General features: G+C 58.6%; 65 protein-coding genes and 1 tRNA gene (1 of these 66 only partly in view). 62 read left to right on the forward strand and 4 right to left on the reverse strand.

Annotated features, from left to right (window positions below):
• From FYJ74_RS01860 to FYJ74_RS02045, 38 genes are all read left to right on the forward strand, one after another.
• A partial coding sequence (locus FYJ74_RS01860) for an EF-Tu C-terminal domain-related protein (RefSeq protein ID WP_456095386.1) occupies window positions 1-127 on the forward strand: 127 nt, incomplete at its 5' end.
• A 14-nt stretch (window positions 128-141) separates the two neighbouring features.
• Window positions 142-447 carry a 30S ribosomal protein S10 gene (gene rpsJ / locus FYJ74_RS01865; RefSeq protein WP_326830844.1) on the forward strand — a complete coding sequence of 102 codons (306 nt, stop codon included), beginning with the start codon at window positions 142-144 and terminating at the stop codon, window positions 445-447.
• Between the two features lie 79 nt (window positions 448-526).
• Window positions 527-1,153: a 50S ribosomal protein L3 gene (rplC, locus tag FYJ74_RS01870; protein WP_154527936.1), complete on the forward strand. Its 627-nt coding sequence runs from the start codon at window positions 527-529 to the stop codon at window positions 1,151-1,153.
• A 20-nt stretch (window positions 1,154-1,173) separates the two neighbouring features.
• Complete coding sequence (rplD, locus tag FYJ74_RS01875; RefSeq protein WP_154527937.1) at window positions 1,174-1,797, forward strand: 50S ribosomal protein L4; 624 nt, start codon at window positions 1,174-1,176, stop codon at window positions 1,795-1,797.
• Window positions 1,794-2,090 (forward strand): 50S ribosomal protein L23, encoded by a 297-nt coding sequence (rplW, locus tag FYJ74_RS01880; RefSeq protein WP_154527938.1) that lies wholly within the window; start codon window positions 1,794-1,796, stop codon window positions 2,088-2,090. Before rplD ends, rplW begins: the two co-directional genes overlap by 4 nt.
• Before the next feature lie 21 nt (window positions 2,091-2,111).
• Entirely contained in the window at window positions 2,112-2,942 is an 831-nt protein-coding gene (gene rplB / locus FYJ74_RS01885; RefSeq protein ID WP_154527939.1) for a 50S ribosomal protein L2, read from the forward strand.
• A gap of 20 nt (window positions 2,943-2,962) precedes the next feature.
• Complete coding sequence (rpsS, locus tag FYJ74_RS01890; RefSeq protein ID WP_154527940.1) at window positions 2,963-3,277, forward strand: 30S ribosomal protein S19; 315 nt, start codon at window positions 2,963-2,965, stop codon at window positions 3,275-3,277.
• A gap of 14 nt (window positions 3,278-3,291) precedes the next feature.
• Window positions 3,292-3,621: a 50S ribosomal protein L22 gene (gene rplV / locus FYJ74_RS01895; RefSeq protein ID WP_326830845.1), complete on the forward strand. Its 330-nt coding sequence runs from the start codon at window positions 3,292-3,294 to the stop codon at window positions 3,619-3,621.
• Between the two features lie 14 nt (window positions 3,622-3,635).
• Window positions 3,636-4,325, forward strand: coding sequence for a 30S ribosomal protein S3 (gene rpsC, locus FYJ74_RS01900; protein ID WP_154527941.1), 690 nt, complete (start codon window positions 3,636-3,638; stop codon window positions 4,323-4,325).
• A complete protein-coding gene (gene rplP, locus FYJ74_RS01905; RefSeq protein ID WP_009165418.1) occupies window positions 4,326-4,748 on the forward strand; it encodes a 50S ribosomal protein L16 in 423 nt (140 codons plus the stop codon).
• Window positions 4,749-4,750: 2 nt separating this feature from the next.
• Entirely contained in the window at window positions 4,751-4,966 is a 216-nt protein-coding gene (rpmC, locus tag FYJ74_RS01910) for a 50S ribosomal protein L29 (RefSeq protein ID WP_154527942.1), read from the forward strand.
• 6 nt (window positions 4,967-4,972) lie between these two features.
• Window positions 4,973-5,263 carry a 30S ribosomal protein S17 gene (rpsQ, locus tag FYJ74_RS01915; RefSeq protein ID WP_009165416.1) on the forward strand — a complete coding sequence of 97 codons (291 nt, stop codon included), beginning with the start codon at window positions 4,973-4,975 and terminating at the stop codon, window positions 5,261-5,263.
• Between the two features lie 3 nt (window positions 5,264-5,266).
• Window positions 5,267-5,635, forward strand: coding sequence for a 50S ribosomal protein L14 (rplN, locus tag FYJ74_RS01920; protein ID WP_009165415.1), 369 nt, complete (start codon window positions 5,267-5,269; stop codon window positions 5,633-5,635).
• A 12-nt stretch (window positions 5,636-5,647) separates the two neighbouring features.
• On the forward strand, window positions 5,648-5,977 hold the full coding sequence (gene rplX / locus FYJ74_RS01925) for a 50S ribosomal protein L24 (protein WP_229769299.1): 330 nt from the start codon (window positions 5,648-5,650) through the stop codon (window positions 5,975-5,977).
• A gap of 15 nt (window positions 5,978-5,992) precedes the next feature.
• Window positions 5,993-6,541 carry a 50S ribosomal protein L5 gene (rplE, locus tag FYJ74_RS01930; RefSeq protein ID WP_154527943.1) on the forward strand — a complete coding sequence of 183 codons (549 nt, stop codon included), beginning with the start codon at window positions 5,993-5,995 and terminating at the stop codon, window positions 6,539-6,541.
• An 11-nt stretch (window positions 6,542-6,552) separates the two neighbouring features.
• Window positions 6,553-6,738 carry a type Z 30S ribosomal protein S14 gene (locus FYJ74_RS01935; RefSeq protein ID WP_154527944.1) on the forward strand — a complete coding sequence of 62 codons (186 nt, stop codon included), beginning with the start codon at window positions 6,553-6,555 and terminating at the stop codon, window positions 6,736-6,738.
• Window positions 6,739-6,767: 29 nt separating this feature from the next.
• A complete protein-coding gene (rpsH, locus tag FYJ74_RS01940; protein WP_009165411.1) occupies window positions 6,768-7,172 on the forward strand; it encodes a 30S ribosomal protein S8 in 405 nt (134 codons plus the stop codon).
• A gap of 14 nt (window positions 7,173-7,186) precedes the next feature.
• Window positions 7,187-7,726 (forward strand): 50S ribosomal protein L6, encoded by a 540-nt coding sequence (gene rplF / locus FYJ74_RS01945; RefSeq protein ID WP_154527945.1) that lies wholly within the window; start codon window positions 7,187-7,189, stop codon window positions 7,724-7,726.
• Window positions 7,727-7,742: 16 nt separating this feature from the next.
• Window positions 7,743-8,114 carry a 50S ribosomal protein L18 gene (gene rplR / locus FYJ74_RS01950; protein ID WP_154527946.1) on the forward strand — a complete coding sequence of 124 codons (372 nt, stop codon included), beginning with the start codon at window positions 7,743-7,745 and terminating at the stop codon, window positions 8,112-8,114.
• 12 nt (window positions 8,115-8,126) lie between these two features.
• Window positions 8,127-8,630, forward strand: coding sequence for a 30S ribosomal protein S5 (gene rpsE, locus FYJ74_RS01955; protein WP_154527947.1), 504 nt, complete (start codon window positions 8,127-8,129; stop codon window positions 8,628-8,630).
• Between the two features lie 13 nt (window positions 8,631-8,643).
• Window positions 8,644-8,829, forward strand: coding sequence for a 50S ribosomal protein L30 (rpmD, locus tag FYJ74_RS01960; RefSeq protein ID WP_009165407.1), 186 nt, complete (start codon window positions 8,644-8,646; stop codon window positions 8,827-8,829).
• A 13-nt stretch (window positions 8,830-8,842) separates the two neighbouring features.
• Window positions 8,843-9,289, forward strand: a complete 447-nt coding sequence (gene rplO / locus FYJ74_RS01965; RefSeq protein ID WP_009165406.1) for a 50S ribosomal protein L15 — start codon at window positions 8,843-8,845, stop codon at window positions 9,287-9,289.
• 1 nt (window position 9,290) lies between these two features.
• Complete coding sequence (gene secY, locus FYJ74_RS01970) at window positions 9,291-10,577, forward strand: preprotein translocase subunit SecY (RefSeq protein ID WP_326830846.1); 1,287 nt, start codon at window positions 9,291-9,293, stop codon at window positions 10,575-10,577.
• Window positions 10,578-10,589: 12 nt separating this feature from the next.
• Window positions 10,590-11,240, forward strand: a complete 651-nt coding sequence (locus FYJ74_RS01975) for an adenylate kinase (protein ID WP_154527948.1) — start codon at window positions 10,590-10,592, stop codon at window positions 11,238-11,240.
• On the forward strand, window positions 11,237-12,007 hold the full coding sequence (gene map / locus FYJ74_RS01980; RefSeq protein ID WP_154527949.1) for a type I methionyl aminopeptidase: 771 nt from the start codon (window positions 11,237-11,239) through the stop codon (window positions 12,005-12,007). The genes FYJ74_RS01975 and map overlap by 4 nt, the downstream gene beginning before the upstream one ends.
• 31 nt (window positions 12,008-12,038) lie before the next feature.
• Window positions 12,039-12,260 carry a translation initiation factor IF-1 gene (infA, locus tag FYJ74_RS01985; RefSeq protein WP_009165402.1) on the forward strand — a complete coding sequence of 74 codons (222 nt, stop codon included), beginning with the start codon at window positions 12,039-12,041 and terminating at the stop codon, window positions 12,258-12,260.
• A 65-nt stretch (window positions 12,261-12,325) separates the two neighbouring features.
• Complete coding sequence (gene rpmJ / locus FYJ74_RS01990; RefSeq protein ID WP_009165401.1) at window positions 12,326-12,451, forward strand: 50S ribosomal protein L36; 126 nt, start codon at window positions 12,326-12,328, stop codon at window positions 12,449-12,451.
• Between the two features lie 5 nt (window positions 12,452-12,456).
• Window positions 12,457-12,837 (forward strand): 30S ribosomal protein S13, encoded by a 381-nt coding sequence (gene rpsM, locus FYJ74_RS01995; RefSeq protein WP_009165400.1) that lies wholly within the window; start codon window positions 12,457-12,459, stop codon window positions 12,835-12,837.
• An 18-nt stretch (window positions 12,838-12,855) separates the two neighbouring features.
• Window positions 12,856-13,239: a 30S ribosomal protein S11 gene (gene rpsK, locus FYJ74_RS02000; protein ID WP_009165399.1), complete on the forward strand. Its 384-nt coding sequence runs from the start codon at window positions 12,856-12,858 to the stop codon at window positions 13,237-13,239.
• 92 nt (window positions 13,240-13,331) lie between these two features.
• The gene (locus tag FYJ74_RS02005; RefSeq protein ID WP_195838769.1) at window positions 13,332-14,339 is read left to right on the forward strand and encodes a DNA-directed RNA polymerase subunit alpha; all 1,008 of its coding nucleotides are present in this window, start codon (window positions 13,332-13,334) and stop codon (window positions 14,337-14,339) included.
• A gap of 6 nt (window positions 14,340-14,345) precedes the next feature.
• The gene (gene rplQ / locus FYJ74_RS02010) at window positions 14,346-14,699 is read left to right on the forward strand and encodes a 50S ribosomal protein L17 (protein WP_009165397.1); all 354 of its coding nucleotides are present in this window, start codon (window positions 14,346-14,348) and stop codon (window positions 14,697-14,699) included.
• A gap of 19 nt (window positions 14,700-14,718) precedes the next feature.
• A complete protein-coding gene (locus FYJ74_RS02015) occupies window positions 14,719-15,561 on the forward strand; it encodes an energy-coupling factor transporter ATPase (protein ID WP_229769300.1) in 843 nt (280 codons plus the stop codon).
• Window positions 15,537-16,397 carry an ATP-binding cassette domain-containing protein gene (locus FYJ74_RS02020; RefSeq protein ID WP_154527951.1) on the forward strand — a complete coding sequence of 287 codons (861 nt, stop codon included), beginning with the start codon at window positions 15,537-15,539 and terminating at the stop codon, window positions 16,395-16,397. Before FYJ74_RS02015 ends, FYJ74_RS02020 begins: the two co-directional genes overlap by 25 nt.
• Window positions 16,394-17,203 (forward strand): energy-coupling factor transporter transmembrane component T family protein, encoded by an 810-nt coding sequence (locus FYJ74_RS02025; protein WP_154527952.1) that lies wholly within the window; start codon window positions 16,394-16,396, stop codon window positions 17,201-17,203. Before FYJ74_RS02020 ends, FYJ74_RS02025 begins: the two co-directional genes overlap by 4 nt.
• The gene (gene truA / locus FYJ74_RS02030; RefSeq protein WP_154527953.1) at window positions 17,203-17,946 is read left to right on the forward strand and encodes a tRNA pseudouridine(38-40) synthase TruA; all 744 of its coding nucleotides are present in this window, start codon (window positions 17,203-17,205) and stop codon (window positions 17,944-17,946) included. The genes FYJ74_RS02025 and truA overlap by 1 nt, the downstream gene beginning before the upstream one ends.
• A gap of 92 nt (window positions 17,947-18,038) precedes the next feature.
• The gene (gene mreB, locus FYJ74_RS02035) at window positions 18,039-19,082 is read left to right on the forward strand and encodes a rod shape-determining protein (protein WP_120372498.1); all 1,044 of its coding nucleotides are present in this window, start codon (window positions 18,039-18,041) and stop codon (window positions 19,080-19,082) included.
• A gap of 241 nt (window positions 19,083-19,323) precedes the next feature.
• On the forward strand, window positions 19,324-20,580 hold the full coding sequence (locus tag FYJ74_RS02040) for a DUF3084 domain-containing protein (protein WP_195838770.1): 1,257 nt from the start codon (window positions 19,324-19,326) through the stop codon (window positions 20,578-20,580).
• Window positions 20,577-21,257: a ComF family protein gene (locus tag FYJ74_RS02045; RefSeq protein ID WP_154527955.1), complete on the forward strand. Its 681-nt coding sequence runs from the start codon at window positions 20,577-20,579 to the stop codon at window positions 21,255-21,257. Before FYJ74_RS02040 ends, FYJ74_RS02045 begins: the two co-directional genes overlap by 4 nt.
• A 122-nt stretch (window positions 21,258-21,379) precedes the next feature.
• Here the strand turns inward: FYJ74_RS02045 and FYJ74_RS02050 are convergent, their stop codons facing one another.
• On the reverse strand, window positions 21,380-22,159 hold the full coding sequence (locus tag FYJ74_RS02050) for an IclR family transcriptional regulator (protein WP_154527956.1): 780 nt from the start codon (window positions 22,157-22,159) through the stop codon (window positions 21,380-21,382).
• Between the two features lie 604 nt (window positions 22,160-22,763).
• Here FYJ74_RS02050 and FYJ74_RS11905 point away from each other — a divergent pair.
• The 7 genes from FYJ74_RS11905 (at window position 22,764) to FYJ74_RS02085 (ending at window position 33,477) form a co-directional block, all read left to right on the forward strand.
• Window positions 22,764-24,083, forward strand: a complete 1,320-nt coding sequence (locus tag FYJ74_RS11905) for a Na+/H+ antiporter NhaC family protein (RefSeq protein WP_154527957.1) — start codon at window positions 22,764-22,766, stop codon at window positions 24,081-24,083.
• Window positions 24,084-24,085: 2 nt separating this feature from the next.
• Window positions 24,086-25,699: an amidohydrolase gene (locus FYJ74_RS02060; protein ID WP_229769311.1), complete on the forward strand. Its 1,614-nt coding sequence runs from the start codon at window positions 24,086-24,088 to the stop codon at window positions 25,697-25,699.
• Window positions 25,700-26,062: 363 nt separating this feature from the next.
• Window positions 26,063-27,274: a M20 metallopeptidase family protein gene (locus FYJ74_RS02065; protein WP_154527959.1), complete on the forward strand. Its 1,212-nt coding sequence runs from the start codon at window positions 26,063-26,065 to the stop codon at window positions 27,272-27,274.
• Window positions 27,275-27,302: 28 nt separating this feature from the next.
• Window positions 27,303-28,820, forward strand: coding sequence for an ABC transporter substrate-binding protein (locus tag FYJ74_RS02070; RefSeq protein ID WP_154527960.1), 1,518 nt, complete (start codon window positions 27,303-27,305; stop codon window positions 28,818-28,820).
• Between the two features lie 435 nt (window positions 28,821-29,255).
• Window positions 29,256-30,737 carry a S10 family serine carboxypeptidase-like protein gene (locus FYJ74_RS02075; protein WP_154527961.1) on the forward strand — a complete coding sequence of 494 codons (1,482 nt, stop codon included), beginning with the start codon at window positions 29,256-29,258 and terminating at the stop codon, window positions 30,735-30,737.
• Window positions 30,738-30,939: 202 nt separating this feature from the next.
• Entirely contained in the window at window positions 30,940-31,875 is a 936-nt protein-coding gene (locus tag FYJ74_RS02080; RefSeq protein WP_326830847.1) for an alpha/beta fold hydrolase, read from the forward strand.
• A gap of 84 nt (window positions 31,876-31,959) precedes the next feature.
• The gene (locus tag FYJ74_RS02085) at window positions 31,960-33,477 is read left to right on the forward strand and encodes an ABC transporter substrate-binding protein (RefSeq protein ID WP_407692115.1); all 1,518 of its coding nucleotides are present in this window, start codon (window positions 31,960-31,962) and stop codon (window positions 33,475-33,477) included.
• 202 nt (window positions 33,478-33,679) lie between these two features.
• Here FYJ74_RS02085 and FYJ74_RS02090 read toward each other — a convergent pair whose 3' ends face one another.
• Window positions 33,680-34,867, reverse strand: a complete 1,188-nt coding sequence (locus tag FYJ74_RS02090) for a M20 metallopeptidase family protein (RefSeq protein WP_154527963.1) — start codon at window positions 34,865-34,867, stop codon at window positions 33,680-33,682.
• Window positions 34,868-35,501: 634 nt separating this feature from the next.
• Between FYJ74_RS02090 and FYJ74_RS02095 the strand changes: the two genes are divergently transcribed.
• The 9 genes from FYJ74_RS02095 to FYJ74_RS02135 all read left to right on the forward strand — a co-directional run bounded on the left by FYJ74_RS02095 (window position 35,502) and on the right by FYJ74_RS02135 (window position 44,702).
• Complete coding sequence (locus FYJ74_RS02095) at window positions 35,502-37,046, forward strand: ABC transporter substrate-binding protein (protein WP_154527964.1); 1,545 nt, start codon at window positions 35,502-35,504, stop codon at window positions 37,044-37,046.
• Between the two features lie 131 nt (window positions 37,047-37,177).
• The gene (locus FYJ74_RS02100) at window positions 37,178-38,101 is read left to right on the forward strand and encodes an ABC transporter permease (protein ID WP_320633801.1); all 924 of its coding nucleotides are present in this window, start codon (window positions 37,178-37,180) and stop codon (window positions 38,099-38,101) included.
• A 29-nt stretch (window positions 38,102-38,130) separates the two neighbouring features.
• A complete protein-coding gene (locus FYJ74_RS02105) occupies window positions 38,131-38,964 on the forward strand; it encodes an ABC transporter permease (protein ID WP_154528160.1) in 834 nt (277 codons plus the stop codon).
• 9 nt (window positions 38,965-38,973) lie between these two features.
• Window positions 38,974-39,999 (forward strand): ABC transporter ATP-binding protein, encoded by a 1,026-nt coding sequence (locus tag FYJ74_RS02110; RefSeq protein WP_154527966.1) that lies wholly within the window; start codon window positions 38,974-38,976, stop codon window positions 39,997-39,999.
• A 2-nt stretch (window positions 40,000-40,001) separates the two neighbouring features.
• Entirely contained in the window at window positions 40,002-40,973 is a 972-nt protein-coding gene (locus tag FYJ74_RS02115; protein ID WP_154527967.1) for an ABC transporter ATP-binding protein, read from the forward strand.
• Window positions 40,957-41,553 (forward strand): hypothetical protein, encoded by a 597-nt coding sequence (locus tag FYJ74_RS02120; RefSeq protein WP_154527968.1) that lies wholly within the window; start codon window positions 40,957-40,959, stop codon window positions 41,551-41,553. Before FYJ74_RS02115 ends, FYJ74_RS02120 begins: the two co-directional genes overlap by 17 nt.
• Entirely contained in the window at window positions 41,546-42,289 is a 744-nt protein-coding gene (locus FYJ74_RS02125; RefSeq protein ID WP_154527969.1) for a GntR family transcriptional regulator, read from the forward strand. Before FYJ74_RS02120 ends, FYJ74_RS02125 begins: the two co-directional genes overlap by 8 nt.
• A gap of 79 nt (window positions 42,290-42,368) precedes the next feature.
• Complete coding sequence (locus tag FYJ74_RS02130; RefSeq protein ID WP_154527970.1) at window positions 42,369-43,370, forward strand: uroporphyrinogen decarboxylase family protein; 1,002 nt, start codon at window positions 42,369-42,371, stop codon at window positions 43,368-43,370.
• 36 nt (window positions 43,371-43,406) lie between these two features.
• Window positions 43,407-44,702 carry an L-cysteine desulfidase family protein gene (locus FYJ74_RS02135; protein ID WP_154527971.1) on the forward strand — a complete coding sequence of 432 codons (1,296 nt, stop codon included), beginning with the start codon at window positions 43,407-43,409 and terminating at the stop codon, window positions 44,700-44,702.
• Window positions 44,703-44,774: 72 nt separating this feature from the next.
• Here FYJ74_RS02135 and FYJ74_RS02140 read toward each other — a convergent pair whose 3' ends face one another.
• Both FYJ74_RS02140 and FYJ74_RS02145 read right to left on the reverse strand, forming a co-directional pair.
• Window positions 44,775-46,286 (reverse strand): gluzincin family metallopeptidase, encoded by a 1,512-nt coding sequence (locus FYJ74_RS02140; protein ID WP_154527972.1) that lies wholly within the window; start codon window positions 46,284-46,286, stop codon window positions 44,775-44,777.
• Window positions 46,287-46,299: 13 nt separating this feature from the next.
• Complete coding sequence (locus tag FYJ74_RS02145; protein ID WP_154527973.1) at window positions 46,300-47,166, reverse strand: NAD(P)-dependent oxidoreductase; 867 nt, start codon at window positions 47,164-47,166, stop codon at window positions 46,300-46,302.
• A gap of 337 nt (window positions 47,167-47,503) precedes the next feature.
• Here FYJ74_RS02145 and argH point away from each other — a divergent pair, with 337 nt between their 5' ends.
• The 8 genes from argH to FYJ74_RS02185 all read left to right on the forward strand — a co-directional run.
• Complete coding sequence (gene argH / locus FYJ74_RS02150; protein WP_154527974.1) at window positions 47,504-48,826, forward strand: argininosuccinate lyase; 1,323 nt, start codon at window positions 47,504-47,506, stop codon at window positions 48,824-48,826.
• Window positions 48,823-49,557 carry an aspartate/glutamate racemase family protein gene (locus tag FYJ74_RS02155; protein ID WP_154527975.1) on the forward strand — a complete coding sequence of 245 codons (735 nt, stop codon included), beginning with the start codon at window positions 48,823-48,825 and terminating at the stop codon, window positions 49,555-49,557. Before argH ends, FYJ74_RS02155 begins: the two co-directional genes overlap by 4 nt.
• A 34-nt stretch (window positions 49,558-49,591) precedes the next feature.
• On the forward strand, window positions 49,592-51,100 hold the full coding sequence (locus tag FYJ74_RS02160) for a transporter substrate-binding domain-containing protein (protein WP_154527976.1): 1,509 nt from the start codon (window positions 49,592-49,594) through the stop codon (window positions 51,098-51,100).
• 121 nt (window positions 51,101-51,221) lie between these two features.
• On the forward strand, window positions 51,222-51,992 hold the full coding sequence (locus FYJ74_RS02165) for an amino acid ABC transporter permease (protein WP_154527977.1): 771 nt from the start codon (window positions 51,222-51,224) through the stop codon (window positions 51,990-51,992).
• A complete protein-coding gene (locus FYJ74_RS02170) occupies window positions 51,979-52,701 on the forward strand; it encodes an amino acid ABC transporter ATP-binding protein (protein ID WP_326830848.1) in 723 nt (240 codons plus the stop codon). The genes FYJ74_RS02165 and FYJ74_RS02170 overlap by 14 nt, the downstream gene beginning before the upstream one ends.
• 24 nt (window positions 52,702-52,725) lie before the next feature.
• A complete protein-coding gene (locus FYJ74_RS02175) occupies window positions 52,726-53,595 on the forward strand; it encodes a polysaccharide deacetylase family protein (protein ID WP_154527978.1) in 870 nt (289 codons plus the stop codon).
• Window positions 53,588-54,424 carry a polysaccharide deacetylase family protein gene (locus tag FYJ74_RS02180; protein ID WP_154527979.1) on the forward strand — a complete coding sequence of 279 codons (837 nt, stop codon included), beginning with the start codon at window positions 53,588-53,590 and terminating at the stop codon, window positions 54,422-54,424. The genes FYJ74_RS02175 and FYJ74_RS02180 overlap by 8 nt, the downstream gene beginning before the upstream one ends.
• A 154-nt stretch (window positions 54,425-54,578) precedes the next feature.
• Window positions 54,579-54,663: transfer RNA gene (locus FYJ74_RS02185), tRNA-Ser, on the forward strand (it continues 3 nt past the right edge of the window).

Consider the following 54,663-nt stretch of genomic DNA (forward strand, 5'->3'; position numbering starts at 1 on the left):
CGGAGACAACAGCACCTTCGAAGTGGACCTGATCGCGCCCGTGGCGATGAACGAAGGACTTCGCTTCGCCATCCGCGAAGGCGGCCACACCGTCGGCGCCGGCGTCGTCTCTCAGATCCTCGAGTAAGCGGAGGCCGTGTCGTGTCCAAAAAAATCAGAATTCGTCTCAAAGCGTTTGATCATCGCGTACTCGATACCTCTGCCGCCCAAATTGCTGAAACCGCAACGCGTAGCGGCGCCAAGGTCGCCGGTCCGATCCCGCTTCCTACGGAGATCAACAAGTTCTGCATCCTCACATCACCTCATGTCAATAAGGATGCTCGCGAGCACTATGAAATGAGAACCCACAAGCGTCTCATCGACATCCTCGATCCCACGCAGAAGACGATGGAAGCATTAATGCAGCTGAATCTTCCCTCTGGTGTCGATATCCAGATCAAGCTCTAGCCGAGCGGGAAGCTCTGAGCCGATAAAGCTGAATCTCCCCTCTGATGGGGAGCTCTGAGCAAAGGAGAGTGTATGTAGTATGAGTCTTGGTATTCTTGGACAAAAGCTGGGGATGACCCGCGTATTCAATGAGGCGGGGCAGTCCGTCCCGGTGACTGTGATCGCTGCTGGTCCTTGTTCTGTGGTCGATGTTCGTACTCCTGAGAAAAACGGTTATAGCGCCGTTCTTCTTGGTTTGGGCGAGCGTAAGCCTCACAAGGTGACTAAGCCGCTCCGGGGCATGTATGACCGCTGCGGTGTGAAGCCCTGCCGTTGGCTACGCGAGTTCCGCATTGAAAATTCTGCTGAGTACAAAGCTGGCCAAATTGTTGACGTGGCCGTCTTTGCCGAGGGCGAGACGGTCAGCGTCACTGGCACCAGTAAGGGAAAAGGATTCGCTGGCGTTATGAAGCGCTGGAACTTTGGCGGTCTTCAAGCGAGTCATGGCGTGTCCGTGTCGCATCGTAAGCCGGCCTCAAGCGGGGCCAGCAGCTATCCGAGCCATATTTTCAAGGGCAAGACGATGCCCGGACATCTCGGCAACGAGCGCGTTACCATCAAGAATCTGACCGTCGTCGCAGTTGATAAGGAGAACAGCCTCCTTCTCATCAAGGGTGCGGTTCCTGGCGCCAAAAACGGTCTCGTCCTGATTCACAAGCAGGGCTAGACTGAAGGAGGATCAACGAAATGCCTGTTATCAAGATTATGAATATCAGCGGAGAAGTCGTTGGGGAGAAGACACTTTCTGACGAAGTCTTCGGCGCTTCTGTTCATGTTTCTGCGATGCATCAGGTTGTAGTCGCTCAGTTGGCTCATGCCAGGCAGGGGACAGCCAGCACCAAGATGCGCGGCGAAGTTCGCGGCGGCGGCAAGAAGCCCTGGAAACAGAAGCATACCGGTCGCGCGCGTGCGGGCAGCAGCCGATCGCCTCTCTGGGTCGGCGGCGGCGTGGTTCACGGCCCTAAGCCTCGTTCCTACAACCTGAAGGTCAATAAAAAGGTTCGTGCCTTGGCGATGCGCAGTGCTCTTTCCATGAGAGTGATTGAGCAGTCGCTCTGTGCGGTGGAGAGCTTTGGTTTTGAGGTTCCTTCCACGAAGAAAATGAAAGGTTTCATCGATTCTCTGAAAGCCAAAAAGATCCTCTTCCTGCTTGACCAGAGAGATGAAAATGTTGTCAGATCTGCCAGCAACATCCCCGGCGCTAAAGTCCTTCATGTTGACAGCATCAACGTGCTTGACCTGGTTCATCATGATCACGTCGTGGCCACGCCGGCAGTTCTTGAAAAGCTTGAGGAGGTGTACGCTCGATGAATCTTGTAGCTCATGACATCATCATCCGTCCTGTGGTTACTGAGAAGAGCAGTCGCTTAATGGAAATGAACAAGTACACCTTCGAAGTCCATCCTATGGCCAACAAAATTGAGATTCGCAAGGCCGTCGAGGTTGTCTTCAAGGTTAAGGTCAAGAGCGTTCATACGGTGAAGGTCCATTCCAAGCCCAAACGTATGGGAGCGTTTCTCGGCAAGAGCCGCGCGTGGAAAAAGGCCATTATCACGTTAGCTGATGGAGAGCGCATCCAGTTCTTCGAAGGCGCTGGCGCCTAGCGATTGGAGGAAATCTGAAAAATGGCAATCAAGGAATTCAATCCCTACACCGCCAGTAGACGTCATATGACGATTCTGAGCCGTGAAGACATCACGAAGCAGAAGCCTGAGCGTTCACTGCTTGCTGGAAGAAAGAAAAAAACCGGCGGCCGCAACAACTATGGACGCAGAACCATGCGTTTCATCGGCGGCGGTCACATTCGCCGGTTGCGCATCATCGACTTCAAACGCGATAAGATCGGTATCCCCGGTCGTGTTGCGGCGATCGAATATGATCCCAACCGTTCTGCCCGCCTGGCGTTGATTTTTTATGTCGACGGCGAGAAGCGCTACATCCTCTGCCCCGATCAGCTTCACGTCGGCGATATGATTATGGCCGGTCCCGAGGCAGATATTCGCCCTGGTAACGCCAAGAAGTTCAAAAACATTCCCGACGGTACGCTGATCCACAACATCGAACTTGAACCGGGCCGCGGCGCCAAACTGGTACGCTCCGCCGGCGTCAGCGCTCAGCTGATGGCTCGAGAAGGAAAGTTTGCGTTTGTGCGCATGCCGAGTGGTGAACTCCGCAAGTTCCTGCTCGAATGTACCGCCACCATCGGCGTGGTTGGCAACGGCGAACATGAGAACATCTCGCTCGGCAAAGCCGGTAAGACTCGCTGGCTGGGCCGTAAGGGACGCATTCGCGCTATGATTCAGAACCCCGTCGACCATCCCATGGGCGGTGGAGAGGGCACCACGAAATCGCATCATCACCCCTGTTCGCCTTGGGGTACCCCTGCGAAGGGCTATCGTACTCGTGCGCGTAAGCCTTCTGACAAGTTCATTGTCAGACGCCGTTACGCCAAGTAGTAGGGTAAGGAGGACAAAATATGGCACGTTCTGCTAAAAAAGGGCCCTACGTCGAGGCGAGACTCCTCAAGAGGGTCGAGGAACTGAACGGAAGTGGTACCAAAAAGGTTCTCAAAACTTGGTCGCGCGCTTCCATGATCGTTCCGCCTATGGTTGGTCATACAATTGCCGTTCATAACGGTCGTACTCATGTTCCTGTTTACATCAGCGAGAACATGATCGGTCACAAGCTGGGCGAATTCGCTCTGACCCGTCGTTTTACCGGTCACAGCGGTCAGGAGCGTTCAGTTCCGACAGCGGCGGCAGCGCCTAAGGCTGCTTCGGCGGCTAAGTAAAGGGGGACATTGACGTGCAGGCTTATGCAATTGCCAAGGCGGTTCGTATTTCGCCTTATAAAGTTCGTCAGGTACTGCCTTTGATTCGCGGCAAGAAAGTCGGAGATGCCATGATGGTTCTCCGCTACACCCCGAAGAAAGCTGCCCGACTTGTGGAAAAGGTGCTGAAGAGCGCCGTCGCCAACGCCGAATTCAACTTCGGTATGGATGTTGAGAAGCTGAAAGTCGTCGAGGCTAAAGCGGATCAGGGGCCCAGCATGAAGCGTTTCCGTCCTGCATCCATGGGGCGCGCCCATGCCTATGTGCATCGTACCAGTCACATCACTGTGACGGTCGCCGAGTAAGGAGGAAAGGACTTATGGGTCAGAAAGTTCATCCGATCGGTTATCGTATCGGCGTGATCCGTGACTGGGAATCCAAGTGGTATGCGGTTGGTAAAAACTATGTGAAGAATCTTCACGAGGACATCAAGCTGCGCTCTTGGATTAAAAACCGCTGGGAAGGCGCCGGCATTTCTCGCGTTGAGATCGAGCGCGTTGGCAAGGTAATTCGCTTCACGCTGTGGACGGCTCGTCCTGGTGTGGTGATCGGCAAACAGGGCGCCGAGTTGACGAAAGTGAAAGACGAGCTCCAGGCTCTGACGGGTACCCGAGTGATGCTGAACGTTCAGGAGATCAAAAACCCTGACGTTGACGCTCAGCTTGTGGCCGAAGGCATCGCCTCTGCGCTGGAACGGCGCGTCAGTTTCCGTCGCGCTATGAAGCAGGCTATGTTCCGTACTATGAAGGCCGGCGGTCTGGGCATCAAGATCCAGTGTTCTGGACGTCTTGGCGGAGCGGAAATTGCCCGCACGGAGTGGTATAACGATGGACGCCTTCCTCTTTCCACTCTCCGCGCTGACGTGGACTACAGTTGCGTCAAGGCCGTGACCATGTACGGCGCTATTGGCGTGAAGTGCTGGATCTACCGTGATGAAAAAGCCTTGAACACGGCAGCGCCCCGTCCTGTCCGCAGCAGGGCGAACAAAAGGGAAGGAGGCCGGGCTTAAATGTTGATGCCGAAGAGAACAAAGTTCCGCAAGCCTCATCGCGACTGCCTTGTGGGCGAAACGAAAGGCGGGGCTTACGTGGCTTTTGGCGAGTTCGGCGTGCAGGCGATGGAATGCGCTTACATTACCGCTCGTCAGATCGAGGCGACCCGCGTTGCCATCAACCGTAAGATGCGCAAGGGCGGCAAACTGTGGATCCGCATCTTCCCCGACGTGCCTTATACGAAGAAGCCTCTTGAAACCCGAATGGGAAAGGGAAAGGGCGCTCCTGAGTTCTGGGTATCTGCCGTTCGTAAAGGCCGTATTATGTTTGAGCTTGGCGGGATTCCCCGTGAAGTTGCTGAGGAAGCGTTCCGCACGGCTTCTCACAAGCTTCCTATCAAGGTGCGGCTTGTGACCCGCGACAGTTTGGATGGTGAATAGTAATGGACGCCAAGAGTCTGCGTGAAATGACCGTTGAAGAGCTCATGAACAAGCACAACCAGTTCAAGGAAGAGCTGTTTAACCTGCGCTTCCAGAATGCTGTTGGTCAGTTGAAGAACACCAGCAGAATCAAAGAGGTCAAGAAGACCATCGCGAGAGTCCTTACCATTGTTCACGAAAAAGAACAGGGACTGAACGTGAACGCCGGAAGGAGGTAAGGCACAATGGAAGCTAAAACCCCTCATCGCAAGATGAAAATCGGAATCGTTGTCAGCGACAAGATGGAGAAGACGATCTCTGTCCGTGTGACCCGGCATGCCATGCACCCTGTGTATGGTAAGCGCATCATCAAATCCAAGAAGTTCCTTGTGCACGATGCTGAGAACGCCTGCCGCATGGGCGACAGAGTCCAGTTTGCCGAAACTCGTCCTATGAGCAAGAACAAGCGCTGGACCCTCGTCAAGATCATTGAGAGAGCCCCCATCCTGGGCGGATCTGTCGAGGAGGATGTTTAACCGATGATCCAGTTGAATACAGTGCTTAACGTTGCTGACAACACCGGAGCGAAACGTGTCAAGTGCATCCAGGTACTCGGTGGCAGCCGCCGCCGTTTCGGTTCACTGGGCGATATCATCGTTTGCGCTGTGAAGGAAGCTATTCCCAACAGCAATGTTGCCAAGGGCAGCGTCGTCAAGGCTGTGATCGTCCGTACTAAAAAGGAGCGTCGTCGCGCTGACGGTTCCTACGTGCGCTTTGACGACAACGCCGCCGTTCTGATCGACGGTAACGGAGATCCTAGAGGAACTCGTATTTTTGGCCCAGTCGCCCGTGAGCTTCGCGCGAAGAAGTACATGCGCATCATCTCGCTGGCGCCCGAAGTTGTATAGGAGGCCTGCGTGATGAGCAAAATGCGTTTGAAAAAGGGTGACCGCGTCAGAGTCATCTCCGGTAAGGACAAGGGCAAGGAAGGCAAAATTCTTGTCTCCTTCCCCGCGGAAAATAAGGTTATCGTCGAAGGAGTGAGCGTTGCTTCGCGTCACAGCAAACCCACTCAGGCCAATCCGCAGGGCGGCATCGTCAAGAAGGAAACGCCGATCTATGCCTCCAAGGTCATGCTGATTTGCCCCAACACCGGAAAACCCACCCGCGTTGGTCATGCTTTCTTGGAAGACGGCCGCAAGGTACGCGTGGCCAAGGTTTCCGGCGAAATTGTCGACCAGCTCAAGTAGTGGAGGAGGCAAATTATGACCGTACGCGTGCTGGAAAAATACAAGAGCGAAGTTGTGCCTGCGCTTCAGGCGCAGTTCGCCTATAAAAACCTCATGATGATGCCCAAGATCGCCAAGGTCGTCATTAACATTGGCGTCGGCGATGCCAAGAGCGACAGCAAGTTTATCGACGCGGCCGTCGCTGAGCTTGCTACGATCAGCGGACAGCGTCCGATGATCAAGAAGTCGAAAAAATCCATTGCGAACTTCAAGCTTCGCGAAGGCTCTCCCGTCGGCTGCAGCGTGACGCTTCGCGGTGTGCGCATGTGGGAATTTCTCGATCGACTGCTGAATCTTACTCTTGCCCGCATCAAGGACTTTCAAGGTGTTTCGAGAACCTCCTTCGACGGACGCGGCAATTACAATCTCGGTCTCAAGGATCAGCTGATCTTCCCCGAGATCAATTACGACAAGGTCGTGAAGCTTCGCGGCATGAATGTTACCATCGTTACCACTGCGAATACCGACGAAGAGGCGTTTGTCATGCTCGAGAAGCTTGGTATGCCTTTTGCGCATGCTGAATAGGAGGGGTTGAGATGGCGAGAAAAGCTCTGAAGAACAAGGCTGCGCTGCCCCCGAAATTTTCGACCCGCGGCTACAACAGATGCCCGATCTGCGGTCGTATGCACGGTTACATGAGAGATTTTGACATGTGCCGCTGCTGCTTCCGTAACCTTGCCCGCGAAGGCAAGATCCCTGGAATTGTCAAGTCGAGCTGGTAAATTACCGCTCTGAAGAAAGGGGAACTTTCATGTACGTTAACGATCCGATTGCGGATATGCTCACGAGAATTCGCAATGCGAACATGGTCTACCATGAGAGCGTTGATATCCCGATCAGCAAGATGAAGCTGGGGATTGCGAAGATCCTGAAAAGTGAAGGTTACATCCGCAACTACAAGGTCCTCAACGACCCCAAAAAGCCCGCGGGTACCATCAAGGTTTTTATGAACTATGGTCCCAATCGCGAGCGCGTCGTGCAGGGCCTTCGCCGCATGAGTAAGCCCGGCCGCCGTGTCTATGTCGGCAAGGATAAACTGCCTAAAGTCATGGGAGGCTTAGGAATTGCCATTATTTCTACCTCTCAGGGATTGAAGACCGACGCCGAGGCCAGGCTGCTTGGCCTTGGCGGAGAAGTCGTCTGCTATGTCTGGTAAGGCGAGGGATTAACATGTCAAGATTAGGACGTAAGCCCGTCACGGTCCCGCAGGGTGCCAGCGTAGAGGTCAAGGAAAACAGAATCGTTGTTAAGGGCAGGAACGGTGAGCTGTCCATGCCCCTCGTGGAAAATATCTCCGTCGAGGTCAAGGACGGTGCTGTTCACGTGGCACGCGCCAACGAAGAGAAAACCACAAAGGCCGCGCACGGCATGGTTCGCGCTATGATTAACAACATGGTTATCGGCGTTACCGAAGGCTACACCAAGACGCTTGAAATTGAGGGCGTCGGCTATCGTGCCGCTATGAAAGGCAAAAATCTCGGCCTGAGCCTAGGCTTTTCCCATCCGGTCGAGGTCGTTCCTCCTGAAGGAGTTACTTTTGCCGTAGAAGGCGCGACCAAGATTTTCGTCAAGGGCATTGACAAACAGGTTGTTGGCCAGATTGCTGCGATCATTCGCGGGTATCGCGCCCCCGAACCTTACAAGGGTAAGGGTATTCACTATCTCGGCGAGCATATCCTGCGCAAGGCCGGCAAGACCGCTACTAAGTAAGACGAGGTGAGCCGATATGATTAAGACCAAGAGCAGAAATGAGATGCGTCTCCTTCGGCACAGCCGTCTTCGCAAGAGCGTTTCCGGCACCGCTGAGAGACCGAGACTGTCCGTTTTCCGCAGCCTGAGAGACATTTACGTTCAGGTGATCGATGATACCGTCGGTCATACGCTGGTCTCCGTGTCCACGAAGGAAAAGTCCGTGGCGCAGACCCTCGAGTGCGGCCATTGCACGGTAGCCGCCGCCAAGGTTATTGGCAAGCTTGTTGCGGAGCGCGCGAAGGAAAAGGGCATCACCGAGGTCGTCTTCGACCGTGGTGGTCATGTGTATCACGGTCGCGTTCAGGCCATTGCCGACGCTGCTCGTGAAGCCGGTTTGAAGCTCTAGGGAGGAATTTCAATGACCGAAAAACAGTCTGCGAGCGGTACCGAGCTGAACGAACGCGTTGTCTTTATCAACCGTGTCAGCAAGACCGTCAAGGGCGGCAAGAGATTTCGTTTCAGTATCCTTCTTGCCGTTGGTGATGGCGAAGGCAAGGTAGGCATCGGCATGGGCAAGGCCCGCGAAATTTCCGAGGCTGTCCGCAAGGGGATGGAAGACGCGAAGAAGGACATGATTCTTGTAAAGCACAACGGCAAGACTATTCCTCATCCGGTGATGGGACGATACGGTTCTGCCGCGGTTCTCCTCCGTCCTGCCGCCGACGGCACCGGGGTCATTGCCGGCAGCGTTGTCCGTGCCATTATGGAGCTGGGCGGGATCAAGGACGTTATGACCAAGGTTGTTGGCCATACGAGCAATCCCGTTAACGTTGCCCGCGCTACTCTGGCTGCTGTCGCCGCTCTGCGCACGCGTGACGAGATCATGACGTTGCGCGGCAAGAAAAAGTCGGAGAACGCTTAGGAGGAAAAGGAGTATGGCTAAACTTCGTATTGTCTGGAAGAAGAGCGACATCGGCCGTCCTGAGCGTCAGTCGCGCACGATCAAGGCGCTGGGGTTCCATAAACTGAACTCGGTCGTCATTCACGAGGATACGCCCCAGATCCGCGGCATGGTTCGCGCTGTGGCTCACCTTGTTGAGTGCTCTGAAGTGAACGAGTAAGGGGGCACAAGCAATGAATCTTAGTGATCTGCGTCCGGCCGAAGGCGCCAAGCACAAAGCGAAGCGCGTTGGCTGCGGCATCGGCAGCGGCAACGGCAAGACTGCCGGAAGAGGCACCAAGGGTTACGGCTCCCGTGCCGGCAGCGCTATCCGTCCCGGCTTTGAAGGCGGCCAGATGCCTCTGGTTCGCCGCACGCCCAAACGCGGCTTCAACAATTACAATTTCGCCAAGGTATATCAGATCGCCAATCTTGGTGACATTGCCGAAATCTTCAAAGAAGGGGCCGTCATTACGGTGAACGAGCTCTTTGCGTACGGCTTGGTCCGTAACATGGATACGCCTGTCAAGATCCTTGGCGATGGCGAACTTGACAAACCGCTGACGATCAAGGCAGAGGCCTTCAGCAAGTCTGCAGCTCAGAAGATTGCAGCTGCAGGCGGAACTGCTGAGGTGATTTAAAGTGGCTGATACCTTCCGCGACGTATTCAAACTTCCGGATCTCAAAAGGCGCATTCTCTTCACGTTGGGGATGCTGTTTGTTTTCCGCCTGGGAGCTCACATTCCTACGCCGGGCATCAACTCGGCGGCGATGTCTCAGCTCTTTGAAGGAAGTGGCGTTCTTGGTTTCCTTGACCTGTTTGCCGGTGGTGCGCTGAGAAGGTTCAGTCTTTTCTCGCTTGGTGTAGCTCCTTACATCAATGCAAGCATTGTTTTGCAATTGGCTGCTGTCATTTTCCCTGCGCTTGAGCGTCTTCAGAAAGAAGGGCCTCAAGGACAGAAGAAAATGACTCAGTATACGAGGTACGGAGCGATTTTCTTCGCTTTCGTGCAGGCGATCGGCATGGCCATGTGGTTGCGCCGCGCCGGCGTTCTGGCTGCATCAGGACTTGATTTCTTTGTCGCTGTTATCACGGCGGTGACAGGATCGGTGGCCGTGATGTGGCTTGGCGAAGAAATGACCGATCACGGTATCGGCAACGGCATTTCCTTGCTGATTTTTGCCGGTATCGTTGCCCGTCTTCCCGAGGCTGTGATTCAGACGCTCTCGATGGTCAGCTCCGGTGAAATGAACGTCGTCACGCTGATCCTGGCGCTCGCCGTCATGGTTGCGGTCCTTGCGGGAGCGGTGCTCCTTGAACAGGGGCAGCGCCGTCTTCCCGTTCAGTATGCGAAACGCGTCGTCGGCAATCGCGTGTACGGCGGACAGAGCAGCTTTATTCCGCTGCGCGTCAACATGGGCGGCGTCATGCCGATCATCTTCGCCTCGTCGCTGCTGATTTTTCCCTCGACGGTGCTTCGCCTTTTCCACGGCACGGAACGGTTGGCGAATTACTTTGCGCCCGGCAGTTGGCTTTACACGGTTCTGTATGTGGTGCTGATTGTGTTCTTCGGTTTCTTCTACACGGCCATGGTGTTCAATCCGAGCGACATTGCGGATAACATGAAGAAAAACGGCGGCTTCATCCTTGGTATCCGTCCGGGGAAGCCCACGTCGGATTACATTGAGAAGATTGCCTCCCGCATCACGCTGGTAGGTTCAGTATTTCTCGTCGTGGTCGCTCTTGTTCCCGATCTTTTGACCAACGTCTTTGGCATCACAAGCTTCTACTTTGGCGGAACATCCGTCCTGATCATCGTCGGCGTGGCGCTTGAGATCGTCGAGCAGGTCAACAGTCAGCTCCTGATGCGCAATTATGAGGGCGTCCTCAAGCGTGCCAAAGGCGGCCGCGGATTGCTTCGCTTCTAGGGAGGACTGGAGATGAGAATTATTCTTGTCGGACCTCCCGGCGCGGGCAAAGGTACTCAGGCCGAGAAGATTGTCGCGAAATACGGTGTTGCTCACATTTCCACGGGCGATATCCTTCGCGCCAACGTCAAGGCTGGCACGGAGCTGGGGAGAAAAGCCAAGTCTTTCATGGACGCCGGCGCTCTTGTCCCCGATGACGTGATCGTCGGCATGATGCGCGGACGGCTTGCCGAAGACGACTGCCGGAAAGGATTTATCCTTGACGGTTTCCCCCGCACGGTTCCTCAGGCCGAAGCGCTCGCTTCGCTTCTCGCGGAGCTGGGGATCACGCTTGACGGAGTGATCCTGCTCGACGTGGACGACGAAACGGTCGTCAAGCGCCTGTGTGGTCGCCGCATGTGCAAGAAGTGCGGCAGGATCTATCATGTCGTTTTCAACCCGTCTTCAAAAGGTGACCATTGCGATTCGTGCGGTGGCGATCTCTATCAGAGGGACGACGACAGGGAAGCAGTGATTCGTCAGCGTTTGGCGGTGTATCATGACCAGACCGCGCCTCTTGTCGATTATTACGGCAAGGCGGGGTTTTTGCTCAGAGTCGATGCCGCCGAAACCGGAGACAAGGTTTTAAGCCGTATCGAAGCCATGCTTGAGAGGCGTGCATGATCTCTCTCAAGTCCGTTGGCGATATCGAGAAGATGCGTCGCGCCGGCGCGATCCTTGCCGATCTTCTGATGAATCTGAAGGAGGTCGTCAAGCCTGGCATGACGACGGCTGACATTGATCGATATGCCGAAGACTTTATCAGAAAAAACGGCGCCGTTCCTTCCGAAAAGGGATACGCGGTGCCGGGAATCTCTGAGCCTTATCCTGCTTCGGTCTGTACGTCGGTCAACGATGAAGTGGTTCATGGGATCCCCAGCGATGAACGGATCCTAAAAGACGGCGACATTGTCAGTGTCGATGTCATGGCCTCTTATCAAGGCCTCCACGCTGATGCGTGCTACACCTACGCGGTGGGCGACATTTCGCCGCAGAGGCAGGCGCTGCTTGACGTAACACAGGAAAGTCTGGATCGCGCGATCGCCCAGGTGAAAGCCGGGGCGACTCTCGGAGACATCGGAAACGCTGTGGAATCTTTCGTGATTCCCAAAGGATATGGCATAGTGCGGGAATATGCAGGACACGGAATTGGGCGTCATCCCCATGAGGCCCCGTCGGTCTTGAACTACGGAGAGCCCGGCACAGGAGTAACTCTTTTGAAGGGTATGACAATCGCCATCGAACCTATGATCATGTGCGGCGGTGAAGCCCTGAAAGACGGAAAGGACGGTTGGCTTGTTTCGACAGCCGACGGTTCTGACGCGGCCCATTTCGAAAAAACCGTCCTTGTCACTGCGGACGGAGCAGAAATCCTGACTCCCTGGCACTAGCCGGGATCTTTGAGGAGGTTCGTAAGGTTCCATGGCTAACAAGGACGATGTGATCGAGGTCCACGGCGAAGTCGAAGAGCCCTTGCCCAACGCCATGTTTCGCGTTAGGCTTGAGACGGGCCAGGTGATTCTGGCTCATGTTTCGGGAAAAATGAGGATGCATTTCATCCGGATTCTTCCCGGCGACAAGGTTCTGTTGGAACTGTCGCCTTACGACCTGACCAGAGGGCGGATCACTTACCGCTACAAGTAGTCGATATGCTGCCTTTCCGGCTGTTTGCGGCCGGGAGCGGAATGTCCATGAGGAGTGTGCAAACTATGAAGGTTAGATCATCTGTTAAACCCATTTGTGAGTATTGCCGAGTGATCAAGCGCAATGGCGTCATTCGCGTCATCTGCAGCCGCGATCCTCGTCATAAACAGCGTCAAGGAGCTAGGAGGTAACTGGTATGGCTCGAATTGCAGGAGTTGATCTTCCCCGCGACAAGCGTGTTGAGATCGGCCTCACCTACATCTATGGCATCGGTCTGAGCACGGCCCGTGAGATTCTCAAGAAGACCGGCGTGAATCCGGATACGCGCGTCAAGGATCTTACCGAAGAAGAAGCCCAGCTGCTTCGTTCCGAAATCGTCAACAACCACAAGGTGGAGGGCGACCTTCGCCGCGAGGTGTCCATGAACATCAAGCGCTTGATGGACATCGGCTGCTATCGCGGTATCCGTCACCGCCTGGGACTGCCTTGCCGCGGCCAGCGCACCAAGACGAATGCCCGTACGTGGAAGAACCGCAAAGGACGTTCACGTCCCGTCGCCGGTAAGAAAACCGCATAACCAAGGGAGGTAACGTTCGTGGCCAATCGCACACAGCGTAAAAAGGAAAAGAAGAATATCAGCTACGGAGTCGCCCATATCTTCTCGACGTTCAACAACACCATCGTGAGCATCACCGATAAAGGCGGCGCTCTTCTGGCGTGGGCGTCGGGCGGCAACGTTGGTTTCAAGGGCGCCCGCAAGTCGACTCCCTTCGCCGCCCAGGTCGCTTCTCAGCAGGCTGCCAAGACGGCGCAGGATCACGGCCTTCGTGAGATCGACGTGGTCGTCAAAGGCCCCGGTCCCGGCCGTGAGTCTGCCATCCGCGCGCTTCAGGCCGTCGGCCTGCAGGTCAACTCCATCAGGGACGAGACCCCCATCCCTCACAACGGATGCCGTCCTCCCAAAAGACGCCGCGTCTAGTACCTGTATTTTGTTGTTAAAGCTGCGTAGAATCCGTCGTAGCCTCAATCGGCTATGGAGTTATAGGAAGGGTGTGGGGATCTTTGGAGATTATGCGGCCTGAGATTCAAGTTGAAGAGTGTTCCAGTACCGCCGCGCGGCTGGTTATTGGTCCGCTCGAACGCGGTTATGGTCAGACGATAGGTAACGCTCTCCGTCGTGTACTGCTTTCTTCGATCAAAGGGGCGGCGATTAGCGCGGTTCGCGTTGAAGGCGCTCAGCACGAGTTTACGACGATCCCCGGCATGAAGGAAGACGTTATCGAGCTGCTGCTGAATCTCAAGCACGTGCCTGTCCGCTCCCATAGCGCCGAATACCGTACACTGAAGCTGGATGTGGAAGGCGGAAAGAAGGTTACGGCAGCCGATTTTCAGGAGGACAGCGACATCGAGTTCATAGATCCCGACGCGTATATCTGCACGCTGGCTGAAGGGCATTCGCTTTCGCTTGAAATTTACATCGAGCAGGGCGTAGGCTACGCCACGGTGGATCGTCCGCGGCCGAGCTATTTACCGGTAGACGCTCTCATGATCGACGCCATTTATTCTCCGATCCTTCGCGTCAAGTACGAAGTTCAGAACGAACGCGTCGGTCAGAAGACGGACTATGAGAAAATCGTGATGAACGTCACCACGAATGGCGTCGTCGCGCCCGACATCGCCGTCGCCGAAGCGGCGAAACTGCTTCGCGAGTATTTCGATATCGTCATTCAGGAGCTTCGCAAGCTTCATCCCGCCGAGCTCGGGCTGTTCGACGACGAAAGCGCGCCCCAGCCTTCCGGGAACGGTCAGGCCGGAGACGGCGCCGATAGTCCGCCGGAGAACGCCCTATTGAACAAACCGGTCAGGGAACTTGAACTTTCAATCAGAAGTGAAAACTGCCTGCTTCGCGGTGGCATTCATACCATTGGCGATCTTGTCAGCCGCAGTAAGGATGACTTGCTGAAGATCCGCAACCTGGGCAAGATCTCTCTTCGCGAGATCGAAGAGAAGATGACCAAGTACGGTATCGTCCTCAGTGACGACAAGGCAAGCGCAGAGAACTCAAGCAAGGAGGACTAAGTCCCTATGAGACATGGAGTTGCCCAGAGAAAGCTCGGCCGCAACGGCAGCCATAGACGCGCGATGCTGGCCAATCTGGTCGCGAGCCTGATTCTGGAAGGCAGCATCGAGACCACTGTAACCCGCGCGAAGGAGGTTCGCCGCGTCGCCGAGCGTTTGATCACGCGCGCCAAGGGCGGCACGCTGCACGATCGCCGTATCGTCATTTCGCGCATGAACTACAAGGAAGCCGTCATCAAGCTGTTTGACGACGTCGCTCCCCGTTTTGCGGATCGTCCCGGCGGATACACCCGCATCATCCGTACCCGTTTCCGCGTTGGCGACGCGTCGCCCATGGCTGTCATTTCGCTGGTTGACTGATAAAGAACGCCGGAAAAAAATGGAACAACCGAATATGATCTCCCTGAGGGGTGTTGGCTATTCTTACTCCGACACGGGGAGGCCCGCGCTCGAAAACGTCAGTTTCGAGGTGCGGCAGGGCGAGTGGATCGCCCTGGTCGGCAGCAATGGCTCTGGGAAGTCCACGCTGGCCAAACACCTTAACGCCCTGCTCGTTCCGATGCAGGGCGCTTGTTTTATCTTGGGACGGGACTCCCGCGAGGAAAAAAATCTGTGGAAGATCCGCTCTTCCGTGTCGATGGTCTTTCAGAATCCCGAGAATCAGATCGTTTCCACGGTCGTGGAGGACGACGTGGCGTTCGGGCCGGAGAATCTCGGCCTGCCGGCGGCGGAGATCCGCCGCCGCGTGGACGAGGCCCTTAAAGTCTGCGGCCTTGCGGAGAAGGCCGACAAGGCGGTCTACACGCTGTCCGGCGGGCAAAAGCAGCGTTTGGCCATCGCCGGCGCTCTGGCCATGGGCACGCAGTGTCTGGTGCTCGACGAGCCGACGGCCATGCTCGATCCCGAAGGGCGTCAGGAAGTGGCGGCGCTGCTGCGCGAGCTGCACGGCCGCGGCATCACGATCATGCAGGTGACGCACCGCCTCGAAGAGGTGATCGGCGCGGATCGCGTGATCGTTCTCGATCAGGGGCGCTTCGACTGGGAAGGCACGCCGGATCAGCTTTTCCGTCTGAAAGACATCGGCGCCCGCTGGGGGCTGGAAGCGCCGCCCATCGTGATTCTTCGGGAGCGGCTCGTCGCCGCCGGGCTGATAGCAAAAGATACTCCGCCGACGGCGGAGGGGATAGGAACGGCTTTATGTCTATCGTCGTCGAAAATTTGAGCCACATTTACCATGAAAACACTGCCCTCCAGACGGCAGCTCTGGAGGGCGTTTCGCTGTCGATCGAACGCAGCCACTGGACGTCGTTCATCGGCCATACGGGCAGCGGCAAGTCGACGCTGGCTCAGCATCTGAACGCGATCCTGCGCCCCACGTCGGGTTCGGTGACGGTGGACGGCGCGGCGATCCTGCCGGAGAAAAAACGGGAAAAGACCGATTTTCGCGAGATCCGCCGCAAGGTCGGGCTGATCTTCCAGTATCCCGAGCAGCAGCTTTTCGAAGAAACGGTGCGCGAGGAGCTGGCTTTCGCGCCGCGCAACTGGGGCGTGCCGGAGTCCCGGATCGGCGATCTGACGGCGAAGGCGCTGCGCGCCGTCGATTTGGACGATTCCTATTTGGAGCGCAATCCCTTCGGCCTCTCCGGCGGCGAGAAGCGGCGCGTGGCGATCGCCTCGGTGCTGACCTGCGCGCCGGATTATCTGGTGCTCGACGAGCCGACGGCGGGGCTGGATGAACGCGGCCGGGCGGCGCTGCTGAAGCTGCTGGACCGCATCCACCGCGAGGGCACGGGGATCGTGCTGGTCACTCACGATCTGGAGATTGCCTTTTCGCGCAGCGACCGCATTCTCGTGCTCGATCACGGGCGCTGCGCCGGGCTGGGGACGCCGGACGAGATCGCGATACAGCTGTACCGGCAGCCGGTTTCGGGGCTGGTGCTGCCCGAAGTGATGCTGACGGCGCTGAAGCTGCGCGAGCGCGGACTGCGCGCGCCGCTGACCTGCGACGCCGAAAGGCTGGCGCAAGAGCTGATCCGCGAGAGGAGGCGGGGGCGTTGAGGTTTCTCGAGAACATGAGTTTCGGCCAGTACGTGCCCGCCCGCTCGTGGGTGCACCGCCTCGATCCGCGCGCCAAGGTGGGGGCGCTGGCGCTGCTGCTGACCGGCGTGTTCATGGCGGAGCGCCCCTACGACTGGATCCTCTGGGCGGCGGCGCTGTGGCTCTGCGCGGCGCTGTCGCAGACGAGCGTGGCGTTTTTGCTGCGTTCGATCCGTACGGTGCTGTTCCTGATCGTTTTCACGGCGCTGCTGAATCTGTTCTTCGCGTCGGGGGAGCCGCTGTGGCAGTGGGGGATCTTCCGCGTCAGTCGGGAAGGCGTCGAGCTGGCCTGGACGATGGCGCTGCGGCTGACGCTGCTGGTGCTGTTCGCCAATCTGCTGACGCTGACGACCAGTCCGATGGCGCTGTCCGACGGGCTGGAGAGCATTTTTTCGCCGTTCAAGCGCTTCGGCTTTCCGGCGCACGAGCTGGCGATGATGATGACGATCGCGCTGCGTTTCATTCCCACGCTGCTGAGCGAGACGGACCGTATCCTCAAAGCGCAGCTGGCCCGCGGCGCGGACCTTGACCGCGGTTCGGTCGTCAGGCGCATGAAGGCGTTCATCCCCGTGCTGGTGCCGCTGTTCGTGATCGTCTTTCAGCGCGCCGACGACCTGGCGGTGGCGATGGAGGCGCGTTGTTACCGCGGCGGCGAGGGGCGGACGCGCATGAAGCCGTTTTGCTGGCGGGCGGCCGACACAGCGGCGCTGGTTTTCTGCGCGCTGCTGATCGTCGGCCAGAAGCTGCTGAACTGGGTGATCGGCTGATGCCGCGCTATTCCTGCGTGATCAGCTACGACGGCGGCAAGTTCTGCGGCTGGCAGACGCAGCCGAACGGCGTCACCGTTCAGGAGTCGCTGGAGCGGGTTTTGTCGCTGCTGAACGGTTCGCCGGTAAAGGCGACGGGCGCGGGGCGCACGGACGCCGGCGTGCACGCGCGCGGGCAGACGGCCTCGTTCCTGATGGACCGAGCCTGGGAACCGCGGCGGCTTCTGCTGGCGCTGAACGCGAATCTGCCCGAGGGCGCGGCGGTCGCGGCAGTGCGCGAGCGTCCGCTTGAATTCGACGCGCGGCGCGACGCGCTGTGGCGCGAATACGCTTTTTTCGTGTGGCGCGGTTCGTTCTGCTATCCGATGATGAAGCCTTACGTGTGGTGGAAAAAAAAGGACGACTGGGATCACGAACTGATCCGGCGCGGCTGCACGCTGCTGGAAGGGCGGCACGACTTCAGCGCGTTCTGCCGGGCCGGCGACCTGCCGGAAAACGCGGTGCGGCGCATGCATTTCGTGCGCTATATTTGCCGCGGCGGGCTGTCGGTCTTCCGCATCCGCGGCGACGCTTTTTTGACCAACATGGTGCGGATCATGATCGGCAATCTGGACGCCGTCGCTTCAGGGCGCAGGCCGCTCTCGTGGCTTGAAGAACTGCTGCGAGGCGCGAGCCGGAGCGACTCGGCCATGACGGCGCCGCCGGAAGGATTGTTTTTCTGGAAGGTTGGCTACAAGGACTAAAATAGGGTACAATAGAACAGTTTCGGAGAATATGTTCTGACCCCGTGCGGTTCAAAAGCTGACCAACTTCAGAAGGGAGGCTCTTCCTGAAAATGTTTTCCCTGGGCAACGACATCGGCATCGATCTCGGCACCGCGACGGTGCTTATTTATATGAAGGGCAAGGGCATCGTGCTGCGCGAGCCGTCGTGCGTGGCGGTCGATCAGGATACGGGACGTATCCTGGCCGTCGGCTACGAAGCGAAGAACATGGTGGGGCGCACGCCGGGCAACGTGGTGTCGGTTCGCCCGCTGCGCGACGGAGTGATCGCCGATTATTCGATGACGGAAGCGATGATGCGCTACTTCATGAGGAAGATCAACCGCGGCCTGCACCGCTACTTCCGCAGCCGTGTGATGATCTGCGTGCCGTCGGGCGCGACCGACGTGGAGCGGCGCGCCGTGCTCGAAGCGGCGGTGGAAGTGGGCGCCCGCGACGCCTATCTGATCGAGGAACCGATGGCCGCGGCCATCGGCGCCGACCTGCACGTGGAGGAATCGCGCGGCAAGATGGTAGTCGACATCGGCGGCGGCACCACGGACATCGCCGTGATCTCGCTGGGCGGCTGCGTCATCTCCAAATCGCTGCGCATCGGCGGCGACAAGCTCGACGAGTGCATCATGCGCTATCTGCGCAAGCAGTACAATCTGGCCATCGGCGAGCAGATGGCGGAGAACCTGAAGATCATGATCGGTTCCTGCCTGCCCGACGGCGAGGAAAACAACATGACGCTGAAAGGCCGCGACCTGGTGCAGGGGCTGCCGCGTCAGATCGAGATCAACAGCCGCAGCGTCTGTTCGGCCATCATCGAGCGCATCCAGGCCATCGTCGACGGCGTCAAAAACGTGCTGGAGATGACGCCGCCCGAACTTTCGGCCGACATCATCGACCAGGGCATCGTGCTCACCGGCGGCGGCGCGCTGCTGCGCGGCCTGCCGGAGCTGATCAGCCGCAGCACCGGCATCAAGTGCGTCGTGGCCGATCGCCCCGCCGAGTGCGTGGCGCTGGGCACCGGATTGGCGCTGGCCAACATCGGCAAGCTTTCGGAGAAAGGACAGGGCAGTTTTCTGTTCTCGGCTCGCCGTCAGAGAAAATGAGTGACATGACCTCGCCGGACGTTGAAGGGATCACTTCAGGCCCCCGCAGAACCGCTCAGGAACTTCCCTGGTGGGCCTGCGGGGGCCTTCGCTTGGATTGTGCCGGCTGCGGCCGCCGCGGCGGCGCTTTCGGAGAAATTTTTATGCGCCCTGTTGAAGGACGGCGCCTCGCCGCCGCGCTGGCGGTTCATGAAGATTATGTGAAGAGACTCTCCCGCGAATGGGAAAAGGAGGTCCGCTGATGGAAGAGAGCCTGTGGGAACTGCTTACTGAAGTCAACTGGAAGATGATCGCGCTGACGCTCCTGGCCGGCGGCGTCCTCTCGATCATCGGCGACCGCGTCGGCATGAGATTCGCCAAGCGCCGCGTGACGCTGTTCAACCTGCGTCCGAAATACACCTCGTCGATCCTGACCGCCTGCACGGGCATGCTGATTTCGCTGTGCGTCATCGCCATTCTGGCCGTCGTCTCCGAATCGGTGCGCACCAGCCTGTTTTCCATGCAGTTCATCCAACGCCAGATTGTGGACCTGACGCGGCAGCTGCAGGACAGCCGCAACGAGCAGCAAGTTTCCTCGCTGCTGATCGTCGAAGCGCAGCAGCAGCTCACCAGCAAGGAAAAGGAACTGGCGGCCAAGGAAACAGAGCTGAGCGATCTGCAGAACCGCGCCGACAGTCTGCGCAGAACCACGGAAGAGATGCAGGCCGAACGCGACCGTCTCGCCAAAGAGCGCGCCACGCTCGAAGAGGACGTGAACCGCATCCGCACGACGCTGGGCAAACTCCAGGAAGGCCGCATCGTCGCCTTCTCCGACGAGCGCCTCGGGCAGGAAGTGATCCCCGAAGGCGTGACCACCGAGGCGGAAGCCCGCAGGTACCTGGACCGTCTCAACGAGCGCGTGCGCTTTGAAGTGGCCCGCCGTTCCGACGCCGTGCCCGCCTCGATCTCCCTCGAAGAGGACCCCGAGTCGCTGCAGAACGCCATGCAGCGCATCCTCGCCTACGACAGCCGCAAAGTAGTGCGCGCCATGGTGCCGCAGAACATTGCGGCGGGAGAGACGGTGCGCGTCGTCTACCGCGTTTACGAGAGCTCGTTGGTTTTCAGCAAAGAGGAAACGTTGCTCACCCGTGTGCTGCGTTTCAAGCCCAGCGCCGAGCAGGCCGAGACCATGCTCAGCTATATGCTGCGCGAGCTGAACCGCATGGCCACCTCCAGCGGCATCCTCAACGACCCGCTCACCGGCATGGTCGGCGGCATCCCCGCCAACGACTTTTACGACGGAGTCGAGCGCCTCGCCGCCGCGAAAGCGCCGCTGCGCGTGACCCTGCGGGCCGCTCGTGACATCTACAGCGAAGGGCCTGTGAGCGTGAAAATCGTCGTGGAACAGAACGTGAGCGTCGACAACCTCGATTCGCTGGACGAAGATCTGCCCGATCTTAGTGCCGCCGCGGAGCGAGGGGATTCTTCCGTACCGGCGAAGACAACGGCCCGAAAATGAACTGGGCGCCTGTCGTCGAACTGCTGGGCCATCTGCTGATGCCGGAAAGCTGCCCCGTCTGCGGAAAGCTGGCCTCCCCGCTTTGCCCCGAGTGTCTTGAAAAGATTTCCGCGCCCGCGCCGCCCCTGCCGCACTGCCTGCGCTGCGGCGGAGCGTCTCCCTGCGAACGCCACGGCCGCCGCTATGAAGTGCGCTCCCTGACATTGCACAAAGGCGAGGCGCGCGAGCTGCTGCTGACGGTCAAGTACGGCGGCTCCGGACTGGCGGCGCGGAAAATGGGCGCCGCGTTGGGGCGGCTGGTCGGCGAAAATGAGCGTCAGGGCGGATGGACCATCGTCCCCATCCCGCCGCACCCGCGCGCATGTTTTTTCCCGCGCGGCGACAGCCACTTGCAGTGGATGGCTCGCGGCCTTTCCCGCGCTGTCGGCGTTCCCGTGCGGGAGTGCCTGCGCTGGAAAGAAAAACGCACGCCGCAGAAACGGCAGCCCGATTCGCAATCGCGCCGCGCCATGCCCGAAGACAGCTTCGTTTGCGCCGGCGCGGCACCCGAACGAGTGTTGCTGCTTGACGACGTCAGCACCACCGGCACCACTCTGCTGCGCGCCGCCCAGTGCCTCTACGGCGCTGGAGCGCAGCAGGTGACCAGCCTGTGCTGGAGCGTCGCGCGGCGAACGTGAGACGCGAACGAAACGGCTCCGCAATGAGCGCGGCGAGACAAACGAATGCACACTCGTTTGTCTCGCCGCGCTCATTGCGGAGCCGTTGTTTTTTCAAAAAATCCCGCAGCGAAGAGCTGTGACTACAGAGAACCATCGTACAGATCTTTCAGGATTTCTGCCGTTTTTATCAAAGGCGGGCAGCTTTTCAGGGCAGATTCCCCGGATTCGGAAGAAGGATAGACGTACTGTATAGATCCGACGGCTATCTTTTTTTGAGGGGAAATGGCGGCCGCAATGTTGGATACCCCCATTCGATATTCGTCTTTGGACACGTCGTATCCTCTTTCCCGCGCCGTCTCGACGCGAAGATACAGCTGTTCCAAGGTGTTTATCGTATAAGGAGTAAAGGGCGTGATTTTTGAGAGATCCCAAAGTTTTTTGATCCGGTCGTTGTCGTAGGTAGAGAGGATGGCGATGCCGGCAGAGCAGGCATACATCGGCACACGGAATGCGGGAAGATCGGCTGTCGCCTTTTCTCTCCAATTCCCCGTTCGTGCGACGGAGATCACGTCGAACATCTCGGGAACGCATAAAAAGATGCTGCGGGAGGTGCTTGATGAGAGCTTTTCCAGGAACGGAAACGCCGCTCGTATAAACGTTTGTCCTGCGAAATATTTTGTGCCGAGTTCGTAAAGCTTGTAGCTGAGCTTGTACTTTCCGCTATTTTCTTTGCGGTTCAGAACATAGCCGAGAGAAATCAACGAGCGCAACAAACGGTGGACAGTGCTGCTGCTTAGGCCGGACTCCTCCGAGATCTCGGTGAGATACAATCCTTGCGAATTTTTTGCGAGCAGCTCAAGAATCACAAAGGTTCTCTCTACTGACTGCAATGCTTCATGATAATTATACTCGTTGGACAACGCAAGATCTCCTTTGCAAAAAATCTTTTAGGCAGTATATACCAAATTGACGCCCAGGGCAATGTCTGTCAGTAATTTTCTTACCCCTTATCCCAAACGGAACAGTGTTTTTTGCGTTGTTTAGCAGGAAGTAAAAGTTATACACTTTTTGAGAGCGGCAATCGCCGGTGATTGTATCCATAGCGTTGAATCGGCTTTCTTTTTGCGCGTATGGTGATTTAGCACAACGTTATTTCGATTGTTATATTTTACAGAATTTTATTTTTAGATATTGACATAAAATATTCATTATGTATAGAATTCTGCTTAGTGGAAAAATAATCCCATAAAGGGGAATTCTTTAGGCATGAATTCGACGAATGATTGTATAATTTGCGATATCTTGCGGAGGATGAACCCGTTTGCGCTGGCCGGCATCTGGTGGCATTTTGCAAAAAATGACAAGCGCTTTGCGGGGATCATTCGTGCGGGGCCGCGTCGGCGGCCGAATTCTCGATGTGCCCCGTTTTGTGCAGCCATCCGGTGCGGCGCTGCGGAATACTTGCCCGTACAGCGTGCCGGAACGGCGTTTTTGTGACAGCGTAACGAAAGGAGATCGGTTTACGTGGAAACTTACGGCGCTTTGTCTCTTATCCCCATATTTGTTTTGTTCGCTATGGCGTTCTCGACGAAAAGGTCGCTTGAGCCCTTATTCGTCGCGGCGATCGTCGGCCATATCATCATATACAAAGTGAACTTCGCAACGGCTTGGATCGACTCTCTCTACAAGGTAATGTGCAGCAAGCATATGGTATGGCTGATCCTCGTGGTGACGCTTTTCGGCAGTTTGATCGCGCTGCTGGAAAAGTCGGGCGGCCTCGGCAGCTTTGCGGCGCTGGCGCGGAAATTCGCCACGAGCCGCAAGAAGTCCCTTGTGATCACGTGGCTGCTGGGAAGCATCTTCTTTTTGGACGATTACCTGCATAACCTGACGACTGCTTCCACGATGAAGTACATCACCGATTCTCACGGTGTCAAACGGACGGAACTTGCCTACGTCGTCAATTCTAACGCGGGCAATCTCTGCTGCCTCATGCCGATCTCTTCGTGGGTCGTGTTCTTCGCCGGGCTGCTGGAGACGTCGGGATTCGTCGTCGGGTCGGCGACAAGCACTTATCTGCACTGCATCCCTTATCTGTTCTACTGCTGGATCGCGATCATCATCTCGTTCCTCTTCGCGCTGGGCGTTATTCCCGCGATCGGTCCGATGAAAACCATCGATCCCGAGCTGCTCAACAGCGAGGACGAGCCCGCGGCCGAAAACGGCAGACATAACGTCTGGAACTTCTTGCTGCCGGTCGTGACGCTCGTGGGCGTGACCGTGCTCTGCGACAACGAAATCCTTTATGGCGTCATGGCCGCTCTGGTTGTCTGCGCGGTCACGTTCCTCGTCACGAAGACGATGTCTTACGACGAATTCTTCAAGGTCTTCATGCAGGGCATGAAAAACATGGTGTTCATCGACGTGCTGCTGATCGTGGCCTTCACGCTCAAAGAGGCCAACGACACGCTGAAGCTGGCCCCGTATATCATCGGCGTCGTCAAGCCGATCATGAAGGGCGGCTTGCTGCCGGCGGTCACGTTTGTGGTCTGCATTATTTACGCGTACTTCACCAGCTGCTTCTGGAGCATGGCGGCCGTGATGCTGCCCATCGTCATCCCGCTCGCGCAGGGGATCGGCGTCAACGTGTACCTCGTGCTCGGCGCGGTCTTCTCCGCCGCGGCCTTCGGCAGCCAGAGCTGCCTGTTCTCCGACGCGCTGATCATGTGCTCCGCCGCCACGAACATCTCGACGGCCGACCATGGCGTCACGACGCTGCCCTACGCGCTGCTCGGCGCGGGCGTTTCTTTCGTTCTCTTCCTGATCGGAGGGTTCGTGTTGTGATCATGGATCTGGTATTGAAAGGCGACGCCGTCTTCACGGGGCTCAAAGACGAGCCCGAGCGTCTGGCAGTCGGCATCAGGGGCAACCGGATCGAAAAGGTCTGTCCGCCCGAAGAGATGGAGCCGTACATCGGCCCCGAGACGGATATCAGGGATTACGGCGGCCGCCTGATCATGCCGGGGTTCTTTGACGGGCACGAGCACGCATTTCTGGGCGGCATTTTCGGCAGAGCCGCCGATCTGAGCGGCTGCGCTTCCGAGCAGGAAGCCGCGCGGCGCGTCAAGGACTTTGCGGACGCGCACCCCGAGCTGTCCTGGATCATCGGCACGGACTGGTCGAACATCGAGTGGGGGCAGGCACGGCGTCCCCGCAAGGAAACGCTGGACGCGCTTCTGCCCGATACGCCGGTTTACCTGATCGACGCGGAAGGGCATTCCGCCTGGCTCAATTCCGCCGCCATCGCGCTCAGCGGCGTCGCGGACGTCGAAGAGTTCGGCGACGACCTCGTCGCCCGCGACCCCGACGGATCGCCCACCGGCTACATCGCCGAAACGTCGATGCTCATGGTCGCCCGACTGGCCTTCGACATGCCCATGCCGGTGCAGGAGGTCATTTTTGACGAATTCCAGCGCCGCACGGCTTCCCTGGGCATCACCTCGGTCAGCAACATCCAGTGCTACCAAGGGTCGGGCATCGACGTGGGCAACGTTGCCGTGGTGAAGCAGTTCGAGCGGGAAGGGCGTCTCAACGTCCGCTTTTTCTTCGCCGCCGGCCTGACCGGGGATCTGGAGCGCCCGCGTCGCCTGCGGCAGGAGTACGACAGCGACAAGGTGCGTTTTTCCGGCCTAAAGCACATCGTCGACGGAACGGCGACGGGCTGGACGGCTCTGCTGCTCGAACCTTACGCGGATAAGCCCGATTCCGTCGGCTCCAGCCGGATCCCGGCGGAAGAGCTGGCCCGCAGGGTGGTGGATGCCGACCGCGAAGGCTTCCGGGTGAGGATGCACGCCTGTGGCGACGGTTCCGTCCGGCGGGCGCTGGACTGCTGCGAACTGGCCCAGAAGCGCAACGGGAAGCGCGATTCCCGGCACACGATCGAGCACATCGAGATCATCGCCAAAGAAGACATCGGCCGTTTCGCTCAGCTGGGCGTGGTGGCGTCGATGCAGCCGGATCATATCGGCATCTGCGAAAAGTTTGCGGACAATCCCTATTTCGCCCGGCTGGGCGAACGGCGCGCCGCGGAGACGTGGCCGATCCGTTCGATTTTGGAAACCGGAGCGCACGTGCAGTTCGGCACGGATTTCCCGATTTACGACAACAACCCCATGCTGGCCCTTTATCGGGGCACGACCCGCCTGTTCAACGACGGCCGGCCGGAAGGCGGCTGGAACCCGAGCGAGAAAGTCACGATGGCGCAGCTTCTGAAAGGCTACACGGCCGGCTCCGCCTACGGCGCTTTCATGGAAGACCGGGTCGGCACTCTGGAAGAAGGAAAGTACGCGGACATCGTCGTGCTCGACCACAATCTGTTCGCCCTGAACGAAGCGCGCGAGATACTGGAGACCGCGCCGGTTCTTACCCTTATGGACGGACGCATCGTATACGAGAGATAAAATCACGTTGTGAAGGAAGCTACCTCAAGCTCACGCAGCAAAGTTGAGGTAGCTTTTTTATGATATCGACGTTTCGCCAGACTGCGGGAAAATGATCTTCGGCGTTTCTGAACGTCGAGGGCATCGGCGGCGCCGGCGTTCATCTCAAGAAAAGCGAAGGCCCTTGCGCAAGGGCAATATCCTTGTCCGTTATCGAAAATATTGTAAAATTTGTATATTCAAAGGGGCCGTCCTGGGATGGTTCCGGCGGCGAAATTTAATTGTTGAAAAAAATTATTGACATTTTTCTAACATACAGTAGAATGTTTTATAAAGAATTATTATCTTAGCGATATTCTGCATTTTTATTCCAGGAGGGCCGCGATGTTGTGCAATTACCGCCGCGACAGACTTGCGCAGCGGCTGAAAGAGATTGCGCCGCAACTGATCGAATGGCGTCATCAGATCCATCGGAATCCGGAATTGAGCTTTCGCGAGGTGAAGACCTCCGCGCTGGTGGAAGAGCAGCTCAGGAAAATGAATGTGGACTCGATCCGGCGTATCGGAAGGTCGCAGACAGGCATTCTCGCTGTGCTGCGGGGAACGGGCGCGGGGCCGGACGTCTGCATCGCCGTCAGAGCCGATATGGACGCGCTGCCGATCCAGGAGCAGTCAGGCGTGCCGTTCGCCTCCCAAAACGACGGCGTCTTCCATGGCTGCGGGCACGACACCCACACTGCGGCGCTGTTGGGCACGGCCTGGCTGCTCAGCGAATTTCGCAGCTGCTTCGCGGGGACGGTCAAGTTCTTTTTCCAGCATGCCGAGGAAGAGCTTGGCGGCGCGGCGGAATTCATCGAAGCGGGCGTGATGGAAAACCCTGCCGTGGACGCTGTGTTGGCGCTTCACGCGCTGCCCGACATCTATGTCGGCGAGATCGGCGTGAGAGATGACTTCATGACGGCCGGCGTCGATATCCTCAAGATCACCGTCGAAGGCAAAAGGGCGCATGGGGGCTATCCTCATTACGGCGTCGACACGATCCTGGCCGCTTCGACGATCGTCACCGCGCTCATGAGTCTGGGGGCGCGTGAGCTGGCTCCCACTGACTGTGCGTTGGTAACTTTCGGCAGTATCCATGGCGGCATTTCCAATTCTTACATTGGCGCTCCAGTGGTACTGGAAGGCAGCGTCCGCTACCTTCGCGACGAGACGCACGAGCGCTTTCGGCGCCGTGTGCGCGAGATCGCCGAAAGTATCGGCGCGGGACTGCGCGCGAAAGTGACCGTGGAGATCACGCCGGAAAGTATTCCCTCTGTGGTCGCCAGAAGCTGGGTCGATCGGGTACGCCGTGCCTGCTCGCAGGTGAAGTCGGTGACGAACGTTGTCGATCTCCCTTCTCCCGCCATGGGCGGCGAAGATTTTGCGCTTTTCCTGAAAAAAGCGCCGGGGACGCTCTTCCGCCTGGGGTGCCGCTCGCCGGGCGGGCCCCACTGTCCCACCCATTCGGTCAACTTTTATGCCGACGACCGCTCGATCCCTATCGGGACGGAAGTCATGACCACTACGGTGCTTAACGCGCTCACGGCTTCGGAGTAATATTTTTAAGGGGAGGCATTGAACGAAGATGAACGTGAAAAAGACCCTGTTGGTTTCGACGGCGCTTTTGGGGTTTGCTGCGTCCTGCGTGGCGGCAGATTTGCAGACGCTCAACGTGGGGGTCCCCAACGACGCCAAGAGTATGGATCCGCTCAAGGCCGTCGATACGATCTCCTTTGCCATGATCAAGCACATTAATGAAACGCTGGTGACGGTGGACGGCAGAACCAAGCAGCTGGTGCCCGTGCTGGCGGAGCGTTGGGAAGTGCTTGACCCGCTGACCTATAAGTTTTATCTGAAAAAAGGCGTCAAGTTCCACAATGGCGAAGAGTTTACCGCTGACGACGTGGTTTTCTCGTTTCAGCGGGCTCTTTCAAATGAGTCCGTTTATGCCAAATCCAAGGCCAAGTACATCGACCCGCAGGGATTTCAGGTGATCGACCGGCATACGCTGATCGTGAAGACGCTGACGCCTTTTGGCGGTTTCCTGGAATCGATGAAGCATCCCTATGCCAGTATTTTCAACCGCAAAGCCGTTGCGGACGCCGGCGGCAACTACTTCAGGATGCCGGTCGGCACGGGGCCTTACAAGTTCAGGCGCTGGCTCAAGGGCGACCGCGTAGAACTGGAGGCGTTCGGCGACTATCATGGCGACAAGCCCCATTCCCAACGCCTGAATTTTCTTACGATGGCCGACGACAGCAGCCGCGTCATTGCCCTTGAAACCGGCAAGGCCGACTTGATTTACAACGTGCCCGTCAACGATTTCGACCGTCTTGCTGAAGAAGGCCGCGTGAAGGTCGTCAAGGGGACCGGGCATAACCTCATTTATCTCGGTATGAATACTCAAAAAGGCGCTCTCAAGGATCCGCGCGTCCGCATGGCTCTCGAGTATGCCATCGACAAGGACGCCTTTGTCCAAGTGGTGTATCAGGGAAAAGCGGTGGTCCCCGACGGGCCGCTGGTTTCCTCCAGCAGCTTCACTCCAGCCGACAGTCGACGCTATCCCCGCGATCCCGCCAAAGCCAAACAACTCCTCAAGGAGGCCGGCTATGCCGACGGCCTGACGTTCGATCTGTGGATCACGACTCGCCAGGATTACGTGAACGGCGCTACCGTGCTTCAATCCATGCTTCAGGACGTCGGCGTCAAAGTCAACATAATCGTCATGGAATCCGGCGTCTTCGACGACCGCGTCACGACCAATACGCAGAGCCTGTTCATCAGCACATGGGGTATGCAGACGAACCGCGATGCGGGACAGTTCTGGTTGTCGCTGTTCCATTCCAGCAGCATCGGGACTACGAATTGGGCGGTGCTGGACGATAAGGTCGTCGATGAGAACATCGAGCTGGGCAATCGAAGCGTCGAACCGGCGGAACGCCAGGCGGCCTTTCAAAAAGTCTGGGCGCGGCTCGACGAGGTCCATCCTTTTGTTTCTTTGGCTGTTCCCAACGAACTTTACGGCGGCCGCAAAAACCTTCAGGGCATAGAAGAGTTCTGCGATGGCCGCCTGAACTACCTTGGCCGCCTGATTATCGAATAATTTTTGAGGGTAACCTATCTTAAAGGAACGAAGAACGATTTATGATAAAGCAGGGGCGAGGTGAACGTGATTCGTTGACCTCGCTCTGTGTTTATCTTTCGCGTCATGTTGCTTCCCAATTAAAAGGCCGAACACAAGGACGCTGCGAGGAAGATTCGCAAAGCGAGCTGCACAGACTGCGCAGCAGTCGAGGTAGTTCTGAGCGACTGAACTCCCTCGCAGCGTCCGGAGAGCCATGTTAATACTTTCTATCAAGAATTAGTATTATATTGTGGATTGACTGATTGTCATTGAGTCGACAGCATAGCCGTTGTCAGCGGAGTCGCCTCCGGCGTATGCGGATGGAGTTCAGGCATCGCGGGCTGGCTGAGGCTTTTTTGAGAACGAGAAGCGGAGAATTTCTACCGATACTGTCATCAGCGAAGGAGAGCGTAAATGATCATGAACGAACGACCTTTACCGGACGAACTTTTTCTTGAGCCTCAGCGCGCTGAGGACGCGGTCGCGTTGGAAGGGCGGCGGCTGGAATACGGCCTCACGGCGGAGTATATCCCCGTGTACGACGACGAGGGGGCGGAGCAGGCGCGCAGCTTCTGCGTCAGTTACGCTCTGGCGGGGGGCGACGCGCAGCGGCCCGTGACTTTTGCCTTCAACGGAAAGCCGGGGACTTCGACGCTTTATCTGCACATGGCGGCGCTGGCGCCGAAAACGTTCAGCCTGGCGGGGCAGGGCGAGGAGGCGCCGCGGCGTCCGTATAAAGTCGGCGACAATCCGGGCACCATTCTCGATTTTTCCGATCTTGTCTTCATCGATCCTGTGGGGACGGGCTTCAGCTGCGTTGTGAACCGCGAGAAGGAGCGACAGTATTACGGCGTGCGCCAGGACGTGGACGCGATCGCGCGCATCATCCGCGTTTGGCTGGCGCGTCACGGGCGCTTCGCCTCGCCCGTGTTCATCGTCGGCGAAAGCTACGGCGGCCTGCGCGGCAGCGGACTTGTGCTGCGGCTGCAGCAAATGCACATCATGCCGAGCGCTTTTGTGGCGGTGTCCCCGGCGCTGTCGTACGGCGAACTGCACACGTCGATGCTGTACGAGCACCATCTGGTGCACACGGTGCCGGCGCTGTGTGCGGCGGCGTGGTTCCACAAAAAGCTGGGCGCCGATCTGCTGGCGCGCCCCCTTGAAGACGTGCGCGCCGAAGCTGCCGCGTGGGCGCAGAGCGAATATCTGCTGTTTCTGTGGAAGGGCTGCGAGGTTTCGGCGGAAGAACGCAGTGCCGTTCTGGAAAAGCTGCGCCGCTACACGGCGCTGAAAGCGACGGATCTCGAAGCGCTGAATCTGCGTGTCAGCGACAAGCAGTTCGCGGGGTTGCTGCTCGCGGATCAGGGGCTTGTGACGAGCTGCTTCGACGCGCGTTTGACCTATCCGGGGCGCGGTTTCGACGCTGAGGCTGACCCGCAGACGTTCAACATGTCGGCGGCCTGTTACGCGGCGTTTTACGAGTATTTCGGGCGCATCATGAAGCTGCCGGAACACCGGGATTACCTCGCCTTCAATCCCCGCGTGGACGGCGGCACATGGGATTTTGCCAGCGGCTATCTGCCGACGGCCTCGGGCGCCGCGCCGCGCGCCGGCGGTTTCGCGTCCATGCTGGCGGACCTGTGCACGGCCATGAAGATGGATTCGCGTTTCAAGTTCTTCGCCTGCGCCGGACAGTTCGACCTGCACTGCTCGATCGATACGACGCGCTACTGCCTGAACCATATGGACATTCCCGCCCGTCTGCGCGCGAATGTCACTTTCAAAACCTACTGGGGCGGGCACATGTTCTATTCCAATCCCGAAGCACACGTGCAGTTCAGGCGCGATCTGAAGGAATTTTATGCTGTCGTGTTGGAAGAAAATATTGAAAAATAGCTGCGCGCGCAGCACGAGAGACGTGCCATAAAATGGTGCATTGGAAGTTTGGGATTGCTCTTGTGGTAGCGGTTCTTATAATCAAAACTATGGTTTTGGATCAGATAATTGGAATACACAGCTATGGTACTCATTCTTTGGAAGCAAGGAAGTGCAATGTTTTATGGGAATAATTTCCGTAAAGGAACTAGGAAATTTTTACGTGAACGGTCATGAGGTAATTCTGCGAGGCCTCCCTCACAAAGCTTTTATTTGTCAGGACGGAACGACGCAGGATTTTGATCCCAACGGTCAGTACGAAGCGGGACAGATGTATGTTGAATATGTTAAGCTGGCTCAGCCGAAAGCTAAATATCCGCTGTTGATGTGGCACGGCGGAGGGCTGACCGGCGCCACTTGGGGCTCCACTCCCGACGGACGGGAGGGGTGGCGGAGTTTGTTTCTGCGGTATGGACACGACGTTTACGTGAGCGATTCGGTGGAGCGGGGACGATCTTCCTGGGCGATGTATCCAGAGATTTACCGTACGCATCCGGAATTTACTACCAAAGCGGCCTGCTGGAGTAATTTCCGTCTAGGACCGCTCTTTGCCGAAGATCATTCGAAGCGTGTCTCGTATGAGAGGACTCAGTTTCCGGTAGAGTATTACGACGAGTTCTACAAACAGATCGTACCGCGTTGGCGCAGTATGGATGACTGGGCGCAGGACGCCTATAACAATCTGGTAGACCGCTTTGACGGAGGGTGCGTGATCATGGCTCACAGCCAGGGTGCCAATTTCGCTCTTCCGGCAGCCTTAGCTCATCCTGACAAGGTAAAGGGGCTGATCCTGTTGGAGCCAGCCCGTACTCCCGATCCTCAAACGACGGATTTTTCCGCGCTGAAAGAGATTCCTCAGCTCGTTCTCTGGGGCGATTTTATCAGGGTGTCGGAGCTGTGCGTGTGGACAAAAGCTGCCTATTTTAAAATCTATCCTGAATATTTTCGTATCATGAAAGAGCTCGGCGCGCCGATCAATTGGATCGATTTGCCGAAACGCGGCATTTTCGGTAATACGCATTTGCTGATGATGGACCGTAATTCGGCTCAAGTGGCTGAATTGATTCAAAATTGGATGGGGGGAAGGGGGCTGATGTAAGGAGGTTCTCGATGAAGAGTGTTAGCGGAGCAACATTATGGCGGGGGATGTTTAGGCTGATCTGAAGTTTATTAAGTAGAAGGGGTGTTTTTTTTGAAGCTGAAAACATTGTTTTATGGTCTGATTATTGCTGCATTGCTGTCGTCATGTGCCTTTGCCCGCAGAGACGAGATGGTTGTGGGTGTCGCCATCGACGCCAAGAATCTCGATCCGCAAAATTCAGTCGATACGTATTCTTTTTGTTTGACGAACCAGATTTACGAGACTTTATACACTGTCGACGGCAAGACCCGCAAACTGGTCCCTGTCCTTGCGGAAAGTGTGGATATCCTTGACGATAAGACGTATCGCTTTCACTTGAAAAAGGGCGTTAAATTCCACAACGGTGAAGAACTTACCGCCGACGACGTCGTTTTTTCACTTAAACGCGCCACTTCTCCCCAGTCGGTTTTCGCCGGTTCAAAGGGACGCTATATTGACCCCGACGGCTTTAAAATCGAAGATAAATACACGGTTGTCGTGAAAACGCGGACACCTTTTGGGGGATTCCTTGAGTCAATGAAGCATCCTTATGCCTCGATCCTCAATAAAAAAGCTGTGGAGGAGGCTGGCAGTAACTATTCCATGCACCCCGTAGGCACCGGCGCTTTCAAGCTGATTAAATGGACAAAGGGAGAGAAGCTGGAGCTGGAGCGCTTCGAGAATTATCATGGAACAAAACCTGTTTACAAGAACCTTATCTTCCTGATCATTCCAGACGACAGCAATCGTGTCATTGCTCTCGAGACCGGTAAAGTCGATCTCATTTATGCTGTGCCTACAACAGAGTTCAACCGTCTTTCCGAGAGTGATCGGGTGCAGCTTGTTCGTGCTCCCGGACTTGTGCTTCATTACCTTGGTCTGAACACGCAGTCGCCTCGACTGGCTGATCCTCGCGTGAGGCTTGCGATCGAGTATGCCGTCAACAAGGAAGCCTTGAATCAGGTGGTCTACGAGGGAAACTCCGCACCGGCCGTCGGGCCGCTTCTGCCGGTGTGCAGTTTCTATCCCGAAAACGCTCGCCCGTTCGGTTATGATCCCGAGAGAGCGAAAGCACTGTTGAAAGATGCCGGCGTCAAGGATCTGAAACTCAGTTTATGGGTGCTTAACCTTCAGGATCTGATCAATACCGCCACGGTGCTTCAGGCTATGCTGGCACAGGTCGGCATTACGCTTGACATTCAGGTACTTGAAAACGGCGTCTTCAACGATCGAATGAAAACCGGCAGCTATGACATGTTCATCTACATGTGGGGCATGATGACCAACCGTGACGCGGCCGTCTACTGGCAGTCGCTGTTTACCAAAGAGGCCATTGGTACGACCAATTTTACCCGTTTGGACGATCCTCAAACCAACGCATGGATCAAGGAAGCCGCTGAGACCGTCGATACCGCGAAGCGGAATGGGATTTTTCAGAAAATCTGGGACCGCATCAACGAATTGCATCCCTGGGTTTATCTGTCGATCCCCAGCGAGCTGTACGGCGCCCAAAAAGATCTGAAGGGCGTCAAGGACCTATGTGACGGCAAAATCAGTTTCCTTGGCAATCTGCATTATTAACAGTGAATGGGGATCAGGTCGGGTTGGCGTCGAAGATCTACTTGACGGCAGGGTTAATTCTCCCCCCAGCAATCTGCACTATCTACCCCGAACTGTGGTACCCTGAGTAACGTTTTTCTGAAAAAAATAATAACGCCGGCGCCCGCTTCGGAATCGTGCGATTCCGAAGCGGGCGCCGGCGTTATGAAAGGCGTTCGGAAAATTACCCGTTGATCTCCAGCACGGCCTGTACGAAGAAACCTGCTCCGACGGGCAGCGCTTTTTCGTCGAAGACGAAAGCGGGGTTATGGAATTTGGGCTGCGCCTGGCCGTCTTGCCAGATCCCCAGGCGGGCGAAACAGGAGGCGGGGATCTTTTCGGAGTAGCGGGCGTAGTCTTCCGAGCCCATACGCGGCTGTGTCATCGTTTTCACGTGTTCTTCGCCCAGCAGTTTTGCCGCGGCGGAACGCATCGTGGCCACGACGGCGGGGTCGTTGACCAGCGGCGGGACGCCGTAGGTGTAGTCGAGCTCGTGGGTGCAGTTGTAACCGGTGACGATGGAGCCGATCATGCGGTCCATCGCGCTTTTGATCCTGCCCCGGCTTTCGGGCGTCTGGCAGCGGATGGAGCCGCCGAAGGCGACTTCTTCGGGGATGATGTTCTTGGCTGTGCCGCCGTGGAAGGTACAGATCGAAAGGACGACGGGATCGACGGCGTTGAACTGGCGGGTGATCAGACCCTGCAGGGATGTGACGCAATTGGCCGCGGCCAGCAGCGCGTCGGCGCCGGAATTGTGAGGATAGGCTCCGTGCCCGCCGACGCCTTTGACGGTGACGGAGAAGGTATCGGACGAGGCCATGCTGGGGCCTTCGCGGAAGGCGATGTCGCCTGTGGCGAATTCGCCGATGCCGTGCTGCCCGAGCATAATGTCCACTTTGGGGTTTTCGAGGCAGCCGAGCCGGATCATCAGTTCCGAGCCGCCCAGCGTCTCCTCGGCGGGCTGAAAGATCAGCTTGACGACGCCGCTGAAGCGTTCCCGCATGCTCATCAGAAGTTTTGCGGCCCCCAGCAGCATGGCGGTGTGCGCGTCGTGTCCGCAGGCGTGCATGACGCCGGTTGCCTCAGACTGATCGGGCTGGCCGGCGGCTTCCTGAATGGGCAGCGCGTCCATGTCGGCGCGCAGGGCGATCACTTTTCCCGCGCCGGCTTTTGTGCCGCGGATAAGCCCCAGCACGCCGACTTCGGTGTCGAGCGGCTGGATTTCCACGCCCATTTTCTCCAGTTCGGCTCTCACGAAGGCCGCCGTTCGGAGCTCCTGCATCCCCAGCTCGGGATGGCGGTGAATCCGGCGCTTGCAGTCCACAAGATAGTCGCGGAGGGACTGGGCCTTTTGCAGTATTTCTGACGACATTCTTTTTTCCTCCTCTTTGGGATTGATACGCTTTCTTAATTAAAAGATCGGACCTCGCAACGCCCGGCGAACTATGGCAGTGGTTTTGTCAAGAATAGTATGAGTTCGTGGCGCAAATTTTTGTAAATAGAGGGTATTTAATTACTGCGAGATTTGCCGGGTACTTTGATCTGTATAAGAAATAATATACACTTGAGGCATTTTTTTCAATCATGGGTGTTAATATATTAAATTCGTATACAATATATTTAAGATGGCGGCAATGTCTCTTGCAAAACGATACGCAAGGATTATCGGTTAAAATGATGTATTTATTCTGTTTAAATGCCATTAATTCATTAGTTATGTCTTTTCTTGTGTCAGAAGATTAAAAACTTGCTCCGCTAAGTCTGTAATCCTCAATTAAAATCAAGTCGAAGCGTTCTTGCGTTTTGTATATTATTTGTTACAATCTGGGCGGGTTGTGGATATTATTTCTTCATCGGGAATGCGGTTCTTAATTATTTTTAGACGCGAAGAACAGTCGCGCAGTGCTTCCCGTTGAATCCGCAACGCTGTGCCGCCATACTGGGGAAAGTGGAGTAAAAGCAACAGGTACCGTAATCTTATTTTCTTAGGAAGGGGTTCTTTGTTTATGAAGAGGGCATTCGCTTTGTGTCTCGCTTGTGTCATGCTGTGCGCCGGAACGGCTTTCGCCGCGCAGCGGGGCGAAAACATCCGTGTCGGCGTCTCCATCGACGCGAAGAACTTTGATCCGCAGAACTCTGTTGATACTTATTCGTTCTCCATGCAGAAACAGATCTACGAGCCGCTTTTCACGGTGGACGGCAAGACCCGCAAGCTGACGCCGGTGCTCGCCGAAAGCGTCGAGATCCTTGATGACCGCACTTACAAGTTCCATCTGCGCAAGGGCGTCAAGTTCCACAACGGTGAGGAGTTTACCGCGGATGACGTGGTTTTCTCTCTGACCCGCGTCACCGATCCTTCCAAGTCCGTCTTCGCCAAGTCGAAGGGCGTGTGGATCGATCCGAAGGGCTTCGAAGTGATCGACAAGCATACCGTGATCGTCCGCACCAACGGTCCGGTCGGCGGCTGGCTGGGATCTATGAAGCACCCTTACGCTATGATCCTGAACCGCAAGGCTGTCGAAGAAGCCGGCGCCGATTACTTCCGTCAGCCCGTGGGGACCGGCCCGTACAAGTTCGTGAGCTGGACCAAGGGCGAACGGGTCGAGATGGAAGCTTTCGCCGACTACTGGGGAACCAAGCCCTACGCGCAGAAGCTGACGTTTGTGGTTCTTCCCGACGACAGTACGCGCATCATCGCTCTCGAGACGGGCAAGGTCGACATGATCTACGCCGTGCCGCCCTCCGATTTCGAGCGTTTGCAGAGCAGCGACAAGGTCAAGGCCGTCAAGGCTCCCGGTCTGGTGCTGCTGCATCTGGCTATGAACACGGACAGCCCCAAACTGAAAGATCCCCGCGTGCGCAAAGCGATCGACGCCGCAATCAACAAGGACGCCTACGTTCAGGTCGTCTACAACGGCAACGGCATTCCCGGCCAGGGGCCCCTGCCCACGGCGAGCTCATGGTTCCCCGAGAATCCCGAGAAATGGGATTACAATCCCGAACGTGCCAAGAAGCTTCTTGCCGAGGCCGGCGTCAAGGATCTGGAGCTGAACCTTTGGGTCATGAACGCCGCCGACCGCGTCAACGGCGCGACGGTGCTGCAGAGTATGCTGGGAGCTGTCGGCATCAAGGTCAACGTGTCGGTGTTCGAGAACGCCGTTATCAACGACAAGGTCCGCAAGGAGCCTGAAAAGTACGACATGTACGCCGCCACCTGGGGCATGCAGACCAACCGTGACGCCGGCGTTTACTGGCAGTCGGTCATCACCACGACCTCCATCGTCAGCACCAACTCGGCCCGTCTGTCCGACCCCGAGGTCGACAGGCTGATGGACGAGGCCAATCACTGCATCGACGAGGGCGAACGCGGCAAGGTCTTCCAGAAGATCTGGGACCGCGTCAACGATCTGCATCCCTGGGTCTATCTGTGCCAGGCCGACGAGCTTCACGGCGCCCAGAAGGATCTGATCGGCGTGGACGAGCTCTACGACGGCAAAATCAATCTGCTTTCCAACATTCACTATCCCGAGCAGACTGAGCGCGTAAAATAGGTCGCTTTTTCATGGGGCGCCGGACGCCTCCGCTGCGTCCGGCGCTTTTGTGAAAGTTGTTTTTAATCCACCCCCCTATGGATTTTTTAGATTTTCACGATCACAGATCACAGAGAAAAGGTGATGCTTCCGTGCTGAAGTACGCTATCCGCCGAATTTTTATTCTGATCCCTGTCATTCTCAGCGTCATGTTCATCCTCTTCACCATCCTCTACTTTACGCCCGGAGATCCGGCGCGCATCGCCCTCGGCGAAGAGGCGACGCCCGAAGCGATCGAGTCGTTCCGCGACGAACACGGGCTGAACGATCCGTTTTTCGTCCAGTTTGGACACTACGTTTACAATGCGGTGACCAAGTTTGATCTGGGGTATTCCTACAACATGAAGAGCCCCGTCTCGCAGGAACTGGCGATCCGCATCCCCACCACCATGAAGCTGGCCTTCGCCGCCGTGCTTTTCAGCACGCTGCTCGGCCTGCCGCTGGGGATCCTCAGTGCGATCAAGCAGTATTCGCTGCTTGACAGCGTCGTGACGGTCTTCATCCTGCTGGGCGTTTCCATGCCGACGTTCTGGACGGGGCTGCTGCTGATCCTGGCCTTTTCGGTAAAGCTGGGCTGGCTGCCTTCCATGGGCTTCGACACGCTGAGCGAGATGGTGCTGCCGGTGGTGACGTTGTCAGGCTCTTCGACGGCCTTGTTCGCCAAGATGACCCGCTCCAGCATGCTGGAGGTCATCAAGTCGGACTACATCAGAACGGCCCGCGCCAAGGGACAGAAGGAAGGCGTCGTGATCTGGCGTCACGCGCTGCCGAACGCGCTGATCCCCATCATGACCATTATCAGCATGCAGTTCGGAGCGTTGCTGGGCGGTTCCATCGTCACGGAGGCCATTTTCTCCATCTCCGGCGTCGGCCGTCTGATGCTCGAGGCCATAAACTTACGCGACTATCCGATCATTCAGGGCGGCGTTTTGTTCATCTCCGTGGCGTACTGCTTCATCAACCTTGCCGTCGATCTGCTGTACGCGGTGGTCGATCCCCGCATTCACGTTAAATAAGGGGAGGTACTGTCGTGAAAAACAATTCCATGCTCAAGTACACGATGATCCGCCTGCGCCGCAACTATCTGGCGCTTTTCGGGTTGTTCATCCTCGTAGTGCTGATCGTCTGCGCCATTTTTGCCGACCAGCTGGCTCCCTTCGGATACGCCCAGCAGGATTACATGATGATCCGCAAGGCGCCTTCCGCCGTGCACTGGCTGGGTACCGACGAGTTCGGGCGCGACATTCTCAGCCGCCTGATCTACGGCTCGCGCATTTCGCTGCAGGTCGGCCTGATCGCCGTGTCCATCTCGCTGGTGCTCGGAGGGCTGATCGGCGCGGTTTCGGGGTATTTCGGCGGCAAGCTGGACAACGCGCTGATGCGTTTGATGGACATTCAGATGGCCATTCCCACGATTTTGATGGCGATCGTCATCTCTTCCGTGCTCGGTCCCGGACTGTTCAACCTGATGGTCGCCGTGGGCATCACCTACATTCCCAAGTTTGCCCGACTGACGCGCGCTTCGGTGCTTTCCATCAAGGATCAGGAATTCATCGAGGCGGCTCGCGCTATGGGCGCCTCGCACACGCGCATCATCTGCCTGTACATCCTGCCCAACTGCGCCGCGCCGCTGATCGTACAGTCCACGCTGAGCGTCGCCAATGCGATCCTGTTCGCCGCAACGCTGAGCTTCCTCGGGCTGGGCATTCAGCCGCCCTATCCCGAGTGGGGCGGTATGCTCTCGGCGGCCCGTCCGTATCTGCGCAACAGCGCCTATATGAGCATTTTTCCCGGGCTGGCCATCATGTTCACGATTCTGTCGCTGAACTTTCTCGGCGACGGTCTCCGCGACGCCCTTGACCCCAAGCAGAAGCGATAGGTGGACGTTATGAGCGAAAACAAAGACATTCTTCTCGACATAAAGGATCTTTCCGTTCAGTTCAACACGGATTCCGGCGTGGTCAAGGCGGTCAACCATCTGAACTTGCAGCTTGAGCGCGGCAAGTCTCTGGGATTCGTCGGCGAAACGGGCGCCGGCAAGACGACGACGGCCCTTTCCATTCTGCAGCTGATCCAGACGCCTCCCGGCGAGATCACCAGCGGCGAAATCCTGTTCAACGGGGTGGACGTGCGACGGATGACGGAGGCGGAGAAGCGCCGTCTGCGCGGCGGCGACATCTCCATGATCTTCCAGGATCCGATGACGTCGCTCAATCCGATCATGACGGTCGAAGAGCAGATCATGGAAATGGTCTCTCTGCACCTCAACCTGAAAGGCGAAGCGGCCCGCGAACGCGCCATCGAGATGCTGCGTCTCGTCGGCATCCGTCCCGAGCGCGCCAAGGACTTTCCCCACCAGTTTTCCGGCGGCATGCGCCAGCGCGTGGTGATCGCTATCGCCTTGGCCTGCCGTCCGCAGCTGATCATCGCCGACGAGCCGACCACGGCGCTGGACGTGACGATTCAGGCGCAGGTTCTGGAGCTGATCAAAAAGCTGCAGCAGAGCGAAAAAACGTCGATGCTGCTGATCACTCACGACCTGGGGATCGTGGCCGAGACCTGCGACAGCGTGGCGATCATGTACGGCGGGCATCTGGTGGAGTACTCCGGCATCAAGGAGCTGTACACCAATCCCAGGCATCCCTACACGCAGGGGCTGTTCAACGCCGTTCCAACGCTCGAAAGCCCTCTCGGCAGCCGGCTGGCCGTGATCCCCGGTCTGCCGCCCGACCCGACCAATCTGCCCAAGGGCTGTTCTTTTTCGCCGCGCTGCCCCTACGCCAAGGATGTCTGCCATGAGCGCGCCTGCGGCATGCGCGAGGCGGAGCCGGGACACTTTGTGGACTGTCACTTCCCGCTGACGCCCGAATCCGGCAACGCGTTTCTTGAGCGTCCTTCCAAGGAGGCCGAATAGCCATGAGCGATAATCTGATCGAGATCAAACACCTGAAAAAATACTTTCACGTCTCCAGCGGTCTGCTTCACGCCGTCGACGACGTTTCCCTGGACATTCCCCGCGGCAAGACGCTGGGGCTGGTCGGCGAGTCGGGATGCGGCAAGTCCACTCTGGGGCGCGTCATTATCGGTCTGCTCAAGGCGAGCGGCGGCGAGGTGTTCTTCAACGGCGAGGATTCGCTCAAATTCAGCGGCGCCAAGCGGAGCGAGTTCCGCCGCCACGCCCAGATCGTCTTCCAGGATCCGTTTTCTTCGCTGAATCCGCGTATGTCCGTGTCGCAGCTTATCTCGGAGCCGCTGATCATCAACGGCATCTGCCGTTCCAGAAAAGAGCTGGACGAGAAGGTCGGCGAGCTGATGGATCTGGTCGGCCTGGCTTCGCGTCTGACGACGTCGTTCCCTCACGAACTTGACGGCGGCCGCCGCCAGCGCATCGGCATCGCCCGCGCGCTGGCGCTCGACCCGGAGTTCATCGTCCTCGACGAGCCGGTTTCGGCGCTGGACGTGTGCATCCAGGCGCAGGTGCTCAATTTGCTGGCCGATCTGCGCGAGCAGCGCGGCTACACCTACCTGTTCATCTCGCACAACCTTTCCGTCGTCCGTTACGTTTCCGACGAAGTGGCGGTCATGTACCTCGGCAACGTGGTGGAGAAGGCCGACAACAGCACGCTGTTCAAAGCGCCGCTGCATCCTTACACGCAGGCGCTGCTTTCGGCCGTGCCGATCGCCAGCGTGGGGCCGAAGAAGCAGCGCATCATCCTCGAGGGCGACGTGCCCAGCCCGGTTAATCCTCCCGCCGGCTGCCGCTTCGCCGGACGCTGCGCGCAGCACGAGGAGATCTGCATGCGCCAGACGCCGCCTCTGGTCGAGGTGGAACCGGGACATTTCGTGGCCTGTCACCGCCTGAAGGATCAGCTTGTCTGCCATGCCTGAGCGCGACGGTCGGGCTGCCGCGCCGCAGAAGACGCTGCGCTGGTTCTGCGGCGTTCCCGTGCTCACCAATCCGCTGATCCTGATCGATCTGTTCGCGGCGGCAGGGATCCTGTGGTTCGCTACGGTGCTGATCATGGCGCTTGCCCAGGTCATGTTCGGCGCGGGGGCGCTGCAAGGTTCGCATCTCACGGCGGCGTCGATCTACGCGAGTTATCTGACGCTGCTGGTGTTGTTTCTGTTCGCCGTTGTGTGCGCGGTCTTTTACCGTCGCGGCTATGTGATGTTTTACCGCTTTGAACAGAACGGCGTCTTTATGGAAACGATCCGCGCCAGGAGTGTTTCCGGCGCGGAGGGTTTTCACGTCCGTCCCTTTGCCGTCGAAGAACCGGCGGAGATCGTCCGCAGCGTGACGAAAGACGTGAGCTGGAACGATGTGAAAGGCGTCAGGGAGCTGCGGGGAATGAAAGCGTTTCAGCTTCGGGGAAAACGGGGCCGGCTCGCGCAGATTTACTGCCCCGACGACGAAACGTATCGAAAAGCCCTTGACTTTGCAGGAGAGAAGGTTGGTCATCATGCTTAAAAGCGGCAAACATACCATGAACGAACAGGTGTACCTGAGCCTGCGCAACGACATTCTCTCAGGGCGTTACCACGACGGACAGCAGCTGCTGCAGGCCGATCTGGCCGAAGAATACCATGTCAGCCGCATCCCCGTGAGGGAAGCTCTGATGCAGCTTTCGAGCGAGGGGCTGGTCGAGATCATTCCCTACAAGGGCGCGGTCGTCGCTTCGTTCTCCCTCGACGAGCTGCACGAGATCTTCGAAATTCGCTATTCGCTGGAATCTCTGATTCTCCGCTACGTGGTGCAGAACATCACCGAAGAAGCGGCGGGACGCGTTCATGATCTGCTGCTCGCTTCGACGCGGACGCCGCCCGAAGAACGCAGCCGCAAGACGAACTGGGAATTCCACCGCGCCCTCTACGAGATCGCCAACAAGCCGCGCTTGTTGGATCTGATCGAATCCCAGTACAACAAGATCGACCGCTACGTGCAGATGGACATCACCAAACCCAGCGCGCAGGAATACGCTTTCAAGTCCCACGACGCGATCCTCCAGGCCTGCCGTGCCGGCGATACGGTCGAAGCGACGGTGCTGCTGCACGAGCACATGATGACCGCGCTGCGCCGTCTCGACCTCTTCCTGCAGGAAAAGATCAGCGCGCCTGTGCCCGACGAGTCCTTTACGCTGTTTCCGCCGCTGATCAACCGCCGCGCCTCGGAACAGATCCTCATGTCGAAGCAGGCGTCGGTTTGAACGCAGGTTTTCAGACGGCTCAGCCGCCAAAATTATAAACTGCCTTTGCAGCATGAAAAAATTTTAGGAGGTTTTATGAATGTTCACGCATAAGCAGAGAATCGAAAACGCCCTTGCGCTGAAAGAAAACGACCGCACGCCGTACAGCATGTGGATGCACTTTCCCAACCGCGACCGCCATCCCCGCCGCCTGGCCGAGCTGGCGCTCGCCAATCAGAAGAAGTACGACCTCGACTTCATCAAGTACATGCCCTTCGGCCTGTACACCACCGTCGACATGGGCGTCGATCTCGACGTCTATCCCGGCTTCGAAAAGGCCCCCACGCTGCACGAACCTGTCATCAAGGACATGAAGGACTGGGATCGGATCCGCCCTGTCAGCGGCGTCCGCGGCGAGTACGCCGTCGTGCTCGAATCGCAGCGCATCCTCATGGAGATGATGGACGAACACGTGCCGTTCCTGCAGACGCTCTTCAGCCCCGCCACCACGCTGGCCAAGATGTGCTCGCCTGCTGCGCTGGTCAAGCACATGCGCGAGGATCCCGCCCGAGTCCACCGCGCGCTGGAGATGGTCACCGACACCACCATCCAGTTTGCCCGCGCTTCCGCGGCGCTCGGCACCGACGGCTTCTTCTACGCCACTCAGCTTTCCGGCCGCAAGACGATGGAGAAGGCCGAGCATGAAGAGTTCGTCATGAAGTACGATCTCGAAGTGCTGAACGCCGTCAAGGATCTCACATGGTTCAACGTGCTGCACATGCACGGCGCCGCAGTGCGCATCGACGAAGTGCAGCATTATCCCGTACAGGGGCTGAGCTGGCACGACCGCGACGACGGCCCTTCCATGGAAGAAGTGCGCACGTACAGTTCCAAGGCGTTCGTCGGCGGCCTGAGCTGGGGCGAGAACTGGCTGACCAAGACGGAAGAACAGGTCGCCGCCGAAGTTCGCGAGATGTGCGGCCGCAAGGGAGTCATCCTCGGCCCAGGCTGCGTCATCGAGCCCCACACGCCTGAAAAGTTCCTCGAACTGGTCCGCCGGACGATTCTCGAGTGCGCTGGCAAGAGCTGTTGTTGTAAATAAAGTCTGCAAACGTCGGAAAGAGGTTTAAGATCATCCATGTTTACCGTTACCGAATTTCTTCATCAGGAAGTCAAACCGGCGCTGGGCTGCACCGAGCCGGGAGCCGTGGCTCTGGCCGTCGCCAAGGCGTGCGAGCAGCTGAGCGGCCTGGCCGAGCGCGTGGAAGTGGTCGTCAGCGACAACATCTTCAAGAACGGCATCGCCGTCGGCGTGCCCGGCACCAACGGCGCCCGCGGCAACGAGATCGCCGCGGCGCTGGCCGTGTTCTGCGGGCACAGCGCTTACAGCCTCGAAGTGCTCAAGGACGCCACCCCCGAAGATTTGTCCCACGCCAAGGAGTTCATCGCCGCAGGCCGCCTGAAGCTGACAGCCAACGGCAAGGGAGGCGTCTACGTGGAAGCTGCGGCATATCGCGGCGACGAAGTCGGCGTCGCCGTGATCGAACAGACGCACGGCAACATCACGCGGGTGAAGAAAAACGGCGAAGTCGTTTTTCAGGCCGTGCCGCACTGCGACGGCGCCGTATCGTCCGCTTCCGCGAAAACGCTCTCCGTTCCCGATCAGGTGAAAGAGATGGATTTCGAGGAACTCGTCGCGCTCGCCGGCCGGCTCTCTCCCGAAGACATCGACTACGTGTGGCAGGGCATCGACATGAACATGAGGATCTCCGATTACGGCTTCGAGAACGACGTCGGCCTGGGCCTGGGACGGACCGTCAGAGCCGCGGCCGGAGCGAACTACGAAAACGATCTTGCCGCGCAAGTCAAAGCCGTTTCCGCCGCGGCTTCCGACGCGCGCATGGCCGGCGTGGCGCTCCCCGTGATGAGCAGCGCCGGCAGCGGCAACCACGGTATCACCGCCATTCTCCCCGTCTACGTCGTCGGCACGGCGAAACATAAATCTCGCGAAGAAATCGCCCGCGCCGTGGCGTACAGCCACCTGGCGACCAGCTTCGTCAAGAGCCGCATGGGCCGTCTCAGCCCCGTGTGCGGCTGCGCCGTCGCGGCCGGAGCCGGAGCGGCCGCCGGCATCGTCAACGTCATGGGCGGCACGGACGGCCAGGCCAAGAAAGCTATGGAACTCGTGCTCGGCAACATCACCGGCATGCTCTGCGACGGCGCCAAGGAATCCTGCGCGCTCAAAGTGGGCACCGGCGCGACCGAAGCGTTTTACGCCGCGCAGATCGCCCTGGCCGGCGGCGGCATGGCCGTGTCGCAGGGCGTGGTCGACGTGAACAGTTTCACCCGCACCGCCGAGAACGCGGCGAGATTGAACCGCGAAGGCATGAAGGACGTCGATCACACCATCATCGACATCATCACGCACCGTTAAAAAGCAGCCACAAAAAAACAGACCTCCGAACCGTAAACAACGGCGTGGAGGTCCGTTTTTTTTTGCTGCGGGCTAAATCTTGAACCCGTACAGCCGCGAGTATTTTTCGTGCAGGTAATCCAGATAGGGGCCGGCGTCGAGTTCGCTTCCGGCGACGCGCTTCATCAGTTCGGGCGAGGTGAAGCAGCAGCCCCAGCGGAACAGATGTTCCTGCATCCAGCCGTCGATGGCGCCGATATCGCCTGCGGCAAGACGCGTAAAGGCGTCGGGACAGTCTTTCAGCAGCGCGGCGCGCCACTGGGCGCCGTAGATGTTGCCGAGCGCGTAGCTCTGGAAGTAGCCGATGTAGTCGCCGGCCCAGTGGATATCCTGCAAAATTCCTTCCAGGTCGTCGGCAGGGCGGAGGCCGAACGTGCGTTCGTAAGCGTCGTCCCACGCGGCGGCAAGGTCTTCCGCTGTGACAAGCCCGGCGAAGTAATCGCGTTCCAGCTCGAAGCGGACGATGATATGCAGGCTGTACGTCACTTCGTCGGCGGCCGTGCGCTTGAGGCTGGGCGAAACGGCGTTGACGCCGGCGTAGAAATCTTCCGGCGGCAAGGCTTTGAATTCGGGCAGCGCGGCTTGCAGCGCTCCGTAATGGCATTGCCAGAATTCGCGGCTGCGGCCGACGATGTTTTCGTAAAAACGCGCTGCGCCTTCCTGCAGCGCGCCGGTCGTGCCGCCCCACAGTCCCTCGTCGCGCAGCGCGGGATCGGTGCGGCTGGAATACATGGCGTGCCCGCCCTCGTGCAGGAGCGTGAAGATCATGTCGATCCGTCCGAGGCGAGCCGTGGAGATGCGCGAATCGAGAGGCCCCGGACGGTTGGTCATGCCGTGGACGGCGCGGTCGTCGAAAGTCGCCGTTTCGGGATCCAATCCGTTCCAGCACGCCAAGCGGCGTCCCAGCGCCATCAGCGTGCCGGCGTCGTACTCGCGGTCCATGAAATCGCGGGAAATCGTTTTGCCGGAAGAGCGGATGCGTTCGATTAGGGCGACGATGCCGGCGCGCAGCCGCGCGAACTCGCGGCTGATATCGCCGGTTTTGACGTCTTCGTCGGTCAGCCCCACGAGCGTGTCGAAAACGGGCTGTTCCGGCGCGAGCGCGCGGGCGATCTCGGCTTTCAGCGCGAAGGCCCGTTTCAGCCACGGCATGAAGATCCGGTAATCGCGTTTTTCCCGCGCTTCCTTCCAGATGTTCAGCACGTCGGTTTTGATCAGCGTGAATTCGCGCAGCGTGTCGGCTGGGATCATGACGGCGTTTCGGTAATCGCGGCGGAAAATGCGCGCCTGGGCACGGTCGGCGTCGCTTTCGATCTCCGCAAGGGGCACGCCGTCAAGGTACGCGGCGGCTCGGCGGGCGTCGTCGGAGGCGTAGAGCTTCGCTTTCTGCGCCCCGAAAAAGGCGCTCATCTCCTGACGGTACGCGCCGCCGCGGCGGGGCAGCGAAGTCCATTGGTCGTACTGAAACAGTCCGTTCAGCGAACGATAATAAACGGCCGTTTGATTGACCGCTCGGGCGGTCCGCAATGCTTCGTCGAAGTCCATGCTCGGCCTCCGCTCACTTTTCGTAATGATGGATCAGCGCCTGCGTGCCGAGGTCGCCCATGCCGCGCGCCGTCACGTCGAGACAGTTGCGCAGCGCGGCTTCGAGCACGTCGAGAGAGAGTCCGGCGTTTCGGGCTTCTTCGGCGGCGATGCGCAGATCTTTGACCAGATATTTGACGAAAAAAGTGGGCGAGTCGTCGCCGGAAATGATCTTCGGTCCCAGCGCGTCCAGCTGCCGGCTGGCGGCGGAACCGCTGCTGACGAGCCCGAAAAGGCGATTCAGATCAAGGCCGGCCCGGCGGGCGTACGCGAACGACTCGCAAATACCCGAAAGCGTTCCGGCCACGAGGATCTGGTTGGCCGCCTTGGCATGCTGGCCTCTTCCCGCCGGTCCCATGAAGTCCGCCTTTGCCCCCATGGCCGCAAAAAGCGGCCGGCATCTTTCGAAATCCGCCGCCGCGCCGCCGACGAGGAACGACAGCGTCCCTTCCGCCGCTCCCTTCGCACCGCCCGTGACGGGCGCGTCAAGCGCGCGCAGCCCGCGCTTTGCTCCTTCGCTGAAGATCCGTTCCGCCAGCGCCGGGCTGGAGGTGGTCATGTCGATCAGAAACGTCCCCGGTCGCGCCGAATCCATCAATCCTCCTCGGCCGAAATAGACCCCTTCCACGTCGTCAGGCGCGCCGAGCATGGTCAGCGTGCCCACGGCGGAGCGGACGCAGCCGGCGATGGAATTGTGAAGGCGCGCGCCGGCGTCGATCAGATCCCGCGCCTTTTCCGGATGCCGGGCGTAAACGTGCAGTTCGTATCCGGCGTTCATGAGATTGCGGGCCATGGGCTTTCCCATGATGCCCAAGCCGATGAAGGCGAGCGCTTGGTTCATTTCTTCTTCTCCTTTTCCCGACGGCAAAATTTTCCCCGCGCGTTCCGCGTGAGATACGGTTCTGTCCGCATCGCGAACGCGGCTTAGGCCGGATCTCCATGCCGGAACAGCTCCCGCCGCTATTATGTCATAAGATCCCGAGCGAAGCCATTACGGTTCGAGAAAGAAAACGCTTTCTCCGAACCAATCTCAGTTTATCAAACTTCAGTTTTATGAAAGTCATTAAATAATATGAAAGTTTACCTTGACAGCGTCTCAAGGCAATGATAATATCGCTTCAGTTTTTATTGAGTGATGAATAATAGTTTATTCATGCATCGTATTGAGGTGAAAAAATATGAATTTATGGGGAGGACGCTTTCAAGGCGCCGAAGACGAGCTGATGAAGGCCTTCGACAATTCGCTGCCGCTGGGCAAGCGTTACTGGAAGGAAGACATCGAGGGCAGCCTCGCGCACGCGGCCATGCTCGGCGCCTGCGGGATTATCACGAAGGAAGACGCCGAGGCGATCCGGAAAGGGCTGAAAGAGATCTTGCGCGACATCGAAAGCGGCGCGCTCGCGATCGGCGACGAGGGCTACGAGGACATTCACAGCTTTGTGGAGCTGAACTTGACGAAGCGCATCGGCGAGGCGGGCAAAAAGCTCCACACGGCGCGCAGCCGCAACGACCAGGTGGCCGTGGATTCGAAGCTCTTCGCCAAAAACGCCGCCGCGCAGGTGGAGGAAAAACTGGACAAACTGTGCGGCGCGCTCAAAGCCAAAGCCGCCGCCAATCCCTGGCTGATGCCCGGCTACACGCATCTGCAGCGCGCGCAGGCCGTCACCTTCAAACACACGCTGACGGCCTTCGAGCGCATGTTCCAGCGCGACCGCAAGCGCCTGCGCAACGCCGTGGAGATCATGATGGAGGACTGTCCGCTGGGCTGCGGCGCGCTGGCGGGAACCACGCACCCCATCGACCGCGGCATGACCGCCGCGGCATTGGGGTTCCAAAAGCCCTGCGACAACTTCCTCGACGGCGTCAGCGACCGCGATTATTTCTGCGAGCTGCTCGGAGTCTTTGCGATCGTCCTCATGCACCTCAGCCGCCTGAGCGAATCGATCATCCTCTGGTGTTCGCAGGAATTCCATTTCGTCACGCTCAGCGACGCCTATTCCACGGGCAGCAGCATCATGCCCCAGAAGAAGAACCCCGACAGCGCCGAACTGATCCGCGGCAGCGCGGGGCTGGTCTACGGCTCGCTGATGGCGATGCTGACGGAGATGAAAGGGCTGCCGCTGGCCTACAACAAGGACATGCAGCTCGACAAGCGGGCCTTTCTGCCGGCTCTGGACGACACGCTGATGTGCCTCGAGATCATGAGCGGCATCGTCGCCACGATGACCGTCCATCCCGAGGCCATGAAAAAGGCGCTTCACGACGGTTTTCTCAACGCCACCGAGCTGGCGGACTACCTCGTCAAACACGGCGTGCCCTTCCGCGACGCCCATGCCGTTGTCGGCGCGGCGGTGCTGCTGTGCGAGAAAATGGGCTGCGCGATCGAGGATCTGCCGCTGGAGGAGCTGCAGAAACTCAGCCTCGTGATCGGCGCGGACGTGTACGGCCAGCTGGATTACGAAAACACGATCAAACTGGGCGTCAAGAGCCAAATGCTATGAAGATCTGCGTCGTCAATCCCGACAGCGGCCTCGACGCGGCGGGGCTGAGACTGAGGGTCGAGCGGCTGCGCGCTTTTGCGCGCCCCGATACGGAGATCGTCATGGTCTGTCCGCAAAAGAACAATCTCTGCGTCGATTCGTGCCTCGACGCGGCGCTGGACGCACCGGAGATCGCGGAGATGGCGCTGCGGGCGCAGGCCGACGGCGCCGACGCGGTGTGCCTGTACTGTTTCAGCGATCCCGGCTTCGACGCCTGCCGGGAACTGCTTCGCGTTCCCGTCGTCGGCGGCGCGCAGGCCGCGGTGCTGCTGGCCAGCCAGCTGGCCCTCAGCTTTTCGGTGCTGACCACGTCGGCGCGGCGGATTCCGCAGAAAAAAGCGTTTCTCCGCGCGCTGGGCGCCGATCCCGCCAGGATCGCGAGCGTGCGCGGCGTCGAGCTGCCGCCGAACGTATCGCGGCAGCGGAGCGAAATCGTCGAGATCCTCGAGGCGGGCGGACGGCGGTGCGTCGAAGAAGACGGCGCCGGCGCCGTGATCCTCGGCTGTCTCGGTTTCGCCGGCATGGGTGCGGAGCTGACGGCGAGGCTTGGCGTGCCGGTGATCGACCCCGCCGCCGCGCTGATCGCTGCGGCCGAATCCCTGATCGTTCAGGGGCTCAGCCACAGCAAGAGGAGCTGGCCCGAGCCGCCGGCGTCGCGACGCTTCTGGGGCGCGGGAATCATCGAAAATTGAACGCTATATTATTTTAATCAAGGAGGAATAAAACATGAAATTCAACGTCAAAAAATTTGCCGCCGGCCTCGCGGCGGTCATGCTGTGCGCCGCGCCGGCCTTTGCGGCCAAGCCGCTCGAAGGGCAAAAGCTGAAGATGGCAGTCAGCCCCACGTTCCCCCCCTTCGAGTTCGAGCGGCTCGACGAGCAGGGCAACGCCCGCATCGTCGGCTACGACATCGACATGGTGGACGCGATCGCCGCGGAACTCGGCTTCACCTACGAGCTGGTGCACACCAACTTCAAGGGATTGATGGGGGAGCTGGCCAGTCATCGCGTTGACTTCGTCGTCTCCGGCATGTCGCCCACCGAGGAGCGCAAGAAGACCGTCGACTTCTCCGTGCCCTACTATTACTGCCAGACTTCGATCATCCAGCACAAAGGAACCAACATCAAGACCGTGGCGGACCTGAAGGGCAAAAAGATCGCCGCTTCTTTCGGCACGCAGTACGCCGACTTCGCCGAAGCGGCCGGGGCCGTCGTCGCCGCGATGGACAGCAGCACGTACAGCATGCAGGAGCTCCTGGCCGGCCGCGCCGACGGCGTGGTGCAGGACGCCGCTTCCGCTTCCATCCGCGTCAAGCAGCATCCCGAGCTCGAGTACTTCGTGCTGCCGCAGGACGAACTCGACAAGGTGCAGGGCGGCAACGTCTCCGACTGTTTCGCCGCCGTGTTCCCCAAGGGCTCGAAACTGGAACCGCTGTTTACCGAGCAGATCGAGAAGATGCAGGCCGACGGCACGATGAAGGCCATTTACGAGAAGTGGATCGGCCCCTGGCCTTACGACGCCAAGCCGCTTCAGGGCAAGCACTACAAGCTGGCGATCAACGCTACCTTCGCGCCTTTCGAGTTCGCCCAGGTGAACGACAAAGGCGAGAGCGTCATCACCGGTTTCGACATCGACGTGCTCGACGCCATCGCCGCGGAGCTCGGCTTTACCTACGAGATCAAGGACATGAACTTCTCCGGTCTGATCGGCGAGCTGCACAGCGGCCGCGCCGACTTCGTCATCTCCGGCCTGTCGGACACGGAGGAGCGCCGCAAGAGCGTCGATTTCTCCGTTCCCTATTACTTCTGCAAGACCGCCATCATCTCGCCAGCCGCCGCGCCGGTGAAGACCATGGCGGAGATGAAGGGCAAAAAGATCGCCACCGTGTTCGGCACGGAGTACGCCAAGGTGGTCGAAGCTTCCGGTTCCATTCCCACGCTGCTCGACAACAGCACCATGGTCACTCAGGAACTGCTGAACGGGCGCGTCGACGGCGCCGTCATGGACGCCTCGCAGGCCAAGACCAAGTGCGAGCAGAACGAGGGCTACGTGTATCACGTCATTCCCAACGAAGACCTGGAAAGCGCGCATTACGTCTCCGGCGCGTACTCCATCGCTTTTCAGAAAGGTTCCGAGCTGATCCCTCTGTTCAACGCCCAGATCGAGAAGATGTTCGCCGGCGGGCGGATGAACGAGCTGATCGTCAAATGGATGGGCGAGGAGTTCGTCAAGTAACTTTTTCCGGGAAAAAACGGCCGAAGGGCCCGCCGCCGCGCGGGGAACCTTTCGGCCCTGTGTGGCGGGCGCGCCGCGCGTCGCCGCGGCGGCTTCGCGAAACGCCGCAGGAAGGAAGAACATGAGAAAATCGCTTTTCGGCCGCAAAAAAGCGCCGCTGCTGGCCCTCGCGGCCGTGCTGGCTCTGGCGGGGCTGGCGTGGGCCGCGCCGGCCCCGGCGCGGCGGTTTGCGCTGCACTTCGAACGCATCTGGCCCTATTACAAAGTCTTTTACCACGGCATGATCAATTCGCTCCAAGTGACCTTCATGTCCGTGATCATGGGCTCGATCTGCGGCACCGTGCTGGCGCTGCTCAAAGTCTCGCGCCTTGGGCCGCTGTCGTGGTTCGCTACGGCCTACACCTCGGTGTTCCGCGGCACGCCGCTGATGGTGCAGCTGTTCCTCGTCTATTTCGCCACGCCGCAGCTCTTCGACTACCAGATCCCGGCCTTCAACGCCGTGGTGCTGACCTTCGGGCTTAACTCCGCCGCCTACGTGTCCGAGATCCTGCGCGGCGGCATCCAGTCCATCGACGTCGGCCAGCGCGAGGCCGCCATGGCCCTGGGCGTGCCCTACCGTGCCATGATGTTCGACATCGTCATCCCCCAGGCGCTGCGCACCGTGCTGCCGTCGCTGGTCAACGAGCTTATCGCCCTGCTCAAGGACACCTCCATCGTCGCCACCATCGGCATGCTCGACATGATGCGCGCCGCCCAGACCGCCATGAACTCCACCTATCTGGCCTTCGAGCCGTTCATCGTCGTCGCCGGCATGTACTACGTGCTCGTGATGATCTTCACGGCCGTCGCCTCGCGCCTGGAGAGGAGGCTGCACAAAAGTGATCGAAATTAAAAACTTGAAAAAGCAGTTCGGTTCCCTCGAGGTGCTTCGGGGCGTCAACCTGAAGATCGACGAGGGCGAAGTGGTGTCCATCATCGGCCCCTCCGGCTCGGGCAAGTCGACGCTGCTGCGCTGCATCAACCTGCTCGAGACGCCCACGTCGGGGCAGGTCGTCATCGACGGGCTGGACATCACCCAAAGAGGCGTGGACATCCAGAAAGTGCGCGAGAACGTGGGCATGGTGTTTCAGCATTTCAACCTGTTCCGGAACAAGAACGTGCTCCAGAACATGATCTACGCGCCCATGAAAGTGCGCGGCCTTCCCGAGGCGCAGGCCGTCGAAAAGGCCATGCGGCTGCTCGAGCGCGTCGGTCTGGCCGACAAAGCCCGCGCCTATCCTTCCATGCTCTCCGGCGGCCAGCAGCAGCGCGTCGCCATCGCCCGCGCCCTGGCCATGGAGCCGCGCACGCTGCTTTTCGACGAGCCCACTTCGGCGCTCGATCCGGAAATGGTCAAGGAAGTGCTCGACGTGATCCGCAGCCTGGTTTCCACGGGCATCACCATGGCGATCGTCACCCACGAGATGGGCTTCGCCCGCGAGGCTTCCGACCGCGTCTGCTTCGTCGACGAGGGCGTGATCGCCGAAGACGCCGCGCCGTCTGAGTTCTTCTCGTCGCCGAAGTCGGCGCGCGCCCGGCAGTTTTTGGAAAAAGTGCTTTAGACGCAGAGAAACGGAGACTGAAAAATGGAAGACCGGCTGCATTGGAAGAACGGCGCCCGCTGCGCCGTGATGCTGACGTTCGATCTCGACGGGGACACCACGTGGAGGAACGGCAACGCTCACTACGAAGGCGGCGGAAGATTTCTGAAAGCCTGCTCGGTAGGGCTTTACGGCCCCAACCGCGGCGCTCACGCCATCCTCGACCTGCTGAAAAGATACGGAGTTCCCGGAACCTTCTTCGTGCCCGGCAAGGTTGCCGAGGACAATCCCGAGCTGATCCGCCGCATCGACGCCGAAGGGCACGAGATCGGCCAGCACGGCTACACACACGAAATGTTCTTCAACTACGGCTGCGAGCGGCAGATCGAGATCATCGAAAAATGCCAGAACATCTTCTGCGACCTGATCGGCAAGCCGGCCCGCGGCTTCCGCACCCCCTCCGGCGACTGGTCGCTGGACACGCCGCGGCTGCTGTACGAGCGCGGCGTCGACTACAGCAGCTCGATGCGCGGCAACGACCGCCCCTATCACACCGTGATCGACGGCGAAAAGACCGATTTCGTCGAGATCCCCACGCGCTGGGAACTGGACGATTACGTGGCCACCGCCTACAATTATTTCCCCGCCGAGCCCGACGGGCAGGACCGCATCTCCGGCTACGACCTGGTCTACGACAATTTCTCGCGTGAGTTCGACGGCTATTACGAATACGGCCTGTGCTTCGTCAGCATGATCCATCCGCAGGTCACCGGCACTCCCGGCCGCCTGCGCATCCTCGAAAAGCTGATCCGGCACATCGGGGAACGCGGCGACGTCTGGTTTGCGCGCGGCGGCGAAGTGGCGCAGTGGTACCGCGAGCATTACGACCGCGAGGAGGTCCTGAAAAATGCCTGAAATCGAGTGGAAGGGCGGCGCTCGCTGCGCCGCTCTGATTACCGTCAACCTCGACGCCGAAAACTTCTGGCTGGCCGTCGATCCCGACGTCAGGGAACGTCCTAAAACTCTGTCCATGGGACAGTACGGCATGGACCGCGGCCTGCCGCGCCTGCTGGATCTGCTTGACGATCTGGATATCAAGGCGACGTTTTTCGTGCCCGGCTCGACCGCCGCGGCCTACGCCGAAAAAGTGAAAGACGTCGCCTCACGCGGCCACGAGATCGCCCTGCGCGGCTGCGAACTGCTCAACTGGGGCCTGCTGCCTGCCGAACGGGCCGAGGCCGACATGGAAAAAGGCGCCGCCGTCCTCGCAAACGTCGTCGGCGCGCCGCCCAGAGGCTACCGCGCCCCCATCGCCGAGTTCACCCTCGACACCCTGCGCGCCGCCCATGCCAACGGCGCCGTGTATTCCAGCAGCCTCAGCAGCGACGACCGGCCCTTCTGGCTCGACCTGGAAAACGGCGAAAAATTGCTGGAGATCCCCGTTCACTGGGCGCTTTACGACCTGCCGTACTTCGCCTTCAACTACCATCCCCCCATGCCGAAGGGGCAGGGGCGGATCGCCAGCTCCGCTCAGGTCTTCAACAACTTTCGCGAGGAGTTCCTCGGCTACGCCGAGCGCGGCCTCTGCTACGTGCTCCAGCTCGACCCGCAGACCGCCTGTACGCCCGGCCGCATGCCGCTGCTGCGCGGACTGCTGACCGAGATCAAAGAGAGCGGGGCGGCCTGGCTTGCCACCGGCGGCGAAATGTACGACTACTGGTCCGCCGTTTATCCCGCGCAGTAGGGTGCTTGCCGGTTCCCGATTGAAAAATGTACCGCGCGGGATCAAATGTTCGCATCCCTTCCCCGCTGCCATCTTCAAACGGCGCGTTTCCGTCGAAGCCGTGGCCGCGGCTTGTCAAAAAACGCCCGCCTGTGTTATAATGCCCTTTGTTCGCGGAGGGGTGTCCGAGTGGTCGATGGTGCTTGCTTGGAAGGCATGTGTACCTTAGGGTACCGGAGGTTCGAATCCTCTCCCCTCCG

Source organism: Pyramidobacter porci (genome assembly GCF_009695745.1).
GTDB classification, from domain to species: domain Bacteria; phylum Synergistota; class Synergistia; order Synergistales; family Dethiosulfovibrionaceae; genus Pyramidobacter; species Pyramidobacter porci.

What these genes read in the sequence shown, in the direction of transcription:
- rplC (WP_154527936.1), top strand. Translation starts at nt 527, where the DNA reads ATGAGTCTTGGTATTCTTGGACAAAAGCTGGGGATGACCCGCGTATTC.
- rplD (WP_154527937.1), top strand. Translation starts at nt 1,174, where the DNA reads ATGCCTGTTATCAAGATTATGAATATCAGCGGAGAAGTCGTTGGGGAG.
- rplW (WP_154527938.1), top strand. Translation starts at nt 1,794, where the DNA reads ATGAATCTTGTAGCTCATGACATCATCATCCGTCCTGTGGTTACTGAG.
- rplB (WP_154527939.1), top strand. Translation starts at nt 2,112, where the DNA reads ATGGCAATCAAGGAATTCAATCCCTACACCGCCAGTAGACGTCATATG.
- rpsS (WP_154527940.1), top strand. Translation starts at nt 2,963, where the DNA reads ATGGCACGTTCTGCTAAAAAAGGGCCCTACGTCGAGGCGAGACTCCTC.
- rpsC (WP_154527941.1), top strand. Translation starts at nt 3,636, where the DNA reads ATGGGTCAGAAAGTTCATCCGATCGGTTATCGTATCGGCGTGATCCGT.
- rplP (WP_009165418.1), top strand. Translation starts at nt 4,326, where the DNA reads ATGTTGATGCCGAAGAGAACAAAGTTCCGCAAGCCTCATCGCGACTGC.
- rpmC (WP_154527942.1), top strand. Translation starts at nt 4,751, where the DNA reads ATGGACGCCAAGAGTCTGCGTGAAATGACCGTTGAAGAGCTCATGAAC.
- rpsQ (WP_009165416.1), top strand. Translation starts at nt 4,973, where the DNA reads ATGGAAGCTAAAACCCCTCATCGCAAGATGAAAATCGGAATCGTTGTC.
- rplN (WP_009165415.1), top strand. Translation starts at nt 5,267, where the DNA reads ATGATCCAGTTGAATACAGTGCTTAACGTTGCTGACAACACCGGAGCG.
- rplX (WP_229769299.1), top strand. Translation starts at nt 5,648, where the DNA reads ATGAGCAAAATGCGTTTGAAAAAGGGTGACCGCGTCAGAGTCATCTCC.
- rplE (WP_154527943.1), top strand. Translation starts at nt 5,993, where the DNA reads ATGACCGTACGCGTGCTGGAAAAATACAAGAGCGAAGTTGTGCCTGCG.
- FYJ74_RS01935 (WP_154527944.1), top strand. Translation starts at nt 6,553, where the DNA reads ATGGCGAGAAAAGCTCTGAAGAACAAGGCTGCGCTGCCCCCGAAATTT.
- rpsH (WP_009165411.1), top strand. Translation starts at nt 6,768, where the DNA reads ATGTACGTTAACGATCCGATTGCGGATATGCTCACGAGAATTCGCAAT.
- rplF (WP_154527945.1), top strand. Translation starts at nt 7,187, where the DNA reads ATGTCAAGATTAGGACGTAAGCCCGTCACGGTCCCGCAGGGTGCCAGC.
- rplR (WP_154527946.1), top strand. Translation starts at nt 7,743, where the DNA reads ATGATTAAGACCAAGAGCAGAAATGAGATGCGTCTCCTTCGGCACAGC.
- rpsE (WP_154527947.1), top strand. Translation starts at nt 8,127, where the DNA reads ATGACCGAAAAACAGTCTGCGAGCGGTACCGAGCTGAACGAACGCGTT.
- rpmD (WP_009165407.1), top strand. Translation starts at nt 8,644, where the DNA reads ATGGCTAAACTTCGTATTGTCTGGAAGAAGAGCGACATCGGCCGTCCT.
- rplO (WP_009165406.1), top strand. Translation starts at nt 8,843, where the DNA reads ATGAATCTTAGTGATCTGCGTCCGGCCGAAGGCGCCAAGCACAAAGCG.
- FYJ74_RS01975 (WP_154527948.1), top strand. Translation starts at nt 10,590, where the DNA reads ATGAGAATTATTCTTGTCGGACCTCCCGGCGCGGGCAAAGGTACTCAG.
- map (WP_154527949.1), top strand. Translation starts at nt 11,237, where the DNA reads ATGATCTCTCTCAAGTCCGTTGGCGATATCGAGAAGATGCGTCGCGCC.
- infA (WP_009165402.1), top strand. Translation starts at nt 12,039, where the DNA reads ATGGCTAACAAGGACGATGTGATCGAGGTCCACGGCGAAGTCGAAGAG.
- rpmJ (WP_009165401.1), top strand. Translation starts at nt 12,326, where the DNA reads ATGAAGGTTAGATCATCTGTTAAACCCATTTGTGAGTATTGCCGAGTG.
- rpsM (WP_009165400.1), top strand. Translation starts at nt 12,457, where the DNA reads ATGGCTCGAATTGCAGGAGTTGATCTTCCCCGCGACAAGCGTGTTGAG.
- FYJ74_RS02005 (WP_195838769.1), top strand. Translation starts at nt 13,332, where the DNA reads ATGCGGCCTGAGATTCAAGTTGAAGAGTGTTCCAGTACCGCCGCGCGG.
- rplQ (WP_009165397.1), top strand. Translation starts at nt 14,346, where the DNA reads ATGAGACATGGAGTTGCCCAGAGAAAGCTCGGCCGCAACGGCAGCCAT.
- FYJ74_RS02015 (WP_229769300.1), top strand. Translation starts at nt 14,719, where the DNA reads ATGGAACAACCGAATATGATCTCCCTGAGGGGTGTTGGCTATTCTTAC.
- FYJ74_RS02020 (WP_154527951.1), top strand. Translation starts at nt 15,537, where the DNA reads ATGTCTATCGTCGTCGAAAATTTGAGCCACATTTACCATGAAAACACT.
- truA (WP_154527953.1), top strand. Translation starts at nt 17,203, where the DNA reads ATGCCGCGCTATTCCTGCGTGATCAGCTACGACGGCGGCAAGTTCTGC.
- mreB (WP_120372498.1), top strand. Translation starts at nt 18,039, where the DNA reads ATGTTTTCCCTGGGCAACGACATCGGCATCGATCTCGGCACCGCGACG.
- FYJ74_RS02040 (WP_195838770.1), top strand. Translation starts at nt 19,324, where the DNA reads ATGGAAGAGAGCCTGTGGGAACTGCTTACTGAAGTCAACTGGAAGATG.
- FYJ74_RS02045 (WP_154527955.1), top strand. Translation starts at nt 20,577, where the DNA reads ATGAACTGGGCGCCTGTCGTCGAACTGCTGGGCCATCTGCTGATGCCG.
- FYJ74_RS02060 (WP_229769311.1), top strand. Translation starts at nt 24,086, where the DNA reads ATGGATCTGGTATTGAAAGGCGACGCCGTCTTCACGGGGCTCAAAGAC.
- FYJ74_RS02065 (WP_154527959.1), top strand. Translation starts at nt 26,063, where the DNA reads ATGTTGTGCAATTACCGCCGCGACAGACTTGCGCAGCGGCTGAAAGAG.
- FYJ74_RS02070 (WP_154527960.1), top strand. Translation starts at nt 27,303, where the DNA reads ATGAACGTGAAAAAGACCCTGTTGGTTTCGACGGCGCTTTTGGGGTTT.
- FYJ74_RS02075 (WP_154527961.1), top strand. Translation starts at nt 29,256, where the DNA reads ATGATCATGAACGAACGACCTTTACCGGACGAACTTTTTCTTGAGCCT.
- FYJ74_RS02090 (WP_154527963.1), bottom strand. Translation starts at nt 34,867, where the DNA reads ATGTCGTCAGAAATACTGCAAAAGGCCCAGTCCCTCCGCGACTATCTT.
- FYJ74_RS02095 (WP_154527964.1), top strand. Translation starts at nt 35,502, where the DNA reads ATGAAGAGGGCATTCGCTTTGTGTCTCGCTTGTGTCATGCTGTGCGCC.
- FYJ74_RS02105 (WP_154528160.1), top strand. Translation starts at nt 38,131, where the DNA reads ATGCTCAAGTACACGATGATCCGCCTGCGCCGCAACTATCTGGCGCTT.
- FYJ74_RS02110 (WP_154527966.1), top strand. Translation starts at nt 38,974, where the DNA reads ATGAGCGAAAACAAAGACATTCTTCTCGACATAAAGGATCTTTCCGTT.
- FYJ74_RS02115 (WP_154527967.1), top strand. Translation starts at nt 40,002, where the DNA reads ATGAGCGATAATCTGATCGAGATCAAACACCTGAAAAAATACTTTCAC.
- FYJ74_RS02125 (WP_154527969.1), top strand. Translation starts at nt 41,546, where the DNA reads ATGCTTAAAAGCGGCAAACATACCATGAACGAACAGGTGTACCTGAGC.
- FYJ74_RS02130 (WP_154527970.1), top strand. Translation starts at nt 42,369, where the DNA reads ATGTTCACGCATAAGCAGAGAATCGAAAACGCCCTTGCGCTGAAAGAA.
- FYJ74_RS02135 (WP_154527971.1), top strand. Translation starts at nt 43,407, where the DNA reads ATGTTTACCGTTACCGAATTTCTTCATCAGGAAGTCAAACCGGCGCTG.
- FYJ74_RS02140 (WP_154527972.1), bottom strand. Translation starts at nt 46,286, where the DNA reads ATGGACTTCGACGAAGCATTGCGGACCGCCCGAGCGGTCAATCAAACG.
- FYJ74_RS02145 (WP_154527973.1), bottom strand. Translation starts at nt 47,166, where the DNA reads ATGAACCAAGCGCTCGCCTTCATCGGCTTGGGCATCATGGGAAAGCCC.
- argH (WP_154527974.1), top strand. Translation starts at nt 47,504, where the DNA reads ATGAATTTATGGGGAGGACGCTTTCAAGGCGCCGAAGACGAGCTGATG.
- FYJ74_RS02155 (WP_154527975.1), top strand. Translation starts at nt 48,823, where the DNA reads ATGAAGATCTGCGTCGTCAATCCCGACAGCGGCCTCGACGCGGCGGGG.
- FYJ74_RS02160 (WP_154527976.1), top strand. Translation starts at nt 49,592, where the DNA reads ATGAAATTCAACGTCAAAAAATTTGCCGCCGGCCTCGCGGCGGTCATG.
- FYJ74_RS02165 (WP_154527977.1), top strand. Translation starts at nt 51,222, where the DNA reads ATGAGAAAATCGCTTTTCGGCCGCAAAAAAGCGCCGCTGCTGGCCCTC.
- FYJ74_RS02175 (WP_154527978.1), top strand. Translation starts at nt 52,726, where the DNA reads ATGGAAGACCGGCTGCATTGGAAGAACGGCGCCCGCTGCGCCGTGATG.
- FYJ74_RS02180 (WP_154527979.1), top strand. Translation starts at nt 53,588, where the DNA reads ATGCCTGAAATCGAGTGGAAGGGCGGCGCTCGCTGCGCCGCTCTGATT.